The sequence below is a fragment of the Vibrio sp. 16 genome (assembly GCF_963681195.1).
Lineage (GTDB): Bacteria > Pseudomonadota > Gammaproteobacteria > Enterobacterales > Vibrionaceae > Vibrio > Vibrio sinaloensis_D.
The window spans coordinates 2938913-2996583 of sequence record NZ_OY808997.1 but is presented as its reverse complement, the minus strand read 5'-3'; the positions used below and the strand labels follow the sequence as shown (position 1 = coordinate 2996583).

The following is a 57671-nucleotide window of genomic DNA, read 5'->3' as shown; positions in this document are numbered from 1 at the left end:
CGTCCGTAAAGAAGAGCGCTGGGGCCCAAGAACCTTAGATCTCGACATCATTCTTTACGGCAATGAGGTGATTGATTCGGAGCGTCTCGTTGTTCCACATTATGGAATGAAAGAGCGCGAGTTTGTGCTCTACCCGCTTGCCGAAATCGCACCAAATTTAACCCTCCCATGTGGGACCAGACTGGAAGACTTACTTAAAGTCGTTGAGCAAAACGGTCTGCGTATTTGGCAATCATAGCCAACTCCTATAAGGAAAAATCATGAAAAAAATAACCATTAGCGATCTGATGAAATGGAAGCAGGAAGGTCGTAAATTTGCCACTTCTACCGCTTATGACGCAAGTTTTGCGCAGCTATTTGAAAGCCAAGAAATGCCCGTGCTACTCGTCGGTGATTCACTTGGCATGGTTCTTCAAGGAGAATCGTCAACGCTGCCAGTCACAGTAGAAGAGTTAGCCTACCACACACGCTGTGTACGCGCAGGAAGCCCAAACTGCCTTCTAATGGCCGATATGCCATTTATGAGTTACGCAACGCCTGAGCAAGCATGTGAGAACGCAGGAAAGCTAATGCGTGCGGGTGCAAATATGGTGAAAATCGAAGGTGGCGACTGGTTAGTCGAGACCGTAAAAATGCTGACAGAGCGTGCCGTACCAGTTTGTGCTCATCTTGGCTTAACGCCTCAGTCAGTCAACATTTTTGGTGGCTTTAAGGTACAAGGCCGCGACCAAGAAAAAGCGGATCGCATGGTTCGCGATGCCCTAGCGCTCCAAGAGGCAGGCGCGCAAATCATCCTACTGGAATGTGTACCTAAAGAGCTGGCAGCTCGCATCACAGAAGTGTGTGATGTGCCGGTGATTGGTATTGGTGCGGGTAACGTGACAGACGGTCAAATCTTAGTGATGCACGACATGTTTGGTATTGCCGCTAACTACATGCCAAAGTTCTCGAAAAACTTCCTTGCTGAAACCGGAGACATGCGCAAAGCTGTTGCCAAATACAAACAAGACGTTGAGAGCGGTGCGTTCCCTGACGACGCACACACTATTGCCTGAGGATAATGTTCATGCAAACTTTTGCTGAAATTGCTGCTCTTCGTGAGCAAATTAAACAGTATAAAAGAGATGGCCGAACAATCGCGTTTGTACCAACGATGGGCAACCTACACGAAGGTCACTTAACGTTAGTACGCAAAGCTCGCGAGCACGCTGATGTGGTTGTGGTGAGTATTTTCGTTAACCCAATGCAGTTTGAGCGTGCTGACGATCTCAATAACTACCCTCGCACATTGGAAGACGACCTCACCAAGCTAAGCGGTGAGGCAGTAGAATTGGTCTTCACCCCAACGCCTGAAATCATCTACCCTGAAGGGCTCGATAAACAAACATCGGTTGATGTTCCAGGTTTATCGACCATTCTAGAAGGTGCATCACGCCCTGGTCATTTCCGTGGCGTCTCAACAATAGTCACCAAGCTGTTCAACATTGTTCAGCCCGATGTGGCTTGCTTTGGCGAAAAAGATTTTCAACAGTTAGCAGTCATCCGAAAGATGACTGAAGACTTAGCGCTCGATATCGAGATCATTGGTGTGCCAACAGTTCGTGAAATGGATGGCCTTGCAATGAGCTCTCGCAACGGTCTGTTGACTCTAGATGAGCGTCAGCGTGCACCAGTATTGGCTCGTACCATGCGTTGGATCAGCAGTGCAATCCGCGGTGGTCGTGATGACTACGCCTCTGTGATTGAAGATGCCAGCGATCAGCTGCGTGCCGCAGGTCTCCAGCCTGATGAAATCTTTATCCGCGATGCTCGCACGCTCCAAGCGATTACAGCCGAAACCACTCAAGCCGTGATTCTGATGTCTGCATTCTTAGGCAAGGCACGTCTTATCGATAACCAAGTGGTTGAGATGACAGTGGAAACTAAAGAAGAGGAAGAAGCGTCAACCTCTGATGAAAAGAGCGAGTAATCGCCTACTATCGTTTAAAAAGGCTTGGTGCTGCGCACCAAGCCTTTTTTGATTCAAATGAATTCGTCAACTAGCTTCTTAAGCCGATTCCCTTAGTCACTAAGTAGTGCGCGATCGCGTACAACACGACAACGAAAATACTCAACACACCAAATGAAGTGACAATACCAACATCAGATACCCCCAAAAAGCCGTAGCGGAATGCGTTAACCATGTAGACAATCGGATTGATTTTCGACACCCCCTGCCAAAACTCAGGTAACAAGCTGATGGAGTAAAACACGCCACCAAGATAGGTCAAAGGCGTTAAGACAAAAGTCGGGATGATCGAGATATCATCAAACGTCTTCGCGAACACCGCATTGATCAAGCCCCCCAAAGCAAACACGACAGAGGTCATAAATACAGTCGCGATGATTATGCCCCAGTGCTCAACTTGAAGATCAACAAACAGTAGTGAGACAACAGTAACGATGGTGCCGACGAGCAAACCTCGCACTACACCACCCATCACAAATCCTAAAATGATCACATAGTTGGGTACAGGCGCAACCAACAACTCTTCAATGTTTTTTTGGAACTTAGCACTGAAAAACGATGATGCTACATTCGAGTATGAGTTAGTAATCACCGACATCATAATCAAGCCAGGAACAATGTACTCCATGTAGCTAAAACCGTTCATCTCGCCAATTCTAGAGCCGATCAAGCTGCCAAAAATGATAAAATATAGCGTCATCGTGATCGCCGGTGGAACCAAGGTTTGCACCCAAATGCGGGTAAAGCGATTGATCTCTTTGGCTAATAAACTGCGAAAAGCGGTCCAATACAACTGATACATGTTATTCGCTCCCCTCTCTCACAATGCTAACGAACAGCTCTTCCAATCGGTTGGCCTTATTGCGCATTGATAACACCTTCACCCCTTGTTCGGTCAACTGAGCAAAAATACCGTTAAGCCCTTGTTTTTTATCAATTTCAATCTCTAACGAGCCCGCACTAAACTGCTGCTTGTTGACACCCTCGAGTCTTGGTTCAGGGGCACCATCTTCCAAATCAAGAATAAAGGTCTCCACCTGCAGTTTGTTAAGCAGACTTTTCATGGTGGTGTTTTCGATCAGCTCACCCTTGCTGATGATGCCGATGTTGCGACACAACATCTCCGCCTCTTCTAAATAGTGAGTGGTGAGTATGATGGTAATCCCTTGCTCAGAGTTAATTTCTTTAAGGAACTCCCACATTGAACGACGCAGCTCGATATCCACCCCTGCGGTCGGCTCATCCAAAATCAGTAGTTGCGGCTCATGCATCAGCGCTCGAGCAATCATCAAACGGCGCTTCATTCCTCCAGATAAATTTCTTGCACGTTCGTTACGCTTTTCCCACAAATCGAGTTTAGTTAAGTACTTTTCAGCCCTTTCTTCCGCCAGTGATTTAGACACCCCGTAGTAGCCCGCTTGCTGCATGACGATCTGTTTCACCGTTTCAAATTGGTTGAAATTAAATTCTTGCGGTACCAAGCCTAGGTTTTGCTTTGCAAGTTCTAAATCGCTATCGATATCAAAACCGAATACCTTAACGTTACCTGATGTCTTGTTGACCAAAGAGGAGATGACGCCAATAGTGGTCGATTTACCCGCGCCATTGGGACCAAGCAGTGCGTAAAAGTCCCCTTTTTCCACATTTAGGCTGACGCCTTTCAGTGCTTCAAACCCACCTGCGTAGGTCTTACGCAGCTGTTCAATCTCTAATGCATACATAACAAACTATCGTTTCTTTGAATTAACCAAATTAGTTTATCGTTGAGTAACGATGATTACAATTAAACCTTTCGAATATTTTAGAAATATAAAAATTATTCAAAAAAAAACGCCGCAGAAGCATCTGCGGCGTGGAGTGACATTCTCTAAAAAGTAGCGGCTAAACTAGCTCTGTCTGACCTTCACCTGTATCTACATGACGAATAGCCGCTTTAAGCGCTTCATAGCGGAATTTATAAGTGTTGGCAGCAGGTACCAAATCAAGCACATGGAACTTCTCCAGTTGCTGGCGCGTTTTCTCATTTGGACACAGCAAATACACTTCACAATTAGCATCTTGCGCGTCTTTAATGGCGTTTTCTAGGGCGAGTCCTACGGTGACATCGATCATCGGCACATCGGTCAAATCGAGGATCATCACCTCGTAATCAGAAATACTGGTGTGCTGACGTGAAATCGCTTTCGACACGCTAAATATCATGGGGCCAGAAAGATAGAAGAACAGTACTTTACCATTGGCCATGTCTAACAAGCCGCGTTCACTGTCAGACAGCGGTACGTCATCTTCATCCGCATCACTGATCGCCTTCACTTGGCGAGCTTGTTCACGACTCAAGCGCTCGATGATGATGATGTTTGAGATAAATACCCCCAAACCAACGGCCACAATCAAATCGACAAACACAGTCAGCAGCATCACGCCGTACATGATCGCCATACCGGCAAAACTGACTCGGTGAGCACGCTGAATAAAGCTCCAATCAAGAATATTGAAGCCAACATAAACCGCAATACCCGCCAGAACCGCCATCGGAATAGGCTCTGTTAGGCCACCAGCCACCAGTACGACTAACGCGAGCATTAACGCACGAATAACACCAGAAAGTGGCGAACGGGCTCCGACCTGAATATTTGTTACCGTCCCCATAGTTGCACCAGCACCAGGCAGAGCACCAAACAAGCCTGAAATCATGTTCGCTAAGCCTTGGCCACGAAGCTCTTTGTCTGAATCATGCTCTTTACGCGTCAAGGAATCACCAATAACTGCCGTCAACAGGGTATCAATACAACCAAGTGTACCTAGCACTAGCGCATCAATAACCATCTCGGTGAACATAGATGCATCAATATGCGGCACAACAAGTGAAGGTAAGCCCGCCGGGATTTCACCAATACGACGAATCGAGTCTGTATCAAATAGAATGACGGAAAGCAGTGTGACAGCGACAAGCGCGACCAGTTGAGCTGGAACGTACTTACGATAACGCTTAGGAAAGAAAAACAAGATCCCGAGAGTCAGCAAGCCAAGAAATAGCTCACTGAATTTCATATTGGCGACCGTATCAGGTAACGCAGACAAGGTGCCAATTACACCGCCAGCAGGGGCAGCGTGACCAAGGAGGGGGGATAATTGGAGAATAATCAGAATCACGCCAATTCCCGACATAAAACCGGAGATGACGCTATATGGCATCAAAGTTACGTACTTTCCTAACTTTAGCGTACCCAGCAAGATCTGAAACGCACCTGCCATCATCACGACAGTGAACGTCATTGCCATCCCCGTCTCAGGGTACTTCGCCATCATACTGGTTAAAACGGCAGTCATGATCACCGTCATAGGGCCAGTAGGCTCGGATATTAACGTATTCGAGCCACCAAAAAGTGAGGCAAACAGCCCCACCATTATGGCTCCCCAAAGCCCGGCTTCAGCGCCAGCTCCTGAGGCGACACCAAATGCCAGTGCTAATGGTAAGGAGATGATGGCGGTAGTCACACCACCAAACAAATCTCCTTTGAGATTGATATCTTCAAAACGACTTCCAAACACAACTCAGCTCCATGCTTAAAATTTGGCTACGACACCTTACTTTCTGGGTTACCCTATACAGGCTCAAAAATTGAGTCCAATAACCACTCTTTTTGTAGCGAAACATAACGAGAAATATTAGCGATTTGCTGCGAAATGTCGCTATTTTCATCACTTTACCAAATGTTATCTAGTAGAGATAAGTGTTAATTACATCTCATAACTCATACTTTATAACCTTTGGTTAGGATGAGTGCTAAGTTTATGATTTTTAGCGCTCAAACACGTCAGATGAGTGCCTTTTCGAGCAATTATCATAGGAACGAAATTGTAACATTGTGTATAGTGGTGCAAGAATTTTTTAAGGATTGCGAACGAGATGCCGGAAATTAAACAGCTATTTGAAAATAACTCGAAATGGTCTGAGTCAATTAAAGCTGAGCGACCAGAATACTTCACGAAACTTGAAGAAGGTCAAAACCCCGGATTCCTCTGGATTGGTTGTTCTGATAGCCGAGTACCTGCTGAACGTTTAACGGGGCTTTATTCTGGTGAATTGTTCGTCCACCGCAACGTTGCGAATCAGGTAATCCATACCGACCTTAACTGTTTATCCGTTGTTCAATACGCGGTTGACGTACTCAAGGTCAAACACATCATCGTCTGCGGACACTATGGCTGCGGCGGGGTCAATGCGGCCATCGATAACCCACAACTGGGGCTGATCAATAACTGGCTGCTGCACATTCGCGATTTGTACTTCAAACATAGGGACTACCTAGATCGCATGGCACCGGAGGATAAAGCTGATAAGCTCGGAGAGATAAACGTCGCGGAGCAAGTGTATAACTTGGGGAACTCAACGATTATGCAAAATGCTTGGGAGCGCGGCCAAGACGTCGAAATTCATGGCGTTGTCTACGGCATTGGCGATGGTAAGTTGCAGTACTTGGGGGTGCGTTCTAGCTCAAGGGAAAGTGTCGAAACCTCATATCAAAAAGCGATGGAGTCTATTCTCAATCCAGATCAGCAGCTTCTTTGCCGATAACTACCAAGCCTGAAAAAGAACGCCCGTGAACATATCACGGGCGTTTTTGCATCTGTCTTACTGAACTGATTTACTCTTGAGGCACAACTTTACCGATGTATGGTAGATGGCGGTATTTTTGTGCGTAATCGATACCCACACCGACAACAAACTCATCAGGAATTTCGAAGCCAATCCACTTAACATCGACATCCACTTCTCTACGAGATGGTTTATCCAAAAGAGTACAAATCTCAACTGACTTTGGCTCACGCAGTGTCAGGATCTCTTTCACTTTGTTCAAGGTATTACCTGTATCGATAATATCTTCAACAAGTAAAACGTCTTTGCCTTTGATGTCATCATCAAGATCTTTAAGAATACGAACATCGCGTGAACTTTCCATGGTATTACCGTAGCTCGATGCTGTCATGAAATCGACTTGGTGAGTCAGATCGATCGCACGAGCCAAATCAGCCATAAACACAAATGAACCACGTAGAAGACCAACAAGAACAAGATCCTCGCTGCCTTTGTAGTGTTCACTGATTTGTTTGCCTAACTCTTTCACTCGTTCGCTGACTTCTTGCTCAGAAATCATTACTTCTACTGTATGTTTCATACCAATCTCATTTATCGCGTGGGCTAACATTCATTTCTGAAATAGTAGCTGATGTTTTCAAGCGCCTAGTTTAACGATTGCGGAACAACAAAGAAAGAGTCTCATGCATCAGAAAAGCCACACACATCAACTAAACCCTATGACGTTCCGCACGTATATTAACAATTGTGGTTATAAAGTGTACTGAAAACGTTGACCTTCTTTATATGCACCATTACACTCATTATGCTTCTAGGCAAATAATAAAATACTAAATAGGGCAAAGCCCAATACAAACAACTCAATTGGCAAGGATATTGATATGGACTCAATAGCGAAAAGACCGCGCACGCGTCTGTCTCCGCAAAAACGTAAACAGCAACTGATGGAGATTTCTCTAGAGGTATTTGCTCGTCGTGGTATCGGACGTGGAGGTCACGCAGATATTGCTGAAATCGCTCAGGTTTCAGTCGCAACCGTATTTAACTACTTCCCGACTCGTGAAGATCTCGTTGATGACGTACTAAACTATGTCGTGCGTCAGTTCTCGAATTTTCTATCGGACAATATTGATTTAGATCTGCACGCGAAAGACAACCTAGAGAACCTCACATCGGCAATGGTGAACCTAGTTGCCAATGATTGCCACTGGCTAAAAGTGTGGTTTGAGTGGAGTGCATCAACGCGCGATGAAGTATGGCCACTGTTTGTCACCACTAACCGTACAAATCAGCTTCTAGTACAAAACATGTTTATCAAAGCGATTGAACGTGGTGAAGTCTGTGACCAGCATGATCCAGCCGATCTTGCGACACTGTTCCACGGCATTTGTTACTCGCTGTTTGTACAAGCAAATCGTGTACAAAACACAGATGCACTGTCTAAGCTAACCCAAAGTTACTTGGATATGCTGTGCATCTACAAACGTGACCACTGATCAAAGCTCACTACTGGTAAAGCTGATACTCAGGTATCAGCTTTTTTATTTCTGTCAGGTATAAAAAAACCGCTGAATCATCAGCGGTTTTTTACTATCAATCTTCAAGAAAAATTACTTTTTCTTTTTCGCTTTCGGGTTTGGAAGGTCAGTGATTGTCCCTTCAAACACTTCCGCCGCCAGACCAACAGACTCATGTAGAGTTGGGTGAGCGTGGATAGTTAGCGCGATATCTTCTGCATCACAGCCCATCTCGATTGCAAGACCGATTTCACCTAGAAGTTCACCACCGTTAGTACCAACGATAGCACCACCAATTACGCGATGAGTCTCTTTGTCGAAGATAAGCTTAGTCATACCATCTGCACAATCAGATGCGATTGCACGACCCGAAGCAGCCCATGGGAATGTCGCTGTTTCGTAGTTGATGCCTTCAGCTTTCGCTTCTTTCTCTGTCTTACCAACCCAAGCCACTTCTGGCTCTGTGTAAGCAATTGAAGGAATAACTTTAGGGTCGAAGTAGTGCTTCTTACCAGCAATAACTTCAGCAGCAACGTGACCTTCATGCACACCTTTGTGCGCAAGCATTGGTTGACCAACGATATCGCCGATAGCAAAGATATGAGGAACGTTAGTACGCATTTGCTTATCAACGTTGATGAAACCGCGCTCATCGACTTCTAGACCTGCTTTTTCTGCATCAAGAAGTTGACCGTTAGGTACACGACCGATAGCAACTAGAACAGCATCGTAGCGCTCAGCTTCTGCTGGTGCTTTTTTGCCTTCCATTGAAACGTAGATACCGTCTTCTTTCGCTTCAACTGCTGTTACTTTGGTTTCAAGCATTAGGTTGAACTTGTTCTTGATACGCTTAGTGTAAACTTTCACGATATCTTTATCCGCAGCTGGGATAACTTGGTCGAACATTTCAACAACGTCGATTTGAGAACCTAGAGAGTGGTAAACCGTGCCCATTTCTAGACCGATGATACCACCGCCCATGATAAGCAGTTTTCCAGGAACTTCTTTCAGTTCAAGTGCGTCAGTAGAATCCCAGATACGTGGGTCTTCATGTGGGATAAATGGCAGTTTGATTGGACGAGAGCCCGCTGCAACGATCGCGTTGTCAAAGTTAACCACTGTTTTGCCTTCTTCACCATCCACTTCAATCGTGTTAGGACCAGTAAATTTACCAAAACCGTTAACCACGTTAACTTTACGCATCTTAGCCATACCGCCAAGACCGCCAGTTAGTTGGTTGATAACTTTTTCTTTCCACTTACGGATCTTGTCGATATCAGTTTGTGGCTCACCAAACACGATGCCGTGCTCAGCAAGTGCTTTCGCTTCTTCGATAACTTTAGATACGTGTAGTAGTGCTTTCGATGGGATACAACCCACGTTCAGACAAACACCACCAAGAGTGCTGTAACGTTCAATAAGAACAGTTTCTAGACCTAAGTCTGCACAACGGAATGCGGCAGAGTAACCAGCAGGACCTGCACCAAGTACTACTACTTGGGCTTTAATTTCTTTGCTCATTTTGACCTCTTGTAGTCATAATCCCTAACAGGCTGAGTGGGTATTGATTCACTATGTTCAAGTCAGTTTGTTTTAAACAGTTATTTTCAGACCGCCATCAGTTTACAGAGATGTTAATGGTGTGAAAAGTAAATCAATTTAGCCTGTGAGCTAGACAACAATTCGCTTGAGAAAACCTTATTGAGTCTAAGGTCTGCAATCAAATTGTTTGGTAATTATTATTAGTAGAGGCGGCTAAATGTGCCGCCTCTCAATCATCTGACTTCTATTAAAGAACTAGACGACGAATGTCTGATAGCGCTGCGTTCAAGAACGTGATGAAGCGAGCACCTTCCGCGCCATCAATCACACGGTGGTCGTATGATAGAGACAGTGGAAGCTGTAGACGTGGTTCGAATTCTTTACCGTTCCACACTGGCTTCATTTCAGACTTAGACACACCCAGGATACCAACTTCTGGTGCATTTACGATTGGTGTAAATGCCGTACCGCCGATGCCGCCAAGGCTAGAGATTGTGAAACAACCGCCTTGCATGTCAGCAGCCGTTAGCTTACCAGCACGTGCCTTCTTAGACACAGCCATTAGCTCTTCAGATAGCTCGTAAATGCCTTTCTTGTTCACATCTTTGAATACTGGAACAACTAGACCGTTAGGCGTATCTACTGCGATACCGATGTTCACGTATTTCTTCAGAATGATGCTTTCGCCATCTTCAGATAGAGAAGAGTTAAACGCTGGGAACGCTTCAAGTGCTTTCGCTGCTGCTTTCATGATGAACACAAGTGGCGTGATCTTCATGCCAGTGTCTTTCTTCGCTTCGATAGCGTTCTGCTCTTTACGGAATGCTTCTAGCTCAGTGATGTCTGCGTTGTCCCACTGTGTAACGTGAGGGATCATTACCCAGTTGCGGTGTAGGTTTGCACCAGAGATCTTCTTGATCTTAGAAAGCTTCTGAACTTCAGTTTCGCCGAACTTGCTGAAGTCAACTTTTGGCCAAGGTAGAAGACCAAGAGCAGAGCCGTCACCGCCTTTGCCAGATGCCGCAGCACCAGACTCAAGACGCTTAAGTGCTTCTTTAACGTAAGACTGAACGTCTTCTTTAAGGATACGGCTCTTACGACCAGTACCTTTAACCTTAGATAGGTTAACGCCAAATTCACGAGCAAGACGACGAACAACAGGAGACGCGTGTGCGTAATCGTTGTTTTCTTGGAAGTCGTTCGCTGCAGGTGCCGCTTCAGCTTTTGCTGCTGGAGCAGGAGCCGCCGCAGGTGCTGGAACTGCTGCTTGTGCAGGTGCTGCAACAGGAGCAGGCGCTGCGCCCTCTACAACGAACGTCATGATTAGAGAGCCAGTCGTTACTTTATCGCCAGCTGCAATCTTGATTGCTTTTACTGTACCAGCGAATGGTGCAGGAACTTCCATTGAAGCTTTGTCGCCTTCAACAGTGATTAGAGATTGCTCTTCTTCCACTGTGTCGCCAACCGCTACCATGATCTCAGTAACTTCAACTTCGTCACCGCCGATATCAGGAACATTCACTTCTTTCTCAGCTGCTGCCGCCGCAGGTGCCGCTGGAGCTTCTACTGCTGCTGGAGCTGCTGCTGGAGCCGCTGCTGCGCCTGAACCTGCAGTTTCGAATACCATGATTAGAGTACCAGTTGTTACTTTATCGCCAGCAGCAACTTTGATCTCTTTAACCGTACCAGCGAAGGGGGCTGGAACTTCCATTGATGCTTTGTCGCCTTCAACAGTCAGAAGAGATTGCTCTTCTTCGATGCTGTCGCCCACTGCAACCATGATTTCAGTAACTTCTACTTCGTCGCCACCGATATCTGGAACATGAACTTCTTTAAGTTCTGCTGCTGCAGGAGCTGCAACTGGTGCTGCTTCAACTGCTGGAGCTGCCGCAGGAGCCGCTTCTACAGCGGCACCTTCAGCTTCGAAAATCATGATAAGAGAACCAGTCGTAACAGAATCGCCTTCAGTTACTTTGATTTCTTTAACAATACCTGCTTGAGACGCTGGAACTTCCATAGAAGCTTTGTCGCCTTCAACAGTGATCAAAGACTGTTCTTCTTCAACCTTGTCGCCAACGCTTACAAGAATCTCAGTAACTTCAACCTCATCCGCACCGATGTCAGGTACATTAATTTCGATTGCCATTGCTTATTTACCTTCTAGTTAAGCGCTGTATTAAGCGTAAAGTGGGTTTGTTTTTTCAGTGTCGATGTTGAACTTAGCAATCGCTTCAACAACGACTGACTTCTCAACATCACCACGTTTCGCTAGCTCAGTAAGAGCTGCAACAACTACGTAGCCCGCATTAACTTCGAAGTGACGACGTAGGTTCTCGCGGCTGTCAGAACGGCCGTAACCATCAGTACCAAGTACTTTGTAAGACTCAGAAGGCATAAACGCGCGAACTTGCTCACAGTAGTTCTTCATGTAGTCAGTCGCTGCGATAGCTGGCTCGCTGCCCATTACTTGTGCAATGTAAGGTACTTTCGCTTCCGCTTCTGGGTGAAGCATGTTGTAACGCTCTGCGTCTTGACCGTCACGAGTTAGCTCGTTGAACGATGTTACAGAGAACACGTCAGATGCGATGCCGTACTCTTCGCTCAGGATAGTCGCTGCTTTACGTACTTCGTTCATGATAGTACCAGAGCCCATTAGCTGAACTTTAGACTTATCACCTGCGTAAGACTCAAGCTTGTAGATACCCTTACGGATGCCTTCTTCAGCGCCTTCTGGCATTGCTGGCATTGCGTAGTTTTCGTTCATTACCGTTAGGTAGTAGAACACGTTCTCTTGGTTCTCACCGTACATACGACGAATACCATCTTGCATGATGACTGCAACTTCGTAAGCGAATGTTGGGTCGTAAGAAATACAGTTAGGAACCGTGTTCGCCATGATGTGCGAGTGACCATCTTCGTGCTGTAGACCTTCACCGTTTAGCGTAGTACGACCTGCAGTAGCACCTAGTAGGAAACCGCGAGCTTGTTGGTCACCAGCCATCCACGCCATGTCGCCAACACGTTGGAAACCGAACATAGAGTAGTAGATGTAGAACGGGATCATTGGCAGATCGTTGGTGCTGTATGAAGTCGCAGCTGCAACCCAAGATGCCATTGAACCTAGTTCGTTGATACCTTCTTGTAGAACCTGACCTGACGTTGCTTCTTTGTAGTAAGAAACAATGTCGCGATCTTGAGGTGTGTAGTTCTGACCGTGCGGGTTGTAAATACCGATCTGACGGAACAGACCTTCCATACCGAACGTACGAGCTTCGTCACAGATGATAGGAACGATATTCTTACCAATGTTCTTGTTCTTAAGCAGGATGTTAAGAGTACGGACGTAAGCCATTGTTGTAGAGATATCACGCTTCTGCTCGCTTAGTAGCGGAGCGAACTCTTCTAGCTCAGGCACTTTGAATTCTTGAGTGAACTTAGGTAGACGCTGTGGCGTGTAACCTTTTAGTTCTTTACGACGAGCGTGTAGGTATTCGTATTCCGCTGAACCTTCTTCAAGTTTCAGGTATGGAAGTTCTTTCACTGCTTCGTCAGTTAGGATGTCCTGAAGACCTAGACGATCACGTAGGTGTAGTACGTGAGTCATGTCCATCTTCTTAACTTGGTGCGCGATGTTCTTACCTTCAGCCGCTTCACCCATGCCGTAACCTTTAACAGTCTTCGCTAGGATTACTGTTGGACGACCTTTAGTTTCTGCTGCGTTCTTGTAAGCTGCGTATAGCTTAGAAGAATCGTGACCACCACGCTTAAGTGCGAAGATTTCGTCATCAGTCATGTCTGCAACCAGTGCAGCTGTTTCTGGGTACTTGCCAAAGAAGTGCTCGCGTACGTATGCGCCATCTTTAGATTTAAATGTTTGGTAGTCGCCATCTACAGTTTCGTTCATTAGCTGTAGAAGTTTACCTGACGTGTCTTTCGCCAGTAGTGCATCCCAGTTGTTGCCCCAGATAACCTTAACAACGTTCCAGCCAGCGCCTTTGAACAGACCTTCTAGCTCTTGGATGATGCTACCGTTACCCATTACAGGGCCATCTAGACGCTGTAGGTTACAGTTGATTAGGAAACAAAGGTTGTCTAGTTTCTCACGCGCAGCGAAAGATAGAGAACCACGTGATTCTGGCTCATCCATCTCACCGTCGCCTAGGAAAGCGTATACACGTTGAGCAGAAGTATCTTTAAGACCACGACCTTCTAGGTACTTAAGGAAACGAGCTTGGTAGATCGCAGAGATTGGACCAAGACCCATAGATACTGTTGGGAACTGCCAGAATTCAGGCATTAGTTTAGGGTGCGGGTATGATGGGATACCTTTGCCATCTACTTCTTGACGGAAGTTATCTAGCTGCTCTTCAGTTAGACGACCTTCAACAAATGCACGAGAGTAGATACCCGGTGAGATATGACCTTGGTAGTAAACTAGATCGCCACCGTCCGTCTCATTTGGAGCGCGGAAGAAGTGGTTGAAACAGACTTCGTAGAATGCAGCCGCTGATTGGTAAGAAGCCATGTGACCACCAAGGTCTAGGTCTTTCTTAGATGCACGCAATACGATCATGATTGCGTTCCAGCGAATGATTGAGCGAATACGACGTTCAAGAGTCACATCACCTGGGTATGCTGGCTCTTGTGCTGCCGGAATCGTGTTGATGTAGTTCGTGTTGATACCAGTTGGCATATCAACGCCGTCTAGACGTGCTTTCTCTAGAACAGTTTCTAGTAGGAACTGTGCACGTTCTACACCTTCTTCACGTACTACTGACTCTAGGGCTTGCAGCCAATCTTGAGTTTCCAGTGCGTCTACGTCATGCTTCATGTCAGACATGGCGATCTATCCTTCTGTTGGTTGGATCTAGTTATTTACGCAACGACTTTAAGAGTCGTTACCTTGTTGAATTCGACGCAAAGAGCGCTCTCTGCGCGACTCTTCACGAGTCAAATCCAACAATGTTTCTTCAATATAAGCTAAGTGTGAATGACACATTTCACGCGCCTTTTCTGGCTTACCTGAAACGATCGCTTCAACGATATTAGCTCTGTGTTTACTTACTTTTTCGACCACTTCATCGCGGCGATGTAAGAGCTTTAAATTCTGTAAGATATTCTGCTCAAGCAATGGCGCTAAACTGCGAACAATATGCAGCAGCACTACGTTGTGCGCTGCTTCCGTTAAAGCGATCAGAAACTGCATAACTGCAGCGGCTTCCGCTTCAATGTTTTTCTCAGTTTGTTGCTCACTGATTTTTTCGAGGCTTGCCTCGATACGAGCGAAATCTTCTTCAGTACCACGAACGGCTGCAAAGTACGCTGAGATACCTTCCATCGCATGACGCGTTTCCAGTAGATCAAGCTGAGTCTCTGAGTGGCTAGACAATAAATTTAGCAGAGGATCTGAAAAGCTGGTCCAGATGTTTTCGCTAACGAATGTGCCACCACCCTGTCGACGAGTAAGAAGACGCTTAGCTTCAAGGCGTTGAATTGCCTCACGGATTGAAGGACGAGACACATCAAACTGTTTAGCCAGCTCGCGCTCTGGCGGCAATTGTTGCCCCGGAGACAATGTTCCTTCCACAATCAGCCTTTCTAACTCTTGTTCAATGACATCAGAAAGTTTTGGCTGACGAATCCTTTGATAAGCCATAGTTGTTATTCTTCTACTCTTTGCAGTCAATTGGTAATACCAATTTTATGTTGGCGAGGAAATTAACATAATTAAAACGCAAGTTCCAGACAAAAGTTGACCTAAATCATAGAACAGGTCACGCTTCAACATCTTGATAACAATAGTGGATTAAAACATCAATCAAATTGGTCTGACCAATTACAATTTGTAAACAGATGGGAAGAAAGCGTGCTAGCCATCACAGTTTGATAGGCGAGTTTTAAATAGATATGAAAGGTTATTAGGGAATGAGAAGAAAGATGCGCAGCCTTAGAAAATCAAAAAGGGTTGATGGAACGCATCAACCCTATCGTTAACCTACCAAGCGCAAAGTGTTAGCGGGCTTCCAGATGGTCAATCATCAACTGCAATGACTGATTACCACGAAACTCATTGATATCTAGCTTATAAGCTAAGTGAACGGTCTTGACTGATGCATCCGGCCAACGTCGCAAATCAACGTTAAAGGCAATCCCATCGATCATGATATTGGTTGGGTGGCCTTTGTGTAGAGGCTCAAGCATCAATTTGAGATGTTTCTCTCCCACCAATTTCTGATGTAAGACTTTAAACTCGCCATCGAACAAAGGCTCTGGAAACGCCTGTCCCCAGGGGCCGCCAGCACGAAGCATTTCAGCCGTATGCATAGAGAACTCCTCTGGCCTTAGCTCACCATCAGAAAGAATCACACCTTTAAGAGCAGCCTCGTCTAAGTCCTGTTTCACCGCCTCATCAAACAGCTTAGCAAAACGCTCAAAGTTGCTTTCCATAATCGTCAAGCCTGCCGCCATCGCATGACCACCAAACTTCACAATCAAACCTGGATTTTGAGTATCGATGCGATCGAGCACATCACGCATATGCAGGCCAGGAATCGACCGACATGAGCCTTTAATGCTGCCCTCTCCTCCATCAGCAAACGCTATCACAGGGCGATGAAACTTCTCTTTGATTCGCGATGCTAAGATCCCAATCACGCCTTGGTGCCAGTCGCGTTGGAACAAGACCAAACCATGGGGCATATCGCTATCACCAAACTGTAGGCGCTCACAAAAAGCCATTGCTTCTTGCTTCATGCCCTCTTCGATCTCTTTGCGCGTTTGATTTAGCCCATCCAACTCACTCGCCATTCGACGAGCTGCGTGGATGTTATTCGCCATCAAAAGTTCCACCCCAAACGACATGTCATCCAAACGCCCCGCTGCATTAATGCGCGGACCTAAAGCAAAGCCAAAGTCAGACGCCACCAATCGCCTTGCATCACGCTTAGCGACTTCAATCAAAGCTTGAATTCCCGGGCGCGCTTTACCTGCGCGAATTCGCTGCAATCCCTGATGGACTAAAATACGGTTGTTTTCATCCAGCGGCACGACGTCAGCCACTGTACCTAGCGCCACTAGGTCAATCAGCTCCATCAATTTCGGTTCTGCCATTCCTTGCTGGGCAAACCAACCGTTTTTACGCATATGGACGCAAAGCGCCATCATCAGATAAAACGCGACGCCTACACCTGCTAATGCTTTTGATGGAAACGCACATTCTTGCAAGTTAGGGTTCACCATAGCATCAACATTTGGCAGTTCATGACCAGGTAAATGGTGGTCAGTCACCAATACCTTTAGCCCTTGCTCTTTGGCATAGCGCACACCATCAATCGATGAGACACCATTATCAACGGTCATGATAACTTCGGCGCCAATCTCTATCGCTTGATCCACCACCTCAGGGCTTAAGCCATAACCATCTTCAAAGCGGTTAGGGACGAGATAATCAACATTGTTTGAGCCGAGCATGCGCAGCGCAAGCACAGAAAGCGCAGAGCTGGTTGCACCATCAGCATCAAAATCACCCACCACAATAATTCGCTTTTGCTCCGCAATTGCGTTGAAAAGCAGCTCAACAGCAGCCTCTATCCCGTGCAGTTTTTGATAAGAGTGCAGCGCTCTTGCCGTTGTCTCGAGTTGCTCAGGCGATGTAATTCCGCGGCTGATGTAAACGCGTTTTAACAGAGGCGCAATGGTGTCAGGGAGCAGAGAGAGATCGACTTCCGGTCGTCGTTGAATTTCTATCATAAATATCGTGAGGTCTTGTTGGGGAACCTAAGGTACGTGGTCTGAGTATAAACAAAAAGGGAGCAATACGACGCTCCCAATCTTGTTCAATCAAGTTAGCAGGTTATTAAATCTGCTCAAGGCGCTGTAAAAGCTGTGCTGGCGGTAAGTAACCACCCACCATTTCGCCGTTAGGAAGGAAGATAGCAGGCGTTCCACTAATACCAAGTTCTCGACCTAGCGCATAATGCTGTTTGATGATGTCTTGATACTTGGCAAAGTCTTTGCTCTGTTCTGGGAACTTGCGGTTTACTTTTCCGTCATGCATCGCAGACTGAGGACTCTCCGCTCCCCAAATGGCCGCCATTTGATCCGCGACGGAACCCGTTCCACCTTGACGTGGGTAAGCCATGTAACGAACAGTAATACCCAGATCATTGTAGCCTTGCATCTGATTATGTAGGCGAACACAGTAACCACACGTGATGTCAGTAAATACCGTCACTACGTACTTTTCGTTGTCGGCTTTGAATTCGATCATGCTGTCCTTGAACGATTCAATCTTGGCCGCATTAATAGGCGCCTGGCGCTTGGCAAGTACATCTTCGTACTGACCATTCCCATCTAACTTGTACAAGGTCCCGGCAAGAAAGTAATCACCCGTTGGTGAAGCGAATAACACCCCACCGGTTGTTTGTACTTCCACGAGACCGTCAATATCAGCAGGAACCACTTGCTTCACTTCCAAACCCAGTTTTGCAAAGCGCGCTTCAAGCTGAGCCTTGTCAAATGTCACTTCGTTTGCAGAAACACTCTGGGCAGCAAGGAGCAACGGCAGAGTCAGTAGAGTCATACGGCGTAATACGCTCATTAAGTTCACCTTCATTTTGTGCGAGAGCCTACGCCCTTGGGTGGTGCTCGCTGTGTAATTGTTTCAATCGCTCTGTGGCGACATGAGTATAAATTTGCGTGGTCGACAAGTCACTATGTCCGAGTAACATCTGCACAACCCGTAAGTCAGCACCATAATTGAGTAAGTGCGTCGCGAACGCATGCCGTAATACGTGAGGTGACAACTTTTCGCTATCAATACCCGCTATCACGGCGTAATGTTTTATCCGGTGCCAAAACGTCTGGCGAGTCATCTGCCGAGCCCGTTTGCTTGGAAAGACCACATCGGAAGTATTTTCACCTAGTAACTCAGACCGCCCCTGCTCAAGAAAAGTTTCAATCCAATCGACTGCGTTTTCTCCCATCGGAACAAGGCGTTCCTTGCCCCCTTTACCCGTAACACGAACCACCCCCTGACGTAGGCTAATGTTTTCCATCGTAAGGCTCACTAACTCGGTTACACGTAGCCCGGTAGCGTACAAAAGTTCCAGCATCGCTTTATCACGAAGCTCCATGGGATCATTAGGATCGGGGGCATCAAGCAACGCGTCTACCTGCGCTTCACTGAGATCTTTGGGTAAACGCTTAGGCAATTTAGGGCTTACGAGTAAGGCGCTGGGATCATCCGCGCGGATTTTCTCTCGATGCAAATACTGAAATAACCGACGAATTGCCGACAGCATTCTAGCACGAGAAGTTTGCTTGTAGCCTTCGTCTGCCAACCAAGTTTGATATTCCTGCAAACCTGATAAGCTAATGAAATCTAGACGATAGTTATGCTTACTCATCCATTGAAGCAGTTTACTTAAATCGTTGCGGTAAGACGCTAGTGTGTTTTCTGATAGCCCGCGTTCCATCCACATTGCATCTAAAAACTGTTCAACAAGTCCTTGTTCAGGAGACATTACCTCAGACACGGTATTCCTCAATTCTTCGACATGGCTCCAATGTAAGTGTGGCTAAGCAATAAAGCCATAAAATTTGTCCTTTCCCTTCGATATTCGCTGCAAACCTCGCCAATTTGTGGTTAGAATTCGCTATCAACTCCCGAGTAAAGAACAAAAAGCTATGAAAATCGGTCTATTTTACGGCTCAACTACCTGCTATACCGAGATGGCAGCAGAAAAAATTCGCGCGATCATCGGTGACGATCTTGTCGACATCCACAACGTAAAAGATTCTCCTCTTAGCCTAATGGCTGACTACGATCTTCTGCTCCTAGGCATCTCTACATGGGACTTCGGTGAAATTCAAGAAGACTGGATTGAGCTTTGGGATCAGGTCAGCGGTCTGTCTCTTGCTGGCAAAACCGTCGCACTGTTTGGTCTGGGTGACCAAGAAGGTTACGGAGAATGGTATCTTGATGCGATGGGCATGCTGCACGATGAGCTCAAAGCAACGGGAGTGAATTTTATCGGATACTGGCCAAACGACGACAGCTATGAGTTTGAAGCATCAAAAGCCCTAACTGAAGACCAGAGCAAGTTTGTCGGTTTAGCTCTGGATGAAGACTCTCAATACGAGCTCAGCGACGAACGCATCGCGACTTGGGTTGAACAAGTTCTGGTTGAGTATCAAGAGACACTTTAACAAAAGCTTTAGGGGTTGGTTATAGAGCCAACCCTTTTCTAATCGGCTTGAACTCAGCTCTCACAACGTTTCAATGCATCATGAAAACGTCGCCAATCAAAGACTAAGCCCGGGTCACTCTTGCGAAGCGGCGCGATATACTGATGGCCAGTGATTCTTGAGGAAGTGATCTGCGGGTAACGCAATTGCAACTGTTGAGTCAGCTCTGTCAACGATTGATATTGTGCATCGGTATAAACCACGTAATCACAGCCTTCTAGCTCAATGCCAATCGAATAATCGTTGCATTTCTCTCGGCCAGCAAAACTCGATACGCCCGCGTGCCAAGCTCTGGCATTAAAAGGCACGAACTGAATGATCTCTCCATCACGGCGAATAAGGCAATGTGCCGATACGCCCATGTTGTGAATCACCCTAAAGAAGGGATGTTCGTAAGGGTCGAGCTTGCCAGTGAAGAACTGCTCGATATACGGACCGCCAAACTGCCCCGGTGGCAGACTAATATTGTGCACGACCAATAGCGAAATATCCGTTTCATCACTTCTTTGATCAAAAAATGGCGAGGGAACATGGCGTGCAGGTCGATACCAACCTCTATCATCAATCATAGCTGAGCTCTTTCTAAAGTTACCCTTTGAGTTTTCTGTGATTTTATCCCTTTAGCAATGAAATGCGAGATTAAAGGCTGAATTTCATCCACAGTCAGCGTATCATGCCCACCTCTTGTCCAACTGCGTATTAGATTTGCGATGAAAAACACACACAACAGCCAAGAACGCCTCGAATATTTGAAGCAGCAACTTCCTCTAGAAATCTCACGTGCTGTCGCTGACACCATAAAAGAAGATTTAGGTGGGACTCTCGATCCAGCCGCTGACATCACCGCAAGTCTAATCCCTGCTGACGCTCGCAATGAAGCAACCATTATCACTCGCGAACACGGTGTGTTTTGTGGTCAAGCATGGGCTGATGAAGTGTTTAAGCAACTCGGCGGTCAAGTCACGATTACTTGGCATGTCCAAGATGGCGACAAAGTCGAGCCAAACCAAGTATTGTGTACCCTAGAAGGTCCTTCTCGCGCGTTATTGACAGGTGAACGCAATGCGATGAACTTCATTCAAACACTCTCCGGCTGTGCAACCATCACCGCCCAATACGCAGCCGAACTTGAGGGCACAAACTGTCGCCTTCTCGACACACGCAAAACCATTCCTGGATTACGCAGCGCTTTGAAGTATGCCGTTGCCTGTGGTGGTGGTTTTAACCATCGCATTGGTGTATTTGATGCCTACCTAATTAAAGAAAATCACATTATTGCCAATGGTGGCATTTCTCAAACCATCAAAACGGCCAAAGAACTCAACCCAGGTAAGCCCGTTGAAGTTGAAACAGAAAGCTTGGCAGAGCTACAAGAAGCGATTGATGCCGGTGCTGATATCATCATGCTCGATAACTTTACGACAGAGATGATGCGAGAAGCGGTAAAAATCAATGCCGGTCGTGCCGCACTAGAAAACTCAGGAAACGTAACATTAGCAACACTGCGTGAATATGCAGAGACTGGCGTAGACTATATTTCGGTTGGCGCACTCACCAAACACCTTAAAGCGCTCGACCTTTCAATGCGATTTAAATAAATAGCAGCCATTGATTCTGGAATAAAAATCATATTTTTCAATTATTAAGCAGAGGCATTAAAGCCTCTGTTTTTGTTTCAATCATAAGAAACACCACATTAAACCGTGCGATATCTCGAAAACTTTTGCCGCCATACTGCAACTAAACATTAACTTTCCCTAATCTACTCGGAAAGCGCCTTTTCCCACGTACCCCACTCCACTTAACCCTTTTATGCTCTCAGGCACATAATCTTTTTCACTTTGGAGAGTACAAATGAAACAAACGAATAACCGTAAAGCAAAGGGTTTTACGCTGATTGAGTTGATGATAGTAGTGGCAGTTATCGGCGTATTGGCGGCGATTGCCATCCCTCAGTACCAAAAATATGTGGAGAAAGGCGCATTAGGCTCAGCTCTAGCAACAGCGACCGCACTAAAAACAAACTATGAAGATTATTTAGCTGTAAGTGGCGCTGCTCCAGCGTCAGTTTCAGACATCGGCGCAGTTTCGTTTGCACTAGGCACAGTATCTCTTGACGCTTCGGGAGCCATTGAAGTAGGTATAACATCAGGTGGTGGCTCTGGTAGTTCAGTTAAACTAGCCAGATCGGTTGACGGTTCTTGGGACTGTACAATCAGTGCATCCGCAGGTGTCAAAATTAATGGATGCGGCTAGTGCTAACTAACCTCCCAGCTATCTTGCGCCAAGCCCGCCTTTTAGATGCGGCGCAAGAAGCGAGCGTTATCGAACATTGTCAAGCCTCCGGCCAATCCGTGCCGGAGGCGTTGCTTACTCTCAACCTCATTGAACACCAGCAACTGACCGAGCAACTCGCACACATTTTTGGCCTGCCGAAAGTAGAGATTGACCAATTTGACTACGCTGCGATGTGTCAAAAGTTAGGGCTGAGGGAACTCATCACCCACCACCAAGCCTTGCCACTATATGAAAGTGCTCAACAACTCACTATTGCCATTACCGATCCGACAAACCTTGAACTAGAAGATGAGTTTCGCTTTGCGACAGGTCGGCAAATTGAGCTAGTTCTTGCCGATATAAAAGCGCTTCATAGTGCAATTCGTAAACTCTATGGCCGAACAATAGAGACGGGATTATCGGCAAAAAAAGAGCTCAATGAACAAGATCTCGAACAGCTGGTCGATGTTTCCGATGATGAAATCGGTACTATTGAAGATCTCAGTTTAGACACCGCTCCGGTGAGTCGTTACATCAATCAAATTCTGCTTGATGCAGTACGAAAAGGGGCATCCGACATTCACTTCGAGCCCTATGAAGATTCCTATCGCGTCAGGCTTCGCTGTGACGGTATTTTGGTCGAAATCCAGCAACCTGCACATCATTTAAGTCGACGTTTAGCCGCCCGATTGAAAATTCTCTCCAAACTCGACATCGCAGAACGGCGGCTTCCGCAAGATGGGCGTATTAAACTAAAAATCGGCACCAATACCGCAATTGATATGCGCGTTTCAACATTACCCACCTTGTGGGGAGAAAAAATCGTCCTCCGTTTGCTAGATAGCAGTGAGGCGAGTCTTAACATTGATGCCCTCGGATATAATGACACACAAAAACAGCAATACCTGAATGCATTACGCCGCCCACAAGGGCTAATCCTTATGACGGGACCAACGGGCAGTGGTAAAACCGTCTCACTCTATACCGGATTAAAACTATTAAACACAGCGGAAGTGAACATCGCGACAGCGGAAGATCCCGTAGAAATCAACCTCTCTGGTATCAACCAAGTCCAAGTCCAACCTCAAATTGGCTTTGGTTTTGCGCAAGCCTTACGCGCGTTTCTCCGCCAAGACCCAGACATCGTCATGGTGGGTGAAATCCGAGATATTGAGACCGCAGGGATTGCCGTTAAAGCCGCCCAAACTGGCCACCTCGTGCTCTCGACCTTACACACAAACTCTGCCGCGGAAAGTGTCGCTAGACTCAGCAACATGGGCGTCGAGCCCTTTAATATCGCCTCTTCACTCAGTTTGATTATCGCCCAACGGCTTGCTCGACGTTTGTGTAGTCATTGCAAAATCGCTTATCAAGTCGATCACACTCAAGCGATAGGACTCGACCTAACCCTAGGTGAAACTCTTTATCGTGCATCTAGCGATGGGTGTTCAGAATGTAATAACGGCTACGTAGGACGTGTTGGCATCTACGAAGTCATGTCCTTTACCCCTACCTTATCTCAAGCCATCGCGCAGGGCTCTTCAATCCAAAGCCTCGAGCAACTTGCTCGCAGTGAAGGGATGGCGACATTAAAAGAATCTGGCTTAGAAAAGTTGCGTTTGGGCATTACCAGTGTCTCTGAGCTGCAACGCGTACTCTACTTATAGCGGGAAGTTCATGTGAAAAATCGATACAAGAACCAATTAAAAAGCTTCCATTGGCGAGGTCTCAATAGCATCGGTAAACCAGTTTCAGGTCAATTATTAGCGCTGACCGAAAACGAGGTGCGAGACAAACTGAAAGAACAACATATCCAAGTCAAAAAGCTGAAAAAGCGCAATCTTTCCTTATACAAACGCATAACGCAGCGCGTGAAACGCAAAGACATTACGATTTTAACGAGGCAGTTAGCGACGATGCTGATGACGGGCGTGCCGTTGATTCAGGCTCTTAAGTTGGTCGCAGATAATCACCGTAAAGCCGAGATGAAATCGATTTTGTCCCAAATAGTGAAAGGGGTTGAATCTGGCACACCACTATCAAAAACGCTGCGAACAGCGAGCACGCATTTTGACACCTTATACGTAGACCTTGTCGCAACCGGTGAACAATCTGGTAACCTAGCCGAAGTGTTTGAACGAATTGCAACTTATCGAGAAAAGTCAGAACAACTGAAAGCAAAAGTAATCAAAGCTCTGATCTACCCATCCATGGTTGTGATTACCGCATTATCGGTCACTTATTTAATGTTAACCGTCGTCATACCGGAATTTGAATCAATGTTTTCTGGATTTGGCGCTGACCTACCTTGGTTTACCGCTCAGGTTCTTATTCTCTCTCACTGGGTTCAATCTTATTCAGGCATGGTGTTTATGGCGCTTGCCATCGCGTTTTTGCTGTTAAAACTCGGACGAAAAAAATCCTTTCGCATTCAATTGGCAACAAGTCGAGCAAGCTTAAACATCCCAATAATTGGTACCATCATTAGCAAAGCTTCCATTGCGAAGTTTAGCCGAACGTTGGCAACCAGTTTTAGTGCTGGCATCCCGATACTTTCATGCTTAAAAACATCAGCGAAAACCGCCAATAATATTCACTATCAAAACGCGATCGAACAAGTTTATGCCGATACCGCAGCAGGCATGCCGATATACATTGCGATGCGAAACTCACAAACCTTTCCTGAAATGGTGCTGCAAATGGTGATGATTGGCGAAGAATCGGGAAGCTTAGATGACATGCTCAATAAAGTCGCCACCATCTATGAGTTTGAAATTGATAACACCGTCGATAATCTAGGAAAAGTCCTAGAGCCTATGATTATTATTTTCCTTGGTGTGGTAGTAGGAGGCTTAGTGGTCGCAATGTACTTGCCGATCTTTAACTTAATGAGTGTATTAGGATAGTATTAGCCTTTACTATTTTGTGCTTGGCACTTTCATCTAGGGCGATACTGGTTTGATCGAGCAATTTCATTACTACCCTTGGTTATTTCCAACCATGGCGACCGTTTTTGGCCTTATCATTGGTAGTTTTCTCAACGTGGTCATACATCGTCTACCGAAAATAATGGAGCGAGAGTGGCGACAAGAGTGCGCCGAAAGCTTTCCCGAGTACAACATAGAAGCGCCAAAGGGAACTTATAACCTCAGTGTTCCTCGCTCAACTTGCCCTAAATGCCACACCCCAATCCGCATTATAGATAATATTCCTGTTGTAAGTTGGTTGCTGCTAAGAGGGAAGTGTCGACAGTGTGATAATCCAATCAGCGCCCGCTACCCTCTGATTGAGCTGCTCAGTGGCGGCTTAAGCTTTGTTGTGTCGTATCAACTTGGCTTTAGTTACTTCACACTCGCCCTACTGATTTTTACGTTCGTATTGATTGCGGCAACCTTTATCGACCTCGACACCATGCTGCTGCCAGATTCCCTTACCTTGCCCCTCACTTGGGCGGGTATCGCCTTGGCCCTGTTTCAAATAAGCCCTATCTCACTGCAAGACTCGGTTATTGGCGCGATGGCTGGTTATCTATCCCTTTGGTCGGTATATTGGCTGTTTAAACTAGCTACCGGTAAAGAAGGTATGGGTTACGGTGACTTTAAACTGCTGGCGGCTCTAGGCGCTTGGCTCGGATGGCAACAACTTCCCATGCTTATCCTATTCTCTTCTTTAGTCGGACTGGTATTTGGCCTGATTCAACTGCGACTAAAACGCCAAGGTATCGATAAAGCCTTTCCATTTGGCCCTTACTTGGCGATAGCAGGTTGGATAAGCATGATGTGGGGCTCTCAGATATGGGGCTTTTATCTGACTCATTTTTTAGGACTCTAATATGACCTTTGTTGTGGGGTTAACCGGCGGGATTGCCAGTGGCAAAACGACCGTCGCAAACCTTTTTCATCAGCACTTTGGCATCGAAATTGTGGACGCTGACGTCATCGCTCGTGAAGTAGTGGCGCCTGGCAGTAAGGGGTTAAAAGCCATAGAGAGCAAATTTGGCTCCTCTGTTTTACTAGAAAACGGCAATCTCGACAGAAGTAAACTTCGAGAGATCATCTTCTCTGACCCAAGCCAAAAGGCCTGGCTAGACCAATTACTACACCCGATGATTCGCGCAAACATGCTCGCTGAGTTAGCAAACACTACCTCAGAGTATGCGCTTTTAGTCATTCCTTTGATGGTTGAAAATCACTTACAACATCTAGCGGACAAAGTTGTTGTCGTCGATGTCGATGAGGCAACTCAGTTAGAAAGGACGGTGGCACGAGACAACGTGGCGCTTGAGCAAGCACAAGCCATTGTTGCAGCTCAAGCAAGCAGAGAACAACGATTAGCCATTGCGGACTTCGTGATTAAAAATGATACAGAAAACCAAAAACTTTTGCCTCAAATCACAGAATTGCATCAAAAGTTCCTAGAAATCGGTAGGGCAAATCGGTGAGAATAAAGGTAGAACCATTCACGACTGCATTTTAATGACCACTCACTACTTCGAACATCCATTGAACGAAAAAACCCGCATCTACTTGAGAGTCGAAGCACTGCTCAATCAGTTGCGTTTGGCTGCAGAATTCAGTGACGATATGCAGCATTTGGTTTTTTATCGTTCTCTATTTGACCTGCTAGAGATCTTTGAGCAAATACAGCTAAAAAGTGAGCTTGCTAAGGATATTGAGAAGCAACGTTTAACCTATCGCAACTGGCTGAATGTTGATGGCGTCGATCAGGAAATGCTCCTCGGTATTTTGCGTGAAGTCGACGAAGCGCATAGCCATCTCATGGCCGCTGAGCGATTTGGCCAGAGCTTAAAAGAGGACCGATTCCTAAGTGCAATTCGCCAGCGTTTTAACTTGCCTGGTGGCTCATGTTGCTTTGACTTGCCCGCCCTACATCATTGGCTGCACTTACCTATCAATCAAAAACAAGCCGACGCTAACAAATGGCTCGGTAGTTTATTGCCCCTAGCACAAGCGTTGAAGCTATGGCTAAGACTGACTCGTGAAACTGGTCACTTCCGCGCGTATAATGCGCCGGCTGGTTTCTATCAGAGTGATGCCGATGAAGCCAATATTTTACGCTTGGAGATTCCGATGGAGTTTGGTGTCTACCCAATGATCTCAGGGCACAAGAATAGATTTGCGATCAAATTTATCGAATTTGCTTCTGGGCAGGCATCGACTGCAAACATAGAGTTTAAATTAGCGGTGTGTTGTTAAGTCTTTCCGCTAAACTCATCTCTAAACCCGATCTTCGACAATGAGTTGATTATGACTAAGATTACTATCGTTCCCTGCCCACAGTGTGGTACAGACGTGACTTGGGGGGAGCAAAGCCCTTATCGTCCATTTTGCAGCAAACAATGCCAAATGATCGATTTTGGTGAATGGGCAGATGAAGAAAATACCATTCCGGGAGCACCGGATATGTCTGATTCAGATGGCTGGTCAGAAGACCAATATTGATTGAGACAATGTGATTTAAGCTGACTAGAGGGCTGATGTGAAAACATCGGCTCTTTTTGTATCCAGCGTATTACTTAGGTTGTTATATCAAATACAATTTTTAACTTAGAACGTAGATATTTTTCTTTCTACCTAGGAAAAGGTGCGGAACTTTCTTTGAACAAGTTGGGCCAGTAAATGAGTACCGATGACAACGGGAGAGAGGAAAATGGCGAGTTATAAGCAAAGAATAAAAAAGCGGAGCCACAGGGCTCCGCTAATACTATGAGAACGCTAGTTATAGCATTACTTCTTAGCAAGTTTCTCTTTAATACGAGCAGACTTACCAGAACGCTCACGTAGGTAGTACAACTTGGCACGACGTACTGCACCACGGCGTTTAACTTCGATGCTATCAACGATTGGAGAGTGTGTTTGGAACGTACGCTCAACACCTTCACCGTTAGAAATCTTACGTACAGTGAAAGCAGAGTGTAGACCACGGTTACGGATTGCGATTACAACGCCTTCGAAAGCCTGTAGACGCTCACGGTCACCTTCTTTTACCTTAACTTGAACTACAACAGTGTCACCTGGTGCAAATTTAGGTAGGTCTGATTTTAGTTGCTCTTCTTCAAGAGCCTTGATGATGTTACTCATTTTAATAAATTCCTAGAATAAACTGATACTAAATTTAATAGGTTACTGCTTACTTTTTACCAGAGCGGTGCTCTTTAATAAATTCGGCCAGTAATTGTTCCTGTTCGTCAGTCAGAGCTAGGTTTTCCAGGAGTTCTGGTCTTCTTAGCCAAGTACGGCCTAACGACTGTTTAAGTCGCCAGCGACGAATTTCCTTGTGGTTACCTGACATCAGCACCGAAGGTACTTCTTTGTCATCTAACACCTCTGGACGCGTATAGTGAGGGCAATCTAACAAGCCATTAGCAAAGGAATCTTCCTCTGCTGACGCAAAATCTCCTAGCACTCCCGGCACAAACCGAGACACTGAATCAATCAACGTCATGGCTGGAATCTCACCACCCGTCATCACGAAATCCCCAATTGACCATTCTTCGTCAACTTCAGATTGGATGATACGCTCATCTACCCCTTCATAGCGGCCACAAATCAAAAGCAAGTTCTCATTTGTTGCCAGCTCTTCGACTCCTTTTTGGTCGAGCTTTCGACCTTGAGGAGAAAGGTAAATGACTTTCGTCTTACCCGGTGAAGCTTGCTTGGCTGTATGAATAGCATCGCGCAAAGGCTGAACCATCATGAGCATGCCAGGGCCGCCACCGTAAGGTCTATCATCAACAGTGCGATGTTTGTCGTGCGTGAAATCGCGAGGATTCCAAGTCTCAATCGACAAAAGACCTTTTTTAACCGCTTGACCTGTTACTCCATAATCAGTAACAGAACGGAACATTTCAGGAAAAAGGCTTATTACGCCAACCCACATGTTTATCTCGCTCTGAAATTTTGGAGTTTAGAATCCAGGATCCCAGTCAACTTCGATCCGTTGAGCTTCGCGATCAATATGTTTGATCACTTGCTCTTCAAGGAACGGAATTAATCGTTCCTTTTGCCCGAAAGCATCTTTTAGATTTGCTTTTACAACCAAAACATCGTTGGAACCCGTTTCTAGCATGTCAGAGACAGTACCTAGATCGTAACCTTTGTCGGTTACTACGTGCATCCCAATCAAATCACGCCAATAGAATTCATCTGATGGCAATTCTGGAAGAACAGCAGGGTCAATAGAGATTTCAAAGTTTGTCAGTAATTGCGCATCTTCGCGCACATCCAGACCTTCGAGTTTCACCACCAAACCTTTGTTATGGCGCTTCCAACTCTCAACCTTGTACTCAACCCACTTACCACCTTGGTTAATAAACCATGGGGTGTAATCAAACATGCTTTCAGCATTGTCTGTGTAGGAAAAAACTTTAAGCCAGCCGCGAATGCCGTAAGAAGCACCTAACTTACCTACAACAATCTTGTCTTCACTCATTGTTTCTTTACCTTTCATCGACATAAGCTAATTTCTTCTTTCAAGTAAGAATTAAGCCGCTTTTTGAGCGTCTTTTACTAGCTTAGCAACGCGGTCAGATAGAGATGCGCCTTGACCAACCCAGTGGTTAACGCGATCTAGGTCTAGACGTAGACCTTCTTCTTGACCTTTAGCAGTTGGGTTGAAGAAACCAACTTTCTCGATGAAACGGCCAGTTGCTGCATTGCGGCTGTCCGCTACTACGATTTGATAAAATGGACGCTTCTTAGCGCCGTGACGTGCCAAACGAATGGTTACCATGTCGTCCTCTTTGCTTTCTCAAAAATAAAATTAACCCCAGAAACCATTTATCGCTAAATGATTTGGGGCTCGTGCCAAAATAAAGCTCCGGAATTTTACTCTTATTCCGGAGCAATGCAAGGTCTTTAGCTACTTTTTCACCAACATAAAACGAAACTTAAGTTTGTGACGCAGCTAACACCTTGAAATTTTTATTGCAGGTCTGATTTAACGGCCAAACGGATTGAAACCGCCACCGCCCATTCCTCCCATGCCGCCCATCATGCCTTGCATGTTGCGCATCATGCCTTTCATGCCACCTTTCTGCATTTTCTTCATCATTTTCTGCATCTGAGTGAACTGCTTGAGTAGACGGTTAACATCTTGCACCTGGGTGCCAGAACCTGCAGCGATACGTTTTTTACGTGAACCTTTAATCAGTTCTGGGCGTTGACGCTCTTTCATCGTCATCGAGTTGATGATCGCTTCCATCTGTTTGAACATCTTGTCGTCGACTTTGTCTTTCACATTGTCAGGCAAGTTGCTCATACCCGGCAGCTTATCCATCATGCCCATCATACCGCCCATGTTTTGCATCTGACCTAGCTGCTCACGGAAGTCTTCAAGGTCAAAACCTTTCTTCTCTTTGAACTTTTTCGCCAGTTTCTCTGCTTTTTCTTGGTCAACATTACGTTGCAGGTCTTCGATTAGAGATAGGACGTCACCCATGCCCAAGATACGTGATGCCACACGATCTGGGTGGAAAGGTTCAAGTGCATCCGTCTTTTCACCAACACCTAAGAACTTGATCGGTTTACCCGTAATATGGCGAACAGAAAGCGCCGCACCACCACGAGCATCACCATCTACTTTGGTTAAGATCACGCCCGTAAGTGGCAGCGTATCACCAAATGCTTTCGCAGTGTTTGCCGCGTCTTGACCTGTCATCGCATCGACGACGAATAGCGTCTCAACAGGATCAATCGCAGAGTGAAGCTCTTTGATTTCTCCCATCATTTGCTCATCGATGGCTAAGCGACCTGCGGTATCGACAACCAAAACGTCATAGAACTTCTTCTTCGCATGATCGATAGCAGCATTAGCGATATCAATTGGCTTTTGATCCGCACTAGACGGGAAGAAGTCGACACCAATATCTGACGCTAACGTTTCAAGCTGTTTGATCGCGGCTGGGCGATAAACGTCAGCAGAAACAACCAGTACCTTCTTCTTATCACGCTCTTTTAAAAGCTTAGATAGCTTACCGACCGATGTGGTTTTACCCGCACCTTGTAGACCTGCCATCAAGATAACAGCAGGTGGCTGCGCAGCAAGATTTAGAGCTTCATTTGACTCACCCATTACGGCTTCAAGTTCACCTTGAACAATCTTAATGAACTCTTGGCCAGGCGTTAGGGATTTGGAAACCTCAACACCAACGGCTGCTTCTTTAACGCGTTTAATAAAATCGCGTACCACTGGAAGCGCGACATCCGCCTCCAAAAGCGCCATACGTACTTCACGTAAGGTATCTTTTATGTTGTCTTCGGTCAGGCGACCTTTTCCGCTGATATTTTTCAGCGTTTTGGACAATCGATCCGTTAAATTCTCAAACATCTTAAGTCTCTTTTTTGAGCGAGCATAAATACATCTCACCCGTTAAATTTAGCGACAATTACTGTGATTATACCTTAGCCAACCGAGTGTGGACACAGCATTAACAACATTTGATATCTCATGTCACGTAAATGAGGGAGATAAGTCATAGCTCAAGTCGTTGATGCAGGGTATAATTTGTTAAAAATCCACCAGCTTATAGAGAACCATGGACAACTTAATCGCCGTTGTTGCTGCAATACTCTATTTTTTAGCAATCGCGACAATCATACCTGGGCTTGTAAATCAGACCGGTATCAGAGCTAAAACCGTCTTAGTCAGTGCCTTTTTAGCATTGGCTTTTCATGCTTGGTTGCTCAGTGATTTGATCATAGAAGCCTCAGGGCAAAACCTGAGCATTCTCAATGTGGCTTCGTTAATTAGTTTTATCATTTCATTGGTGATGAGCATTGCCATGCTCAAAACCCGGTTGTGGTTTTTACTGCCAGTTGTCTATAGCTTTGCTGCGATTAACCTCTCCGCTGCCGCATTTCTTCCGAGTACCTTTATTACTCACCTTGAACAAGACCCTAAACTGCTCATTCATATCTCGCTAGCGTTGTTTTCATACTCAACACTGACGATAGGAGCGCTGTATGCGCTGCAACTTGCTTGGCTCGATCATAAATTGAAAGCCAAAAAAGCACTGGCGATAAACCCAAACTTACCGCCTTTGCTGATGGTTGAACGTCAATTGTTTAACATCATCCTGCTTGGCACCTTACTGCTGACCGGCACGCTAATAACGGGTTTTGTGTTTGTCCAAGATATGTTTGCTCAGGGGAAAGCACATAAAGGTATTCTTTCCTTTATTGCATGGCTGATATACACCACCTTATTGTGGGGGCATTATCAAAAAGGGTGGCGCGGACGCAAAATTACATGGTTTGCTGTTGCTGGTGCAACCTTGCTCACTCTAGCCTATTTTGGCAGTCGATTTGTTCGCGAGATAATTCTGGGTTAATGACGAGTCAAAGGTGCACCAATTGCACCTTTCTTTTACAATACAGCCCACCCTAATCTAAATTGACTTACTTTGATAATTAGGTCATAAATTAACCAAACCCAACAAGGAAAAGATAAGCTTTGGACGACATATCAACGGGTATCTTATTTGCGCTACTCGCGTGTCTTATCGTAATTTCAGGATATTTTTCGGGTTCAGAGACAGGGATGATGTCCTTGAACCGATACCGCCTCAAGCACCTAGCAAACCACGGGCATAAAGGTGCAAAACGCGTCGAGAAACTACTCGACCGCCCAGACCGCTTAATTGGTCTTATTCTGATCGGCAACAACCTTGTCAATATTCTTGCTTCAGCTATCGCGACAATTCTGGGTATGCGTTTATATGGCGACCTAGGTGTCGCAATTGCAACGGGGGCCCTCACTATGGTTGTGCTCGTGTTTGCCGAAGTCACCCCGAAGACCCTTGCCTCACTTTATCCAGAGCGCGTGTCTTACGCGAGCAGTATTGTTCTCACCATCTTGATGAAACTGCTCTCTCCACTCGTCATGTTGGTGAACTTCATTACTAATGGCTTTATCCGCTTACTCGGTATAAAAGCAGATCATGGCGGAGACGACCACCTAAGCTCTGAAGAGTTGAGAACCGTAGTGAATGAAGCTGGCAGTCTTATTCCTAGACGCCACCAAGATATGTTGATTTCTATTTTGGATCTTGAACACGTGACGGTGAATGACATCATGGTGCCGCGAAACGAGATTACGGGTATCGACATCAATGATGATTGGAAATCTATTGTTCGACAGCTGACTCACTCACCTCATGGTCGAGTGGTTTTGTATCGCGACCAAATCGACGAAGTGGTTGGTATGCTACGCCTACGAGAGTCGTACCGATTGATGTTAGAGAAGAATGAGTTCACTAAAGAGACCTTATTAAGAGCAGCTGATGAAGTTTACTTCATTCCAGAGAGTACGCCACTCAACGTTCAACTGCTAAAATTCCAGCGCAATAAGCAGCGCATTGGTCTGATCGTTGATGAGTATGGCGACATTATCGGCCTAATTACTTTGGAAGATATTCTAGAAGAGATCGTTGGTGAGTTCACCACATCAATTACACCAAGCCTTTCGGAAGAAATTTCGCCTCAAGGCGATGGTAGCTTCCTAATCGATGGTAGCGCCAATATTCGCGATATCAACAAAGGGTTAAAATGGAAACTGCCAACTGATGGCCCTAGAACATTAAACGGGCTTATCTTAGAACATTTAGAGGATATCCCAGAGAGTCACTTGAGCGTTCAAGTCTCTGGTCACCCAATGGAAATTGTTGAACTAGAAGAGAATCGAATTAAGTCAGTTCGTGTCTTTCCTAAGCGTAGGGCATAATATTTTACCTATGTAGGCACATCTCAGCGTCGCAACTAAGCAAATGAAAAAAGCCTTGGCACTGCCAAGGCTTTTTGCTCTTAATCTTCGGTAACGCTAAACAAACTTTCCATACTCAAGCCTTGTTTAATCAAAATCTCTCTTAAACGGCGTAGACCTTCTACTTGAATTTGGCGTACTCGCTCTCGAGTTAAATTGATTTCACGTCCTACTTCTTCAAGTGTCGATGGCTCATAACCCAGCAGACCAAAGCGACGAGCTAAGACTTCTTTTTGTTTCGGGTTAAGTTCATCTAACCAATGCACAAGCGAGCTTTTAATATCGTCATCTTGCGTCGATACTTCAGGGTCTGAGTTATTAACGTCTGGAATGATATCCAACAACGCTTTTTCGCCATCCCCACCAATTGGTGTATCAACCGAACTGATTCGCTCATTGAGACGAAGCATTTTGCTGACATCATCTACCGGCTTATCTAGTTGGGTCGCAATCTCTTCAGCAGTCGGTTCATGATCTAGCTTTTGAGAAAGTTCGCGTGCAGTGCGTAGATAGATGTTCAGCTCTTTCACAACATGGATTGGCAAACGAATCGTGCGAGTCTGGTTCATTAGGGCTCGTTCAATGGTCTGACGAATCCACCAAGTGGCATAGGTAGAAAAACGGAAACCACGCTCAGGATCGAACTTTTCAACAGCTCGAATAAGACCTAGGTTACCTTCTTCAATAAGATCTAAAAGTGCGAGTCCTCGATTGCTGTATCGACGAGAAATTTTCACTACTAAACGCAAGTTACTTTCTATCATGCGCTTTCTTGCTGCCTCATCACCTCTTAAGGCTCTGCGGGCGTACAGCACTTCTTCTTCTGCGGTTAATAGTGGAGAAAAGCCAATTTCACCCAAATAGAGCTGTGTGGCATCGAGACTTTTTGCTGAAGCGTCAAATTCTTCCTTTCCTTTAACTTCTTCAGCAGGTGTAGATTTTGTGGATGGTGATTCTTGTTCAGATTCAAACGCCGTAACGTTTTCTTGTCCTACTTCGAATTCTTCGACTTTCGTTGCTGCATTGCTGATACTCATAGCGCCTCCCCCTGGCGAGCTAGCAAGACATTACTACGTCTAATGTCGCTATTTTACCTTGTCAGTAATTTTTACGGTAATAAGTAGCGTTTTGGGTTCACCGACTTACCTTGATAGCGAATTTCAAAGTGTAATCGAACACTATTTGCTCCAGAACTTCCCATTGTTGCTATTTTCTGGCCTGCTTTTACACTCTGTCCTTCGTGTACTAGCAACCGGTCATTATGTGCATACGCGCTGAGGTAGTTGTCGTTATGTTTTACAATCACAAGATTGCCGTAACCTCGCAATGCGTTGCCTGAATAGACGACGGTGCCACCTGCTGTAGAGACAATCGGCTGACCTCGCTGTCCTGCAATGTCGATGCCTTTATTCCCTTGGTCTCCAGCAGAGAAGTTTTTAATCACTCTCCCTTTTGTTGGCCATAACCATTTGGAAACTTTTGTGTTTTTAGGTTTGTCGTTACTGACTACCTTGTTAACATTTTGTTTACCTGTAGAGTTAACATACTCCTTTGGTTTAGATTGTTCAACCTTCTTTATTGGTTCTTTTTTAGTCGATTTTGGTGCATTTTGTGAACTGTGTTGCGCAACCTTTTGATTTGAGTTTTTGCTCGAATTTACACTCGGCGTCGCTGGCACTGGCGCAACTGCAACAACTGGAGCGCCTGCGCCTGTACCACCATAGGCTGGCGGGGTGTATGCAGGTTTCCACAGCCTGAGTTTCTGCCCTGGATATATGGTGTATGGCGCTGTCAACTTGTTGTAAGCAATGATCTCATTTACATCTTTATCTGTGATGTAAGCTATAAAATAGAGCGTATCGCCTTTCTCGACTTCGTAGTAACTGCCTCTATAGCTACCTCGAGATACTGAATCATAGTCTTTCTTTAATCCTGAAACTGGCGCAGGGGATTGCGCAGCGCACCCGAGGAGCACACTGCAAACACCAATAATGAATGAAAGAGACTTAAGCGACATATCTAGGCGAGATCACCAGCAACCAAAGGAACAAAACGTACAACTTCTATAACTTCTGATGTGAATGAGTCAGCGCAGCGCGTTATCTTGAGCAACTGCTGCTCATCGGTTCCGACAGGGATGACCAAAATGCCACCTTCCGACAACTGAGTCAGCAGAGCTTCTGGAACAGATTCTGCCGCCGCGGTGACGATAATCGCATCAAACGGCGCTTTCGCTGCCCAACCTTGCCAACCATCACAATGTTTCGTTGACACATTGTAGATATCCAACTGCTTCAAGCGACGTTTCGCTTCCCATTGTAACGATTTGATTCGTTCAACCGAAAAGACATGGTCGACCAACTGCGCTAAAACCGCGGTTTGATAACCAGAACCCGTCCCCACTTCTAGGACTTTGCTCTTACGGCTAAGTTCCAGAATTTCAGTCATTTTCGCCACAATATACGGCTGAGAGATAGTTTGCCCTTGCCCAATAGGTAAAGCATTGTTGTCATAGGCTTGATGCATCATCGCTTGAGAAACAAACTGCTCTCGAGGTAAGCGTCTTATCGCTTCTAGTACATCAGAGTTATGAATACCACTTGCTACTAGAAAGTCGATCAATCTATCTGCTTGTGGGTTTGCCATGCTTATTGATCCTTCAACCAGTTTTCCATGCTCATTAGTGATTCATGCGCAGTAAGATCTACCTGCAAAGGTGTGACAGACACAAACCCTTGATCAACCGCGTAAAAATCCGTTCCTTCACCGGCATCTTGCTCTTTTCCAGGAGGACCAAGCCAGTATATATCATGACCTCGAGGGTCTTGCTGCTTAATCATCGCTTCCGCGTGATGTCGAGCACCTAAACGAGTAACAGCGATACCTTTTAATTCATCAAAAGGAAGGTCTGGCACATTAATATTGAGCAGTCGATTGGTCGGGATCGGTTTTGCTAGGTGTTGTTCCACAATATGCCGGGCAATCTTGCCAGCACTTGCGAAGTTCTGCTTACCCACCAATGAGAAAGCAACAGCTTGAACACCGAGAAAATGGCCTTCCATTGCCGCCGCGACGGTACCCGAATAGAGAACATCATCGCCAAGATTTGCGCCATGGTTGATACCGGACAACACCAAGTCCGGCAAATCGTCTTTCATTAGCTCATTCAACGCAAAGTGCACGCAATCGGTCGGCGTTCCCTGAACAGAGAACACACCATCCGCAATTTCATTCACGCGCAGCGGTTGCTCTAACGTCAGTGAATTGGACGCGCCCGAACGATTTCGGTCTGGCGCGACAATCGTCACATCAGCGATGTCATTTAAGCTCTCAGCCAAAGCGTGAATGCCTTGGGCATGTACGCCATCGTCATTACTGAGAAGAACTTTCAGTTTTTTCTCACCCATTAGTAAACTCGTTCAACTTCTATCTCATTAACTAATTCACGAACAATGGAAGTCGCAAAACACCCTGCATCCAAAGAAAATTGTAGGGTGACGCAGTCATTCTCCGTTTGCCAAGAGAAGTCTTGCGCTTTTAACGATATGGCTCGGCGATCGTGACGCATGCGGTTACCTCGAATCAGCGCCATAAGATCCGGTTCTGCATCCAAGTGAGGCTGCTCCAATTCAAGAGCCTGAGCCTGCGTTGGAAGTGCGTTGTCACCTGCCATTGCTGCGGTAAGCTCAGCGTTGCCTGCAAGCAATGTACGGTTTACCTCATCAAGAGCATTTTCCTCAACTTGAACCAGAGACGTTGGAGTCTGGACCAAATCGCCGATGATGGCTTGGTTAAAGACACCTTGCTCAATACGCGCAGAGACAATTCGGTTGAAAATCCACGAGCGCGCCGCAGATAACAACATACTGCGTTTGTTTTGGTTGCGAGTGCGGACGTTTTCTTTGCCCCAGCGTCTTGCTTCTTCAATATTATTACCTTGGTTGCCAAAGCGTTGGCTACCAAAATAGTTAGGAACGCCGGTTTGGGCTATCGATTCTAGACGCTTCACGACATCGTCGACATCACTCACTTCCGATAGTGTAACCACGAACTGATTGCCCGCTAACTCCCCCGGACGCAGCTTTTTGTTGTGTCTTGTCGTCTCGAGAATTTCGATACTTGGGTATTGCGCGAGGAAAGAACTGAAGTCTGGCGTGTCGCCTTTAGGCAGATGGATACTTAACCACTGCTCCGTCACGGCATGGCGATCTTTCAACCCAGCCCAGCTAACGTCTTTCGATTTTACGCCGCATGCCTTCGCAAGCTCATTCGCCACAAAACTGGTGTTCTCACCGGTTTTACGAACCCGTACCATGAGGTGCTCACCACTGCCTGTAAACTCATAACCCAGCACTTCGTTAACCTGGAAGTGCTCTGGTTGCGCTTTAATTTTTGCCGTAGCTGTCGGTTTACCATTGAGGTAAGCCAGTGAAGATAAGATATCTGACATAATGTTATCCATTACACGCCGCCTATTCACTTAAGAATAGACGGCGTGTAACTGAGTTATTTTTTAATAAGTAATACGACCGCTTCTGTCGCGATGCCTTCTTTTCGTCCTGTAAAACCAAGACGCTCCGTAGTGGTGGCTTTTACATTGACGTTACCGATGTCGGTTTCTAAGTCCTGAGCGATCACTTGGCACATTGCTTCAATATGTGGTGCCATTTTCGGCGCTTGAGCCATTATTGTGATGTCCGCATTCCCCAGCACGTAGCCTTTTTCTTTCACTCGACGATACACGTCTCGCAGCAACGCTCGGCTATCTGCGCCTTTCCATTTATCATCAGTATCAGGGAAATGACGACCAATATCCCCTTCCGCAATGGCGCCGAGTAGTGCGTCAGACAGTGCATGCAATGCAACGTCACCGTCTGAGTGAGCGATAAGACCTTGTTCATAAGGAAGTGCTACGCCACCAATAATGACGGGCCCTTCACCACCAAATTTGTGTACGTCAAAGCCATGACCAATTCGAATCATACGTTATCCTTTATTTCGCGTTAGATAAAACTCTGCAAGTGCCAAATCTTCTGGTTGGGTTATTTTTATATTATCGGCACTCCCCTTCACTAGCGCAGGAGATTCTCCTAACCATTCCAGTGCTGAGGCTTCGTCAGTAATCGCTACTCCTTCAGATAAAGCTGAAGTGAGGGCATGAGTCAATTGCTCAGTTTTAAACATTTGTGGAGTTAAAGCATGCCACAAAGCTTCTCTTTCTACAGTGTGTTCAATGGATTGCTGAGCATTCGCTCGTTTCATCGTATCTCTCACTGGCGCGGCGAGTATTGCGCCACAACCATGATGAAGTGACTGTTCTATGAGTTGATCAATATCCGTCAAGCTGACACAAGGGCGCGCCGCATCGTGCACCATTACCCATGTTGAAAGTTGGTGTTCACAGACATAGTTCAAACCAGACAGTACCGAGTCTGCGCGCTCTTTCCCTCCCGCGACGGTAATCACGTCTTGTCGCTGGCTAAGCGCCAATGTCGGGTAGTATGGGTCACCCTCACTAATGGCGACAATAACACGGGTAATCAAAGGGTGAGACAGAAGCTTTTCAACAGTATGTTCTAATACGGTTTTGCCATGAATAGTGAGATACTGCTTAGGGCGGTCAGCTTGCATTCGGCTACCGATACCAGCGGCAGGCACGATGGCAACCATGGCCGTAGGGGCGAGATCGGACACTTAGTCATCCTCTCCTATAATACGATAGAAAGTCTCCCCTTCTTTAATCATGCCCAGTTCATGTCGAGCACGCTCTTCAATGGCATCTAAACCTTGGCGCAAGTCGTCGATTTCAGCAAACATTTCATTGTTGCGAGTCTGCAAGTTTCCGTTCACTTGATGTTGAACTTCAATGTCGGCGTTCACCAGTTGGAAATCAGAAATGCCATTCTTACCAAACCACAGTTCGAATTGCAGCCAGCCTAAAACGATAAGAAGTGTGAGTGCAAAAATTCGCATAAACAATGATTCAAAGAAGAGGGATAAAGAAAGACCACATATATACCACAATGTCACACGGTGCGCGAGATTGGGCGATGTGGTCCTTATTGAATTGAGATTTGGGCTCTACACTACGACATCATTAAAAAGCCGAACAAGCCAACGCCTAGAATCAATCGATAAATGACAAACGGTGTCATCCCCATACGAGAAATCAGCTTCAAGAAGAAATGAATGCACAGGTACGCACTAACAAATGAGGTGATGATCCCCGTCATCAAGAAACCAAAATGAATCGGCTCTCCGCTCGTCACCAGTTTTAAACCTAAGTAACCACCCGCGAGTAAAATGATTGGAATCGACATTAAAAACGAGAATCGTGCAGCTGCTTCACGGGTAAAACCAAGATACAGCGCGGCAGTAATCGTTGCTCCAGATCGTGACGTCCCTGGGATGAGCGCCATTGCTTGCGCTAAACCGACAAACAACGCCTTCTTCCAATCTGCTTGATATTCATCCGCGACAAGTTTCGCGTTTCTATCGACGTACCAAAGCAGCAGACCAAAAATGATGGTCGTCGTCGCTATCACCCAAGCACTGCGTAAATACAGTTCAATGAAATCTTTTAGGAACAAACCCAGTAAACAGGCTGGGATTGTTGCGATAACAATCATCCACGCAAACTTGGCTTCTTTGCTTCGGTCACCTTTAAAGATAGAGCCAAAAAACGCGCCCAGTAACGTCACGACTTCTTTACGGAAGTAGATCATAACAGCGGCCAAGGTACCCACATGTACCGCAACATCGAACGCAAGCCCTTGATCTTCCCAACCCAAAACTGCCGAAGGCAAGATAAGGTGGGCAGAGCTAGAAATAGGCAAAAACTCAGTCAGGCCTTGAATCAACGCGAGTAAGAAGGCTTCAATATAACTCATTAGAATCTCTTAAAATTTGTGGTTAAACCATAGAGGAACCGGCACCAGTGCAGTGTCAAACGTCGACTGTTGCCAAATTTGTTTGATGCTTCGACCATCTTGGGGAACCACTCTTGCGGGGCATAGCTCGACAAGGGGCTTAAGGACAAAAGCATACTTAAATATGTCGCTACGAGGTAGCTCAGGTTGAGCGTCAGACACCACATCACCAAATAAAATGATATCGAGATCCAACGTGCGCGGTTCATATTTTGCCGCGTTTTCAGCTCGGCCCCATTTGAGCTCAATTTGGCGAAGTTGTCGCGAGAATTCCGCCAAATCTAACGTTGTTTTCATTTCTACGACAAGGTTGTAAAACGGATGGCTTTCAAAGTCGACGGCTTCGCATTCAAAAATAGTCGAGAGACGCAGTTCATGGCCTAACGCGCTAAGCTCATCAATAGCAGCTTGAATATGCTTACGTCTTTCAATGTTAGAGCCAATACCAACGTAAGCCGTTATCATGCAGCGCCTCGCTCGATGATAACGCCCACACCTTTTGCTTGAGGGACCGCACCAGGTTTGGTTAAACGAATCTTAATCCACGGCACGTTAAATCGGGTCATGATTAGGTCGGCAATCTCTTCTGCTACTCGCTCAACTAAAAGGAATCGCCCGCCTTCTATGTGGGCTAATACAGCGGCGCTCACCTCGGCATAATCCAAAGCATCGACCACATCGTCACTTTTCCCTGCAGGGCGATTGTCGTGAGCCATCTCGATATCAAGCACCAATTTTTGCTTTATTTCTTGTTCCCAATCGTAAACACCAATTGTGGTAATTACTTCTAGCTGCTCGATAAATACCTTATCCATGCGTTTTTCCTTTAGAGGTCGGATACCCAATTTTGACAAAAAGAATTACTATTCCTGTGCCCAAACCATTATTGTTGAGGTTGGCAAGGTCGATATAATATCAATTAGTTGCCTGACAAACACCTCAAAAGACGAGTTAACTTGATATGACACCACTAGCACTTGTTATGATCATCATTGCCTACTTATTAGGCTCGATATCGAGTGCCGTTTTGATCTGCCGAATGCTTCGTCTTCCTGATCCTCGTAAAATGGGATCCAACAATCCTGGAGCGACAAATGTATTGCGCATCGGGGGGAAAAAAGCCGCCGCCGCAGTTCTGCTTTGTGACATGTTAAAGGGAACCATTCCTGTCTGGAGTGGTTTTTTCTTGGGTATCGACCCTGTGATTTTAGGTGTCATCGCGATTGCGGCTTGTTTAGGTCACATGTATCCGCTTTTCTTTCATTTTAAAGGCGGAAAAGGGGTTGCTACAGCGCTTGGAGCTATCGCGCCGATAGGTTTAGATTTTACCGCTATGGTAATCGCCACTTGGTTAGCGGTCGCACTGGTTTTTCGCTACTCGTCGCTCGCGGCCATTGTCACCGTGTTACTCGCTCCTCTCTACACTTGGATGATCAAGCCCCAATACACCTTACCCGTGGCGATGTTGTGTTGTCTGATTGTATTTAGACATCACCAAAATATCCGTCGGTTGCTAGATGGATCTGAACCCAAAATTGGCGAGAAGAAACAACAATTAAATAAGGCCTCGCAATGAGGCCTTATTGATTTGATACTGTTCGCTATTTCGCATGCTTGTCTAAAAAGACCTTAAGCATATCCGTGACAAACTCCGCTTGTTCTAGGTTGGAGATATGACCGGCTTGTGGTATTTCAACCAATTGCGACCCTGAGATAGTGTCATGCATCAGGTATGACTCAAGCACTGGTCTAGGTATATCTTCTTGCCCCACAGCCACTAATACTGGCAACGCAAACTTCTCGATATCTTCCATCTGGTCTCGGCGACCAAATACCATTCGGCCTACTCGAGCGGTTTCGACCGCGGCTTCACCCGTTAAACCCGTCAGCTTAGAACGGAACAGACGTACTAACTCAGGATTATCTTGCTCAACATTACGGGCAAAAAACAGCGGAGTGACGGCTTCAACAATTGGCTCTGGAATCATTTTTGCAGTGCTAATCGCATCTAACATACCAAAGTACTTAGCGTGCGTAACTTCAGGCTCTAAACCGACAAAGGTATCCATTAATACCAAAGACGTCACACGTGATGGCACAAGTGAAACCACTTCACAGCCCCACATGCCACCAACCGACAGCCCCACAAGAGAAAACTGCTCTACATCCAGATGATCCATCAGAGCGACAATTTGCTTCGCGTAATCGCCGAGTGAACGAGTCTGCTCTGGTGCGGCATCCGATTCGCCGTGAGCCCAAAGCTCAGGCACAATACAACGGTAATGTTGACTCAGCGCTTCGACTTGAGGGGCCCACATGTCACTATCCCAAAGGTAGCTGTGACCAAAAACAACAACAGGGCCAGTGCCCACATCCAGATACGCCATTTCTCGGCCATCTATCAAAAATCTTTCCATGGTGTTATCCACTACTATTTTTATTCAGCCCGAGCTTACCATCAGTAATTCTATTAACAGCTCGGAACACTTAGACTGTCAAAAAACAAAAAGGCCGCCATAATGAGCGACCTTATTGATTGTTAGAGATCGTTAGTTGATCGGATCCAATTGATCAATGGGCCAACGAGGCTTGGCTTGTACAGAAAGATCCGCGACTTCACCGTTTTTCAAACGCTGCATGCCTGCGTAAGCAATCATGGCACCATTGTCGGTACAGAATTCTGTTCGAGGATAATAAACTTCCCCACCAATTTTCTCGGCCAACTGCTCTAAATCTGCACGTAAGCGACGGTTTGCACTCACGCCACCAGCGATAACAATACGTTTAAAGCCCGTTTGCTCTAATGCACGCTTACACTTAATCGTTAACGTCGCACACACCGCTTCTTCAAACGCAAGAGCAATATCGGCTCGAGTTTGCTCATCATCACCATTGGCAGCGATAGTATTGGCAGTGAACGTCTTCAAACCAGAAAAGCTCATATCAAGTCCAGGACGATCTGTCATTGGACGAGGAAACTTAAATCGGCCTGGCGTGCCCTTTTCAGCCAGTTTAGAAAGGAGCGGTCCACCAGGATAATCCAAACCCATTAGTTTCGCCGTTTTATCAAACGCTTCACCCGCCGCATCATCAATTGACTCACCTAGGATGGTGTATTCGCCAATCCCTTTCACTTCCACCATCATCGAGTGCCCACCAGAAACAAGCACCGCGACAAATGGGAATGGCGGAGGGTTGTCTTCTAGCATCGGCGCCAGCAAATGACCTTCCATATGATGAACAGGAACGGCCGGAATATCCCATGCATACGCAATACTACGACCGATCGTAGCACCAACGAGCAGAGCACCAACTAAACCCGGACCAGCCGTGTATGCGATACCATCGATATCCTTCGGTGTAAGATTGGCCTCTGCCATCGCCGCTTTAATCAGAGGAATGGTCTTCTTAACGTGGTCACGAGAAGCCAACTCAGGAACCACACCGCCATAGTCTGCGTGCAGTTTTACCTGGCTATATAGTTGATGGGAAAGCAATCCTTTCTCATCATCATAAATTGCAATGCCTGTCTCATCACAAGAGGTTTCGATACCGATAATACGCATGGGTTACCTAGGATGTATTTGTCTAAAATTCAAAATTGGCGCAATATTACCGCGCCTTTGGCTTGCAAACAAATTTTGTGCAAACTGTACTCAACAAAACGCTTTACAAAGGCTATGTGATCGGATTAAAATTCCGCACCATTTTTGATCAAGCTGGTTTGAGACCGAACATCAGTGTTTGGCTCACTAACGTTCCAGCATTAACGAATTAACCCCTGAGGTGAAAGGCATATGCCAGTAGTTAAAGTACGTGAAAACGAACCGTTCGACGTTGCTCTACGTCGTTTCAAACGCTCTTGCGAAAAAGCAGGTATCCTTTCTGAAGTGCGTCGTCGTGAGCACTACGAAAAACCAACTACAGTTCGCAAACGCGCTAAAGCAGCAGCTCAAAAGCGTCACGCTAAGAAGCTAGCTCGCGAAAACGCTCGTCGCGTTCGCCTGTACTAATAACTAAGTCCTAAAGGATTATAGTTATGGCTCTTATTGACACGCTCAAAGAAGAGCAAAAATTAGCGATGAAAGCCAAGGACAAATTGCGCCTTGGTACTATCCGTTTAGCTCTGTCTGCTATTAAGCAACGTGAAGTCGACGAACAGATTACTCTGAATGACGACGACATTCTTGCTGTGCTGACAAAAATGGTTAAACAACGTCGCGACTCTGTTACGCAATTTGAAGCTGCTGGTCGTCAAGATCTAGCAGACGCTGAGAAAGCTGAAATTACCGTACTTGAGGACTTTATGCCTCAACCGCTGACTGAAGATGAAGTCGCTGCACTAGTAGAAAGTGCAATTGCTGAATCAGGTGCTGCGGGCATGCAAGACATGGGTAAAGTAATGGGTGTTCTTAAGCCACAAATTCAAGGGCGTGCAGACATGGGTAAAGTAAGTGGTTTAGTTCGCGCTAAGCTGGCTTAATTACCCAACCCAAATTGCAGCAAGCCGTGCTATCCTCTGGAACGCACGGCTTGTTTGTATCTAGCCCTTTTCCATGGTTATTGCGTTTTTCTAAGGTTTTATGGCAGGACACATCCCTCGCAGCTTTATTGATGATCTACTTGCTCGACTTGATATTGTCGACATCATTGACGCACGAGTAAAACTTAAGAAAAAAGGCAAAAACTACGGTGCCTGTTGCCCATTCCACAACGAGAAAACCCCTTCGTTCAGCGTAAGCCAAGAGAAGCAGTTTTATCACTGTTTTGGTTGTGGCGTGCACGGCAATGCCATCGATTTTTTGATGGAATATGAACGCCTAGAGTTTGTTGAAGCGATTGAAGAACTCGCTTCATTTCTTGGTTTAGATGTTCCAAGAGAGCAGCGCCAAGGTGGTGGTTTTCAGTCCAATCAGCCCCAAGCGAGTACAGCGCAAAAACGTACTCTTTATGATCTTATGGGCAGTATTGCTCAGTTCTATCGCGATCAACTTAAGCAATCATCAAGTAAGATCGCCATCGAATACCTAAAAGATCGTGGCCTATCTGGCGAGATCGTACAAAAATTCGGTATCGGTTACGTGGCTGACGAATGGGATCTCGTCCGTAAGAATTTTGGGCAACAGCAACAAACACAGGAAATGCTCGTTTCTGGCGGTATGTTGATCGAAAACGACAAGGGCAATCGCTATGATCGTTTTCGTGGTCGAGTCATGTTCCCCATTCGAGATCGACGTGGTCGAGTGATCGGCTTTGGTGGCCGAGTAATTGGTGATGGCACACCAAAGTACTTAAACTCACCAGAAACCCCTATTTTCCATAAAGGCAAAGAGCTCTACGGCCTATATGAAGTGATGCAAGCCCATCGCGAACCAAGTCAGATCTTGGTGGTTGAAGGCTATATGGATGTGGTTGCTTTGGCCCAATATGGGGTGGACTACTCGGTCGCATCACTGGGCACATCAACAACGGGCGATCATATTCAGCTGCTATTCCGGCAAACGAACACTGTGGTGTGTTGTTACGATGGTGACCGAGCGGGGAAAGAAGCGGCATGGCGCGCGCTGGAAAATGCTCTTCAGTATTTGAAAACAGGCAATACGCTCAAGTTCCTATTTTTACCCGATGGTGAAGATCCGGACAGCTATGTAAGAAAGTTTGGTAAACAAGCTTTCGAGCAACAAATAGAACAGGCAACACCGCTCTCTAGCTACCTATTTGACAACTTAATCGAGATCCACCGATTAAACTTAGGAACCAATGAGGGTAAATCAGCGTTGAGGGCTCACGCCAGCGCACTGATCGATAAGATCCCAGACCCGTATTTCCAAGAGTTACTAGAAAAATTACTCGATGAGCGCACCGGTTTTGACAACCGACTTCGTCAACCTCGTAAAAAACAAGTAGAAAGTCGACCTCAGCCTCACAAAGAGATCAAGCGCACACCAATGCGCGAAGTGATCGCTTTGCTTATCCAAAATCCGAGCTATGCTCAAATGGTACCTGATCTCTCAACTGTGAGAGAGTTAACAGTACCAGGGCTAAGTTTATTTGTGGAGGTGCTTGAATATTGTCACTCGCATCCCAATATAACAACGGGCCAGTTGATAGAACATTGGCGCAACAGCAGCCATGAGGCTCTACTGTCTCGTCTCGCAGGGTGGGAAATCCCCCTCGACGATGACAACGAACAAGATATATTTTTAGACTCATTGGACAAAATTCTTGCCCAGTGCGTTGAAAAACAAATTGAAAACCTGCAGGCCAAAGAAAGAAGTGTCGGTTTATCAACCGAAGAAAGAAGGGAGCTGCTAGCGCTCATGCTAGATTTAAAAGCGTAACCCTGTTCGAATAGTCAGCAATCAATTAATTTGTTATTATGTGTGGTTTGCAACTCGCATACTAATTCCTTCACCAGATACTAAGTTGGATACCGTCTATGGATCAAAATCCGCAGTCACAGCTAAAGCAACTTGTCATTAAAGGCAAGGAACAAGGCTATCTGACCTACGCAGAAGTAAACGACCACCTACCAGCAGAAATCGTAGATTCTGAGCAGGTAGAAGATATCATTCAGATGATCAATGACATGGGTATCCGTGTTGTTGAGACCGCGCCTGATGCGGATGATCTTGCGCTGAATGACGATGAAACCATCACCGATGAAGATGCAGCAGAAGCTGCAGCAGCGGCACTTTCAAGCGTTGAAAACGAGATTGGCCGCACTACAGACCCAGTACGTATGTACATGCGTGAAATGGGTACTGTGGAGCTTCTTACTCGTGAAGGTGAGATCGATATCGCGAAGCGCATTGAAGATGGTATTAACCAAGTTCAAAACGCTGTCGCAGAATATCCTGGCACTATCCCGTACATTCTCGAGCAGTTTGACAAAGTTCAGGCAGAAGAACTTCGTCTGACTGACCTGATCACAGGCTTCGTAGACCCAGATGCCGATGAAACCGCAGCCCCTACTGCAACGCACATCGGTTCTGAGCTCGCTGAATCTGATCTCGAAGATGAAGACGCTGAAGATGCGGATGAAGAAGACGAAGAGTCTGAAGACGAAGAGTCCGAAGAAGAAGATACAGGCATCGACCCTGAATTTGCTCTAGAGAAATTCACAGCACTTCGTAATACGTTCCAAAATTACCAACTTGCGTGCAACGAGTACGGAAGTGAAAGCCCGAAAGCAACCGTTGCTCACGAAATGGTCATTGACGTATTCAAAGAATTCCGTCTAACACCAAAGCAATTTGACTACCTTGTTGACGAACTACGCACCTCAATGGAACGTGTACGCACTCAAGAGCGTCTAATCATGAAGGCTTCGGTTGAATACGGCAAAATGCCTAAGAAATCGTTCATTGCCCTATTTAGTGGTAACGAATCAAGTGACGCTTGGTTAGATGAAATTCTTGCATCAGATAAACCGTATGCAGATAAAATCCGTCGTAGCGAAGACGACATTCGTCGCTCAATCGCTAAGCTGAAGATCATTGAAGAAGAGACGTCACTGACGGTTCAAAACATCAAAGATATCAGCCGTCGTATGTCGATTGGTGAAGCGAAAGCTCGCCGCGCGAAGAAAGAGATGGTAGAAGCGAACTTACGTCTTGTAATCTCTATCGCGAAGAAATACACCAACCGTGGTCTACAGTTCTTGGATCTAATCCAAGAAGGTAACATCGGTCTGATGAAAGCGGTTGATAAGTTTGAATACCGTCGTGGTTACAAGTTCTCGACTTACGCAACGTGGTGGATCCGTCAGGCAATCACACGCTCGATTGCAGACCAAGCACGTACGATTCGTATTCCGGTACACATGATCGAAACGATCAACAAGCTAAACCGTATCTCTCGTCAAATGCTACAAGAGATGGGTCGTGAACCGCTACCGGAAGAACTGGCTGAGCGCATGCAAATGCCAGAAGACAAGATCCGTAAAGTACTAAAGATCGCGAAAGAGCCAATCTCAATGGAGACACCAATCGGTGACGACGAAGATTCGCATCTAGGTGATTTCATCGAAGATACAACGCTTGAGCTACCGCTAGATTCTGCGACTGCAGGCAGCCTAAAAGTAGCGACTAAAGACGTTCTTGCTGGTCTTACTCCGCGTGAAGCGAAAGTTCTTCGTATGCGTTTCGGTATTGATATGAATACTGACCACACTCTTGAAGAAGTGGGTAAGCAGTTTGACGTTACACGTGAACGTATCCGTCAGATCGAAGCGAAAGCACTACGTAAACTTCGTCACCCTAGCCGCTCAGAAACTCTGCGCAGCTTCCTAGACGAATAATTGCGGAACCAACCGTTAATGATTAAAAGGTGAGCAATAGCTCACCTTTTTTGTATTGAACTGATTTAAGTGAATAAAAACTAAGCGCATTTAGCCACCCCACTGACTAGACAGCGAGATCGGCTTCCCCTATAATCATTGCCCTATACGGCCCCTTAGCTCAGTGGTTAGAGCAGTCGACTCATAATCGATTGGTCCGCAGTTCAAGTCTGCGAGGGGCCACCACTTTTTTGTGGTAAAGAATTAGAAAGCCTGATGAAGAAATTCATCAGGCTTTTTTGTGAATAACGATCTACCCTCACATTCCCACATACCATAAAGTGTATTCGCGCTCTCTGTGCTAATTACATTACTAATAAGTCAACAACAGTATCTACACTGATTTGTACCTATTAAACAAATACATAACGATACAAGCATCACAATCAACCACCCTATCATGTGCCCATTCAATTCGTTTTATATATGATTCAAACCATAAACAACAACGTCATATAATAAAAAGGATTCACATCATGCATCAGGGAAGATCGGTATTACTTCCTCTATCGGCGATTCTGTTATTGGCTGGGTGTGGCGGAGGTGGAGGTAGTGATTCATCAGAAGCTTCGAACGTTATTAACAATGCAACTCGCTATTCACTATCAGAGCTAGAGACTGCATCAAAAACACTGGCGAACAAAAGCTATGTAGGTCGCACTTCCACAGCTAACTTACAACTGACGTCGGTCCAGAAAGCGTTCAATATTAGCTTTGATGACTCATTGCCCGATCTAGCAGCGGTTCTAGTTAGGGAGGCAAAATCCAATGTGGAGAACAATCTTAGCAATGGTCGATACCAATGTGGGTTTAGCGGGTATGTAACATTCAATCAAGGGATCTCGGAGAGTTCATCTGAAGTCGCTTCAATCACATATGAAGCGTGTAAAGCTTACCAATCTTCATCAGAGATTAATGGTACAACCGTTATATCAGCAAACGACTTCAGTACGCACTCGAACGAATATTCAATCTTTTTTGACAAACTAAGCTCTACTTCTGAACAAGTAACATTCCTTATTTCCGGGATGATATCAAGCACGGGCGATAGCAACCAATCCGGATATAATATCACTCAGTTTGTCACCGTTTCAGTCAATGGAGAGCAATATAAGCTTGAGAGTGAACACCTCTATACTCCAAACACGACTAACCCAGACTACTCTGCTCGTAGCAATGTGTTTATTGACTCCATTGGGAAACTCTCTCTAACCTATGAAGGCGATCACTTCTACCCACTCGCCTCGTCAAATGATTCTGTGACAATTTCAGCTGACAAAAATGGATTGCTCACCTACTACCGTGGAGCCATTCGATACGCTGAAGATAACAACAAAGATGGAAATTACGAAAAAGGGGTCTGGTTAAGTGATCTTGAAGTGTTTACAACAGGCACACTCAACGAGTATCAATTAGTTGAACTGGACCAATTAACAATACCGCCTTCTGCTAATCCTCCGAAAATGTATGCATCTTATGTCGATACAACAACGCCTGTTGAGGTTCAGCCAGGCCATTACTCAGATTTAGATACACCAACTGAAGATCTCGTGGTCAGCTATCGCTGGTACATAAACGATAAAATAGTCCCTGAGGTAAACGGCAATGTTTTCCCTGCGTATAAGGCTGTGTTCAAAGATACACTCGAAGTTTCAATGGTGGTTTTTGATGGAAGTAACTATGCCGAATCTGACCGATTAAGTATCAATATAGAAGACGCTCCTGCACAAGCCAAGATAGAAAACTTACCTGACACCGTGAACGCTGGCGACTACATTGAGTTCAATGCTGTTATTTACGATCCTGATCTTCAACATACATCAGGGGTCAGCGCTTCCCTTATCTCCGGACCAGATGGCGTTAGTGTTGGTGAAAATGGCACGATGACTTGGCAAGTCCCTAGTAACCCTCTTTTCCATACTCAGAACTATACCTTTACGTTTTCCTCACCTTCTACCGGAAGCACGGTGTTTTCCGAGCAGGTTGAAGTTCATTCGGCTGATGTGGCGGTGCTGGCACGGTCAGGCATAGAAGTCCCTAAAATCAACCATTCGATGGCTATCGCTGACTTTGACAACGATGGAAAAAACGAAATTCTTTCCACAGATGGCCACAGTCGAGTGTTTTTGCTGAAACATACTGAGAACGGCTATCAGCAATCATGGATGTATCCATATTCATTTGGTCAAGATGAAAGTGTGGTTCAAGTTTTAGGAAGCGATGTTGATAATGATGGCTCCAAAGATATTTTGGTGGTGACATCTCATCACATCTGGTCCATTTCCGATCTCAATGCGTTACCGAAACCATTGCTCACAACCGAAAATGTTATTCAAAGTGCATTCGTGGGTGACATAGATAACGATGACATAGATGAGTTGGTCTATCTCAGCCTAGGAAGCAATCAAACGATTACTGTTGTTGAGTATAATAGACCTCTCACACCAACGTTTATTTTTGATGTCCACTCAGTCAAAGATATCGCTTTTGGCAACATTGATACTGATCCTCAATCCGAGCTAGTAACGAATACCGGTCTAGTCTATGACCTATCTACAGGCCTCAATGAGTGGTATTTAGGCATGGGTTTTGGTGATCATTACGTACAAGTCTCTGACATAAACAATGACCACATTGAGGAAATTATTGGTGCCGATCTTTGGGGTAGCATTTATGTCTACTCAGCAACTGACAAGACACAGCTCGCCACGCTAGATCGATTCAATACATGTGACTTAAGTTCGGCCTCTTTCCCTAATGAAAAGAAATCAGCGCTTTTGGTTGGAGACTGTCAGTGGGGAAACGTCACTGCGTTTAGCCTAGAAAACAACTCTCTAGTAGAGCTATGGACAGTTCCGGCTCAGGGACACGGGTCCGTATCCCTAATTCCAGGTGATGCAGACAACGATGGCCAACAAGAACTAATCTGGGGTACTGGTATAACAAGTTCTGGAGAGGATAGTCTAATTACTGCTGATATCACTTACTCCTCCATTAGCGTAAATAAAGGATTAACTACTCACCAGTTTGACAGTTTTAGTGCTGCGGGCTGGGCCAACATGCTGCAAAACGACGAAAGGGCAGTATTTTTCGTACCTCAAACAGGAAGTGGCTATGACGGTTCAAAAGTAGTAACAATGACACTTGATGGCGAAATTGACGCAAGTGATGAAATCTCTTCCAATTGGGACAGTTCGAGGATTGCAGTCACCGCCGACTTTAACCAAGATGGCGCGGGAGATATATTTATCCCAACCTCAGAGACTTACGATGGTTCGTTTGGAGTTATGCAATTGCACGACTCAACTATCCAGTATGAAATTACTGGTGACTACGACAATGATATTCATGTAATCAAGGCATTCGATATCAACAAGGATGGGTATGAAGATGCGGTTTACCTTGACTCAAACACCTTGAAAGCGGTCGATGTACAGAATCAACGCTTACTCGCTACTTTTACTGCGACGTCTAGAATCAAAGACTTTGACATAGTTAATATGGATGGCAAAATTTTTATCGCCCTGTTTAACTCGTCATATAGCTTTAACCAAACCTCGCTACTTGAGTATGAAGGCTCTAGGTTCAAAGTCATATCAAGTAACGAAACTGCATGCCAACGCCTAGCCTTTATTAATGCAGATAAAGACAGCAACAAAGAGTTGGCTTGCTATAACGATAACGGGAGAAGCTTACACCTTTTCAATGTCTCGAGTACAAACCTTGAAGAAGTGAGCAAAACGACACTGGATTACCAGATCGTCGATATGATTGTGAACCCTATGAGTAACGATCAACAGACTCTCTTAGTTACAATACCGAGTAGTTCACACCATTACACGTCCGCTAATGATGACTTGGTGATGAAAAGTATTACGAGTGGCGGTAACAGTATATGGTCTAGCCCTCCGCTAGTCGGCTCCCCTCAAAGCCACTCAATGCATGCTCGCCGCTCAGTTCACGGTGAACTTGAGGTGTTGCTTGCAACAAACCAAGCAATGTATTGGCTAGGTAGGGAAACAGTTCATTAAAGAACTGTTCTTTTCAAACAAAGGGGGTAGCTGCGTATTGGCGGCTGCCCCTTTCTTTACTACTCCAGTTTAGTAACATAACGCGTGCCCCTAGAGGGGACAAATCAATACTCAATGAAAGCCAATGACTTAATACAAGCCTTCCATCGGGTCCCTTTCAGGGTAACGCTCAAGAATCGATTTCAACTGATGCTGATGATTTCTCAAGGCATCGACACAGCGAGCATCGAGCTTGTTCATGGCGACCATTTTTTCGAGCTCTAACAACGCATAAGGCACAGAACAGCCTTGCTTGTATGGTTTATGTGTTGTCATCGCATCGAAGATGTTCGCAACACAAACGATGCGAGCGCCAAGAGGTATCTCATCGGCTTGTAATTGTCGTGGATAACCGCTGCCATCTAAGAACTCGTAATGGTAAGAAATCACGTCATGCAACAGTATTGCGCTTGGGTGGTCAACCGCATTTAACTCAGCAATGAGCTGCTCAACGATCTCTTCACCAAAAATAATATGTTGACGCAATTGGTTCACCTCATCTTGGGTGAGAACCTGCTGTTTGCAGAGTAATTCAGGCGATAGTCGAATTTTGCCAATGTCATGATATTGAGCAAACAGAGTAAGGTGTTCAACAAACTCGTCATCCACGTCATAGTGGTCCGCCAGTGCCACCGCGATCATGTTGGTATAGGCAGCTACCCGTTGCTTGTGGCTAAAAGACTCCCTTTGATAAACAGGAGAGCGTGCAATCAATTTACTCAATTTCTCCACCAATAAATGGACGAGTTGGTACTCCGAGAAAATAGCGACTTCCAGCATTTTCAGATAAGGCTTGAGTGCCTTTATGTCGCTTTGCGTAAAAGCGTCAGGATAGTGAGAATTAAGAAACAAGAATCCGCAAAACCTCTGCTCAGCGAAAATAGGCATCGCCACAGAAGAGTGAAACCCCTCCCCCAACAAGGCTCTAACATGCGGAGAAGGATGAAGGTCACTAAGCTCAGATAGATAGGCTTCGGTGCGACTCTCTAAACACGATTTGAGGTAAGGTAAAGAGCTCAGAGGTGCTTCGTAATGCGCCATACGCAGAGAAAGGGACGAACTATCAGCGTAACTTCTGAGTAAATGGTCTCGACTGTCATAAAGGGCGAAGCAGACTTTAGCTAGCTTGGGTTGGTGAACTTTCATTCGCTTTTGGATCTCAGATAATTGATGACTGAGACCACATTGGTATGCCTCTAATGCTCCTATGTTCGTTGTTAACACTTCCATCTCGAATCACACCCTTACATCCTTTTTGATAAGTGTAGATGTGATTACTAAAGTCGTAGCCAGAAAATCCCACTTTAATGACAATTTAAACACTAAATTGATCTGGAGCAGATTCTCTTCACGTGAAGCGCTCTACGACTTATTTTGCACACCCGATAAGATTAGGCTTACAAGCACGAAAAGGGGCGCAAATTTGCGCCCCATGATGTGTTCAGATTGAAAAACAGTTACGGTGTTAAAACCCTTTCGACTTTTTGATTAGATCGTATGCGTTTTGAATCTCTTGCGCCTTTTCCTTGGCGACATTCATCATCTCTGGTGGTAAACCCTTTGCCATCAATTTATCAGGGTGGTGTTCATTCATCAGTTTTCGATACGCTCGCTTCACTGTTTTGGCATCGGCGCTGCTATCGACACCCAACAGCTTGTAGGCGTCACTAAGTTGGTCTGCGCTTGATGTTTGTTGCCAAGCGCCACCAGAGTGTTGAGATTGCCCGCTACTTTGGCCACCAAATCCGCCACGCTGAAAACGAAACGCAGCTTCTTGCATCTTCAAACGCTGCTCAAGTTGATCGGCAGAAAATCCAAGCCCGCGCGCAACCTTGTGGAGCACACTGCGCTCACTAGGGTGAATATCACCATCAGCAAAGGCCGCTGAAATCTGTAACTCTAGGAAAAACTGCATCAAATCAAAACGTCCACCAGCAGAAATCCTGACTCGTTCAAGCACAGTTTCTAGAGGAAAATCACTCTCCTTGCCTTCACGAAACGCTTCCTGAGCGGCTTTTCTCTGAGCGCCGTGCAAGTTCATTCTATCCATCATGGCTGTCGCGAGTTGAATCTCTTCTCGAGTAACCTGACCTTTGGCCTTCGCAACATGCCCCATGACAGCAAATGCCGCTTTAAAGAATTCCTCTTGTCGCTCAGCTTGGCTAGGTCCACTGCCAAAGCTACTACTAAAGCCAGCCTGTCTTAATCGGCGTGCTTTATCAAACTGATGACCAATGAATAGTCCGAATAGCGCGCCAAATACGCCACCGAATAAAAAGCCAAAAAACGAACCTAAAATTTTGCCGAAAATATGCATTATGTGCTCTCAATCTCTGAATTTTTTCACCGTTCCGCGGTCTGATAGTGCTGTTAGCCACAAATTCCTTTATCATAAGGACCGTTTATTTTACATTCGGTCGTTTATAGATGGCGAACACCAATCCTCCATTTACAGAGGTTCGTCAACGCAGCCTCCGGATATATCAAGTTAAACAGGATAGTAAAACTCGATGCCACGTTCTTCCCGCACCTTGTTAGCCGCTTCAATCAGCGCTGCTCTTTTTGTACCTCAAACTCAAGCAGAAGCTATGGTAGACGATAGTGTGCAGGAACTGCCCGCTATAGATCAATGTTTGATCAACGTCCCAGAGCCAGAAAACCCAAATCAGCAACCCGTCACTGTTGAAGCTGACCGCTTAGAAGCAATCAATGGCGATAAGGCAACTTATCAAGGCGATGTTGTTGTTGTGCAGGGCAACAAGCGTTTTGAAGCTGATCAAGTCACTCTGCACCAAAGCGAAAACATCATTGTTGCAGAGGGTAACGTCGAGTTTAGTGACGGAACAGTCAAGTCAACGTCAGACAGAGTGACCAATAGTCTATCGTCGGAAAACATCACGCTTGAAAACACCCAATATAAGTTTCTATGCGAACCGGGCCGTGGTAACGCAGCCTACATCGCTCGCACTGGTAAAGCGGTTTACGAGATAGACGATGGAAGCATTACCTCTTGTCCAGAAGGCGACAACGCTTGGACGATGAAAGCATCAGGCATTGAAGTCGACCAAAATGAAGAAGTGGCCACTTTCTATCATCCGCGTTTCGAAGTGCTGGACGTGCCTGTTTTCTACGTGCCTTATCTTACTGTTCCTATCGGTGACACTCGTAAGACCGGTTTTCTATACCCCACAGCGTCTTATGGTTCGAGTGATGGTCTAGAAGTTGAAGTTCCATTTTATTGGAATATTGCACCGAATTACGATCTTGAGACCACCATCAAGCACATGCAACTGCGCGGCACGCAACTAAACAGTAAATTCCGATATCTCACTACCTTCGGTGAAGGTGAGATAGACGCCGAATATTTGCCTAATGATCGCAAGTTTGAAGAGAAAGGTGATCGCTGGAGTTTCCAATATAAACATGAAGGCATCTACGAGCAGGCTTGGAAATTTAACATCGATTACTCACAAGTCAGTGATGTTGACTACTTTACCGATGTTGATTCAAGTATTGGTAGCCGAGAAGATGGCCAACTTGTCCAAGAAGGACAAGTTCAGTACCGCGCACATAATTGGGATGCAACACTCCTGACACGTGATTTCCAAGTACTAACCGAAAGTGACAACCTGCCTTATCATATTTTGCCGCAGTTGAAACTTAACTACTACGCGCCAGAGTTACTTCGCTATTTAGATTTCGATGTCATTAGCCACATCACACGTTTTGACACAGAGGCCAAAGGCAAGCCTTCTGCAACACGCGTTCATATTGAGCCGGGTCTAACAGTGCCGCTGGGAACAACTTGGGGTTCATGGGTGACAGAAGCACGCTTACTCAGCACCTACTATCAACAAGACCTCAATGGAGTGGTGGACAGCGAGCTAGAAGAGCAAGTTAATCGAATTATGCCAGAAGTGCGCTCGCTCGCTGGTGTTGTTCTAGAGCGCGATACCGTGGTAATGGACGATTACACTCAAACGCTCGAACCTCAGATTCAGTATCTGTATATTCCAGAAGTCGAACAAAATAACATCGCCAACTACGATACGACCTTGCTTCAAACCGACTATTACGGCTTGTTCCGTAGCCGCAAATACAGTGGTGTCGATAAAATCCAAGGTGCCAATCAGTTTAGCTACGGTGCGAGCTCGCGTTTTTACGATAGTGACTATAAAGAGCGCCTGAGTGTCTCCTTCGGTCAAATAATTTATCTAGACAGAACCAATCGCCTTGATAGCACCGCAGAAAAACCATCAAATTACTCCGCGTGGGCGGTTGAAATGGATTTCAACTATGGCGATTACTTGTTCTACCACGGTGGTATTCAGTACGATGTTGACTCAAGCGAGGTTCAG

Annotated in this window: 55 protein-coding genes and 1 tRNA gene (2 of these 56 running past the window's edge); 24 read left to right on the top strand and 32 right to left on the bottom strand. The window is 45.7% G+C overall.

Features of this window, described 5'->3' with window-relative positions:
- The 3 genes in view from folK (U9J37_RS13950) to panC are tightly spaced (at most 22 nt apart) and all read left to right on the top strand, a layout consistent with a single transcriptional unit that may run on beyond the window.
- On the top strand, positions 1-238 hold the 3' end of the coding sequence (folK, locus tag U9J37_RS13950; protein WP_043887351.1) for a 2-amino-4-hydroxy-6-hydroxymethyldihydropteridine diphosphokinase. The gene continues 248 nt to the left of window position 1, outside the view; 238 of the gene's 486 nt are visible here — the last part of the coding sequence; the start codon falls outside the window, past its left edge; it ends in the stop codon at positions 236-238.
- Between the two features lie 22 nt (positions 239-260).
- A complete protein-coding gene (panB, locus tag U9J37_RS13945) occupies positions 261-1055 on the top strand; it encodes a 3-methyl-2-oxobutanoate hydroxymethyltransferase (RefSeq protein ID WP_005475655.1) in 795 nt (264 codons plus the stop codon).
- A gap of 11 nt (positions 1056-1066) precedes the next feature.
- The gene (gene panC, locus U9J37_RS13940; RefSeq protein WP_038191306.1) at positions 1067-1969 is read left to right on the top strand and encodes a pantoate--beta-alanine ligase; all 903 of its coding nucleotides are present in this window, start codon (positions 1067-1069) and stop codon (positions 1967-1969) included.
- A 70-nt stretch (positions 1970-2039) separates the two neighbouring features.
- On the opposite strand, the gene U9J37_RS13935 is transcribed toward panC, so the two are convergent.
- The 3 genes from U9J37_RS13935 to U9J37_RS13925 all read right to left on the bottom strand — a co-directional run bounded on the left by U9J37_RS13935 (position 2040) and on the right by U9J37_RS13925 (position 5560).
- Positions 2040-2810 (bottom strand): ABC transporter permease, encoded by a 771-nt coding sequence (locus U9J37_RS13935; protein WP_005475692.1) that lies wholly within the window; start codon positions 2808-2810, stop codon positions 2040-2042.
- Position 2811: 1 nt separating this feature from the next.
- Positions 2812-3729 carry an ABC transporter ATP-binding protein gene (locus U9J37_RS13930; protein ID WP_005475691.1) on the bottom strand — a complete coding sequence of 306 codons (918 nt, stop codon included), beginning with the start codon at positions 3727-3729 and terminating at the stop codon, positions 2812-2814.
- 160 nt (positions 3730-3889) lie between these two features.
- The gene (locus U9J37_RS13925; RefSeq protein WP_005475683.1) at positions 3890-5560 is read right to left on the bottom strand and encodes a SulP family inorganic anion transporter; all 1671 of its coding nucleotides are present in this window, start codon (positions 5558-5560) and stop codon (positions 3890-3892) included.
- A 358-nt stretch (positions 5561-5918) separates the two neighbouring features.
- Here U9J37_RS13925 and can point away from each other — a divergent pair, with 358 nt between their 5' ends.
- A complete protein-coding gene (gene can / locus U9J37_RS13920) occupies positions 5919-6587 on the top strand; it encodes a carbonate dehydratase (protein WP_005475685.1) in 669 nt (222 codons plus the stop codon).
- Positions 6588-6657: 70 nt separating this feature from the next.
- Here can and hpt read toward each other — a convergent pair whose 3' ends face one another.
- On the bottom strand, positions 6658-7188 hold the full coding sequence (gene hpt, locus U9J37_RS13915) for a hypoxanthine phosphoribosyltransferase (protein WP_038137618.1): 531 nt from the start codon (positions 7186-7188) through the stop codon (positions 6658-6660).
- A gap of 301 nt (positions 7189-7489) precedes the next feature.
- On the opposite strand from hpt, the gene U9J37_RS13910 reads away from it, so the two are divergent.
- Positions 7490-8104 carry a LuxR/HapR/OpaR family quorum-sensing transcriptional regulator gene (locus tag U9J37_RS13910; protein WP_005475688.1) on the top strand — a complete coding sequence of 205 codons (615 nt, stop codon included), beginning with the start codon at positions 7490-7492 and terminating at the stop codon, positions 8102-8104.
- Between the two features lie 114 nt (positions 8105-8218).
- On the opposite strand, the gene lpdA is transcribed toward U9J37_RS13910, so the two are convergent.
- The 7 genes from lpdA to xerD all read right to left on the bottom strand — a co-directional run bounded on the left by lpdA (position 8219) and on the right by xerD (position 19191).
- Positions 8219-9646: a dihydrolipoyl dehydrogenase gene (lpdA, locus tag U9J37_RS13905; RefSeq protein ID WP_005475672.1), complete on the bottom strand. Its 1428-nt coding sequence runs from the start codon at positions 9644-9646 to the stop codon at positions 8219-8221.
- A 268-nt stretch (positions 9647-9914) separates the two neighbouring features.
- Positions 9915-11813 carry a pyruvate dehydrogenase complex dihydrolipoyllysine-residue acetyltransferase gene (aceF, locus tag U9J37_RS13900; protein ID WP_005475689.1) on the bottom strand — a complete coding sequence of 633 codons (1899 nt, stop codon included), beginning with the start codon at positions 11811-11813 and terminating at the stop codon, positions 9915-9917.
- Positions 11814-11843: 30 nt separating this feature from the next.
- Entirely contained in the window at positions 11844-14507 is a 2664-nt protein-coding gene (gene aceE, locus U9J37_RS13895; RefSeq protein ID WP_005475660.1) for a pyruvate dehydrogenase (acetyl-transferring), homodimeric type, read from the bottom strand.
- Positions 14508-14555: 48 nt separating this feature from the next.
- Positions 14556-15323 carry a pyruvate dehydrogenase complex transcriptional repressor PdhR gene (gene pdhR, locus U9J37_RS13890; protein ID WP_005475680.1) on the bottom strand — a complete coding sequence of 256 codons (768 nt, stop codon included), beginning with the start codon at positions 15321-15323 and terminating at the stop codon, positions 14556-14558.
- Positions 15324-15679: 356 nt separating this feature from the next.
- Entirely contained in the window at positions 15680-17416 is a 1737-nt protein-coding gene (gene recJ, locus U9J37_RS13885; protein ID WP_005475664.1) for a single-stranded-DNA-specific exonuclease RecJ, read from the bottom strand.
- A 106-nt stretch (positions 17417-17522) separates the two neighbouring features.
- Positions 17523-18266 (bottom strand): thioredoxin fold domain-containing protein, encoded by a 744-nt coding sequence (locus tag U9J37_RS13880; RefSeq protein WP_043887353.1) that lies wholly within the window; start codon positions 18264-18266, stop codon positions 17523-17525.
- A 28-nt stretch (positions 18267-18294) separates the two neighbouring features.
- On the bottom strand, positions 18295-19191 hold the full coding sequence (xerD, locus tag U9J37_RS13875) for a site-specific tyrosine recombinase XerD (RefSeq protein WP_005475659.1): 897 nt from the start codon (positions 19189-19191) through the stop codon (positions 18295-18297).
- 163 nt (positions 19192-19354) lie between these two features.
- Between xerD and fldB the strand changes: the two genes are divergently transcribed.
- Positions 19355-19876, top strand: coding sequence for a flavodoxin FldB (gene fldB / locus U9J37_RS13870; protein WP_005475668.1), 522 nt, complete (start codon positions 19355-19357; stop codon positions 19874-19876).
- A 53-nt stretch (positions 19877-19929) separates the two neighbouring features.
- On the opposite strand, the gene ampD is transcribed toward fldB, so the two are convergent.
- Entirely contained in the window at positions 19930-20484 is a 555-nt protein-coding gene (gene ampD / locus U9J37_RS13865) for a 1,6-anhydro-N-acetylmuramyl-L-alanine amidase AmpD (protein WP_005475679.1), read from the bottom strand.
- Between the two features lie 141 nt (positions 20485-20625).
- On the opposite strand from ampD, the gene nadC reads away from it, so the two are divergent.
- The 8 genes from nadC (at position 20626) to yacG (ending at position 27654) form a co-directional block, all read left to right on the top strand.
- Entirely contained in the window at positions 20626-21513 is an 888-nt protein-coding gene (nadC, locus tag U9J37_RS13860) for a carboxylating nicotinate-nucleotide diphosphorylase (RefSeq protein WP_005475682.1), read from the top strand.
- A gap of 256 nt (positions 21514-21769) precedes the next feature.
- On the top strand, positions 21770-22171 hold the full coding sequence (locus tag U9J37_RS13855) for a type IV pilin protein (RefSeq protein WP_005475654.1): 402 nt from the start codon (positions 21770-21772) through the stop codon (positions 22169-22171).
- Positions 22171-23859 carry a type IV-A pilus assembly ATPase PilB gene (gene pilB / locus U9J37_RS13850; RefSeq protein WP_043887354.1) on the top strand — a complete coding sequence of 563 codons (1689 nt, stop codon included), beginning with the start codon at positions 22171-22173 and terminating at the stop codon, positions 23857-23859. The genes U9J37_RS13855 and pilB overlap by 1 nt, the downstream gene beginning before the upstream one ends.
- Before the next feature lie 12 nt (positions 23860-23871).
- On the top strand, positions 23872-25098 hold the full coding sequence (locus tag U9J37_RS13845; RefSeq protein WP_005475684.1) for a type II secretion system F family protein: 1227 nt from the start codon (positions 23872-23874) through the stop codon (positions 25096-25098).
- Between the two features lie 55 nt (positions 25099-25153).
- Positions 25154-26023 (top strand): prepilin peptidase, encoded by an 870-nt coding sequence (locus U9J37_RS13840; RefSeq protein WP_039477926.1) that lies wholly within the window; start codon positions 25154-25156, stop codon positions 26021-26023.
- 1 nt (position 26024) lies between these two features.
- On the top strand, positions 26025-26633 hold the full coding sequence (gene coaE / locus U9J37_RS13835) for a dephospho-CoA kinase (RefSeq protein WP_322413840.1): 609 nt from the start codon (positions 26025-26027) through the stop codon (positions 26631-26633).
- 34 nt (positions 26634-26667) lie between these two features.
- On the top strand, positions 26668-27408 hold the full coding sequence (gene zapD, locus U9J37_RS13830; RefSeq protein WP_005476491.1) for a cell division protein ZapD: 741 nt from the start codon (positions 26668-26670) through the stop codon (positions 27406-27408).
- Between the two features lie 51 nt (positions 27409-27459).
- Positions 27460-27654, top strand: coding sequence for a DNA gyrase inhibitor YacG (gene yacG, locus U9J37_RS13825; RefSeq protein ID WP_038191328.1), 195 nt, complete (start codon positions 27460-27462; stop codon positions 27652-27654).
- A gap of 285 nt (positions 27655-27939) precedes the next feature.
- Here yacG and rplS read toward each other — a convergent pair whose 3' ends face one another.
- The 5 genes from rplS to ffh form a co-directional block, all read right to left on the bottom strand.
- Positions 27940-28293, bottom strand: a complete 354-nt coding sequence (gene rplS, locus U9J37_RS13820) for a 50S ribosomal protein L19 (protein WP_005476458.1) — start codon at positions 28291-28293, stop codon at positions 27940-27942.
- Positions 28294-28342: 49 nt separating this feature from the next.
- Positions 28343-29092 (bottom strand): tRNA (guanosine(37)-N1)-methyltransferase TrmD, encoded by a 750-nt coding sequence (gene trmD, locus U9J37_RS13815; RefSeq protein WP_005476521.1) that lies wholly within the window; start codon positions 29090-29092, stop codon positions 28343-28345.
- 27 nt (positions 29093-29119) lie between these two features.
- Positions 29120-29668, bottom strand: a complete 549-nt coding sequence (gene rimM / locus U9J37_RS13810; RefSeq protein ID WP_005476454.1) for a ribosome maturation factor RimM — start codon at positions 29666-29668, stop codon at positions 29120-29122.
- Positions 29669-29695: 27 nt separating this feature from the next.
- On the bottom strand, positions 29696-29944 hold the full coding sequence (gene rpsP / locus U9J37_RS13805) for a 30S ribosomal protein S16 (RefSeq protein WP_005438039.1): 249 nt from the start codon (positions 29942-29944) through the stop codon (positions 29696-29698).
- A gap of 207 nt (positions 29945-30151) precedes the next feature.
- Positions 30152-31540: a signal recognition particle protein gene (gene ffh, locus U9J37_RS13800; RefSeq protein ID WP_005476509.1), complete on the bottom strand. Its 1389-nt coding sequence runs from the start codon at positions 31538-31540 to the stop codon at positions 30152-30154.
- Between the two features lie 208 nt (positions 31541-31748).
- On the opposite strand from ffh, the gene U9J37_RS13795 reads away from it, so the two are divergent.
- Both U9J37_RS13795 and U9J37_RS13790 read left to right on the top strand, forming a co-directional pair.
- Positions 31749-32543 carry a cytochrome C assembly family protein gene (locus U9J37_RS13795; protein WP_005476452.1) on the top strand — a complete coding sequence of 265 codons (795 nt, stop codon included), beginning with the start codon at positions 31749-31751 and terminating at the stop codon, positions 32541-32543.
- A gap of 122 nt (positions 32544-32665) precedes the next feature.
- Positions 32666-33934 carry an HlyC/CorC family transporter gene (locus U9J37_RS13790; RefSeq protein ID WP_005476496.1) on the top strand — a complete coding sequence of 423 codons (1269 nt, stop codon included), beginning with the start codon at positions 32666-32668 and terminating at the stop codon, positions 33932-33934.
- A gap of 80 nt (positions 33935-34014) precedes the next feature.
- Here the strand turns inward: U9J37_RS13790 and rpoS are convergent, their stop codons facing one another.
- The 11 genes from rpoS to folB form a co-directional block, all read right to left on the bottom strand.
- Entirely contained in the window at positions 34015-35010 is a 996-nt protein-coding gene (gene rpoS / locus U9J37_RS13785) for an RNA polymerase sigma factor RpoS (protein WP_005476465.1), read from the bottom strand.
- A gap of 71 nt (positions 35011-35081) precedes the next feature.
- The gene (locus U9J37_RS13780; RefSeq protein WP_322413839.1) at positions 35082-35990 is read right to left on the bottom strand and encodes a peptidoglycan DD-metalloendopeptidase family protein; all 909 of its coding nucleotides are present in this window, start codon (positions 35988-35990) and stop codon (positions 35082-35084) included.
- 2 nt (positions 35991-35992) lie between these two features.
- The gene (locus tag U9J37_RS13775; protein ID WP_005476449.1) at positions 35993-36619 is read right to left on the bottom strand and encodes a protein-L-isoaspartate(D-aspartate) O-methyltransferase; all 627 of its coding nucleotides are present in this window, start codon (positions 36617-36619) and stop codon (positions 35993-35995) included.
- A 2-nt stretch (positions 36620-36621) separates the two neighbouring features.
- Complete coding sequence (surE, locus tag U9J37_RS13770) at positions 36622-37380, bottom strand: 5'/3'-nucleotidase SurE (RefSeq protein WP_005476467.1); 759 nt, start codon at positions 37378-37380, stop codon at positions 36622-36624.
- A complete protein-coding gene (truD, locus tag U9J37_RS13765; RefSeq protein ID WP_038137918.1) occupies positions 37380-38423 on the bottom strand; it encodes a tRNA pseudouridine(13) synthase TruD in 1044 nt (347 codons plus the stop codon). The genes surE and truD overlap by 1 nt, the downstream gene beginning before the upstream one ends.
- Positions 38424-38479: 56 nt before the next feature.
- Entirely contained in the window at positions 38480-38956 is a 477-nt protein-coding gene (gene ispF / locus U9J37_RS13760) for a 2-C-methyl-D-erythritol 2,4-cyclodiphosphate synthase (protein WP_005476471.1), read from the bottom strand.
- 3 nt (positions 38957-38959) lie between these two features.
- A complete protein-coding gene (ispD, locus tag U9J37_RS13755; RefSeq protein ID WP_005476460.1) occupies positions 38960-39643 on the bottom strand; it encodes a 2-C-methyl-D-erythritol 4-phosphate cytidylyltransferase in 684 nt (227 codons plus the stop codon).
- A 24-nt stretch (positions 39644-39667) separates the two neighbouring features.
- A complete protein-coding gene (ftsB, locus tag U9J37_RS13750; protein WP_038214547.1) occupies positions 39668-39946 on the bottom strand; it encodes a cell division protein FtsB in 279 nt (92 codons plus the stop codon).
- 113 nt (positions 39947-40059) lie between these two features.
- Positions 40060-40863, bottom strand: a complete 804-nt coding sequence (locus U9J37_RS13745) for an undecaprenyl-diphosphate phosphatase (RefSeq protein ID WP_038137674.1) — start codon at positions 40861-40863, stop codon at positions 40060-40062.
- A 9-nt stretch (positions 40864-40872) separates the two neighbouring features.
- Complete coding sequence (gene folK / locus U9J37_RS13740) at positions 40873-41367, bottom strand: 2-amino-4-hydroxy-6-hydroxymethyldihydropteridine diphosphokinase (protein ID WP_005476456.1); 495 nt, start codon at positions 41365-41367, stop codon at positions 40873-40875.
- The gene (gene folB, locus U9J37_RS13735) at positions 41364-41717 is read right to left on the bottom strand and encodes a bifunctional dihydroneopterin aldolase/7,8-dihydroneopterin epimerase (protein ID WP_005476434.1); all 354 of its coding nucleotides are present in this window, start codon (positions 41715-41717) and stop codon (positions 41364-41366) included. Before folB ends, folK (U9J37_RS13740) begins: the two co-directional genes overlap by 4 nt.
- Positions 41718-41863: 146 nt before the next feature.
- Here folB and plsY point away from each other — a divergent pair, with 146 nt between their 5' ends.
- Entirely contained in the window at positions 41864-42478 is a 615-nt protein-coding gene (gene plsY / locus U9J37_RS13730; protein ID WP_043887491.1) for a glycerol-3-phosphate 1-O-acyltransferase PlsY, read from the top strand.
- A gap of 25 nt (positions 42479-42503) precedes the next feature.
- Here plsY and U9J37_RS13725 read toward each other — a convergent pair whose 3' ends face one another.
- Positions 42504-43319: an alpha/beta fold hydrolase gene (locus U9J37_RS13725; protein WP_322413838.1), complete on the bottom strand. Its 816-nt coding sequence runs from the start codon at positions 43317-43319 to the stop codon at positions 42504-42506.
- Positions 43320-43451: 132 nt separating this feature from the next.
- Positions 43452-44468: a tRNA (adenosine(37)-N6)-threonylcarbamoyltransferase complex transferase subunit TsaD gene (gene tsaD, locus U9J37_RS13720; protein WP_005476497.1), complete on the bottom strand. Its 1017-nt coding sequence runs from the start codon at positions 44466-44468 to the stop codon at positions 43452-43454.
- A gap of 231 nt (positions 44469-44699) precedes the next feature.
- On the opposite strand from tsaD, the gene rpsU reads away from it, so the two are divergent.
- The 6 genes from rpsU (at position 44700) to U9J37_RS13690 (ending at position 53274) form a co-directional block, all read left to right on the top strand.
- Positions 44700-44915, top strand: a complete 216-nt coding sequence (rpsU, locus tag U9J37_RS13715; protein WP_001145625.1) for a 30S ribosomal protein S21 — start codon at positions 44700-44702, stop codon at positions 44913-44915.
- A gap of 26 nt (positions 44916-44941) precedes the next feature.
- Positions 44942-45385 (top strand): GatB/YqeY domain-containing protein, encoded by a 444-nt coding sequence (locus U9J37_RS13710; protein ID WP_038137687.1) that lies wholly within the window; start codon positions 44942-44944, stop codon positions 45383-45385.
- A 100-nt stretch (positions 45386-45485) separates the two neighbouring features.
- Complete coding sequence (dnaG, locus tag U9J37_RS13705; RefSeq protein WP_038214537.1) at positions 45486-47243, top strand: DNA primase; 1758 nt, start codon at positions 45486-45488, stop codon at positions 47241-47243.
- A 98-nt stretch (positions 47244-47341) separates the two neighbouring features.
- Positions 47342-49204 (top strand): RNA polymerase sigma factor RpoD, encoded by a 1863-nt coding sequence (gene rpoD / locus U9J37_RS13700; protein WP_005476849.1) that lies wholly within the window; start codon positions 47342-47344, stop codon positions 49202-49204.
- Positions 49205-49353: 149 nt separating this feature from the next.
- A tRNA-Ile gene (locus U9J37_RS13695) sits at positions 49354-49429 on the top strand.
- A gap of 290 nt (positions 49430-49719) precedes the next feature.
- Positions 49720-53274: an FG-GAP repeat domain-containing protein gene (locus U9J37_RS13690; protein WP_322413837.1), complete on the top strand. Its 3555-nt coding sequence runs from the start codon at positions 49720-49722 to the stop codon at positions 53272-53274.
- A 129-nt stretch (positions 53275-53403) separates the two neighbouring features.
- Here the strand turns inward: U9J37_RS13690 and U9J37_RS13685 are convergent, their stop codons facing one another.
- Complete coding sequence (locus tag U9J37_RS13685) at positions 53404-54543, bottom strand: HD-GYP domain-containing protein (RefSeq protein WP_005476845.1); 1140 nt, start codon at positions 54541-54543, stop codon at positions 53404-53406.
- Positions 54544-54778: 235 nt separating this feature from the next.
- Positions 54779-55630: a co-chaperone DjlA gene (gene djlA / locus U9J37_RS13680; RefSeq protein ID WP_005476851.1), complete on the bottom strand. Its 852-nt coding sequence runs from the start codon at positions 55628-55630 to the stop codon at positions 54779-54781.
- A gap of 193 nt (positions 55631-55823) precedes the next feature.
- On the opposite strand from djlA, the gene lptD reads away from it, so the two are divergent.
- Positions 55824-57671: the 5' portion of an LPS assembly protein LptD gene (gene lptD, locus U9J37_RS13675; protein ID WP_322413836.1), read on the top strand. Its footprint extends 468 nt past the window's final position; only the first 1848 of its 2316 coding nucleotides appear in the window; its start codon is at positions 55824-55826; its stop codon lies off the right edge, out of view.

Bases quoted from the DNA above. Each gene is read 5' to 3' on its own strand.
- panB (WP_005475655.1), top strand. From the start codon at position 261: ATGAAAAAAATAACCATTAGCGATCTGATGAAATGGAAGCAGGAAGGT.
- panC (WP_038191306.1), top strand. From the start codon at position 1,067: ATGCAAACTTTTGCTGAAATTGCTGCTCTTCGTGAGCAAATTAAACAG.
- U9J37_RS13935 (WP_005475692.1), bottom strand. From the start codon at position 2,810: ATGTATCAGTTGTATTGGACCGCTTTTCGCAGTTTATTAGCCAAAGAG.
- U9J37_RS13930 (WP_005475691.1), bottom strand. From the start codon at position 3,729: ATGTATGCATTAGAGATTGAACAGCTGCGTAAGACCTACGCAGGTGGG.
- can (WP_005475685.1), top strand. From the start codon at position 5,919: ATGCCGGAAATTAAACAGCTATTTGAAAATAACTCGAAATGGTCTGAG.
- hpt (WP_038137618.1), bottom strand. From the start codon at position 7,188: ATGAAACATACAGTAGAAGTAATGATTTCTGAGCAAGAAGTCAGCGAA.
- U9J37_RS13910 (WP_005475688.1), top strand. From the start codon at position 7,490: ATGGACTCAATAGCGAAAAGACCGCGCACGCGTCTGTCTCCGCAAAAA.
- lpdA (WP_005475672.1), bottom strand. From the start codon at position 9,646: ATGAGCAAAGAAATTAAAGCCCAAGTAGTAGTACTTGGTGCAGGTCCT.
- aceF (WP_005475689.1), bottom strand. From the start codon at position 11,813: ATGGCAATCGAAATTAATGTACCTGACATCGGTGCGGATGAGGTTGAA.
- aceE (WP_005475660.1), bottom strand. From the start codon at position 14,507: ATGTCTGACATGAAGCATGACGTAGACGCACTGGAAACTCAAGATTGG.
- pdhR (WP_005475680.1), bottom strand. From the start codon at position 15,323: ATGGCTTATCAAAGGATTCGTCAGCCAAAACTTTCTGATGTCATTGAA.
- recJ (WP_005475664.1), bottom strand. From the start codon at position 17,416: ATGATAGAAATTCAACGACGACCGGAAGTCGATCTCTCTCTGCTCCCT.
- U9J37_RS13880 (WP_043887353.1), bottom strand. From the start codon at position 18,266: ATGAGCGTATTACGCCGTATGACTCTACTGACTCTGCCGTTGCTCCTT.
- xerD (WP_005475659.1), bottom strand. From the start codon at position 19,191: ATGTCTCCTGAACAAGGACTTGTTGAACAGTTTTTAGATGCAATGTGG.
- fldB (WP_005475668.1), top strand. From the start codon at position 19,355: ATGAAAATCGGTCTATTTTACGGCTCAACTACCTGCTATACCGAGATG.
- ampD (WP_005475679.1), bottom strand. From the start codon at position 20,484: ATGATTGATGATAGAGGTTGGTATCGACCTGCACGCCATGTTCCCTCG.
- nadC (WP_005475682.1), top strand. From the start codon at position 20,626: ATGAAAAACACACACAACAGCCAAGAACGCCTCGAATATTTGAAGCAG.
- U9J37_RS13855 (WP_005475654.1), top strand. From the start codon at position 21,770: ATGAAACAAACGAATAACCGTAAAGCAAAGGGTTTTACGCTGATTGAG.
- coaE (WP_322413840.1), top strand. From the start codon at position 26,025: ATGACCTTTGTTGTGGGGTTAACCGGCGGGATTGCCAGTGGCAAAACG.
- zapD (WP_005476491.1), top strand. From the start codon at position 26,668: ATGACCACTCACTACTTCGAACATCCATTGAACGAAAAAACCCGCATC.
- yacG (WP_038191328.1), top strand. From the start codon at position 27,460: ATGACTAAGATTACTATCGTTCCCTGCCCACAGTGTGGTACAGACGTG.
- rplS (WP_005476458.1), bottom strand. From the start codon at position 28,293: ATGAGTAACATCATCAAGGCTCTTGAAGAAGAGCAACTAAAATCAGAC.
- trmD (WP_005476521.1), bottom strand. From the start codon at position 29,092: ATGTGGGTTGGCGTAATAAGCCTTTTTCCTGAAATGTTCCGTTCTGTT.
- rimM (WP_005476454.1), bottom strand. From the start codon at position 29,668: ATGTCGATGAAAGGTAAAGAAACAATGAGTGAAGACAAGATTGTTGTA.
- rpsP (WP_005438039.1), bottom strand. From the start codon at position 29,944: ATGGTAACCATTCGTTTGGCACGTCACGGCGCTAAGAAGCGTCCATTT.
- ffh (WP_005476509.1), bottom strand. From the start codon at position 31,540: ATGTTTGAGAATTTAACGGATCGATTGTCCAAAACGCTGAAAAATATC.
- U9J37_RS13795 (WP_005476452.1), top strand. From the start codon at position 31,749: ATGGACAACTTAATCGCCGTTGTTGCTGCAATACTCTATTTTTTAGCA.
- rpoS (WP_005476465.1), bottom strand. From the start codon at position 35,010: ATGAGTATCAGCAATGCAGCAACGAAAGTCGAAGAATTCGAAGTAGGA.
- U9J37_RS13780 (WP_322413839.1), bottom strand. From the start codon at position 35,990: ATGTCGCTTAAGTCTCTTTCATTCATTATTGGTGTTTGCAGTGTGCTC.
- U9J37_RS13775 (WP_005476449.1), bottom strand. From the start codon at position 36,619: ATGGCAAACCCACAAGCAGATAGATTGATCGACTTTCTAGTAGCAAGT.
- surE (WP_005476467.1), bottom strand. From the start codon at position 37,380: ATGGGTGAGAAAAAACTGAAAGTTCTTCTCAGTAATGACGATGGCGTA.
- truD (WP_038137918.1), bottom strand. From the start codon at position 38,423: ATGTCAGATATCTTATCTTCACTGGCTTACCTCAATGGTAAACCGACA.
- ispF (WP_005476471.1), bottom strand. From the start codon at position 38,956: ATGATTCGAATTGGTCATGGCTTTGACGTACACAAATTTGGTGGTGAA.
- ispD (WP_005476460.1), bottom strand. From the start codon at position 39,643: ATGGTTGCCATCGTGCCTGCCGCTGGTATCGGTAGCCGAATGCAAGCT.
- ftsB (WP_038214547.1), bottom strand. From the start codon at position 39,946: ATGCGAATTTTTGCACTCACACTTCTTATCGTTTTAGGCTGGCTGCAA.
- U9J37_RS13745 (WP_038137674.1), bottom strand. From the start codon at position 40,863: ATGAGTTATATTGAAGCCTTCTTACTCGCGTTGATTCAAGGCCTGACT.
- folK (WP_005476456.1), bottom strand. From the start codon at position 41,367: ATGATAACGGCTTACGTTGGTATTGGCTCTAACATTGAAAGACGTAAG.
- folB (WP_005476434.1), bottom strand. From the start codon at position 41,717: ATGGATAAGGTATTTATCGAGCAGCTAGAAGTAATTACCACAATTGGT.
- plsY (WP_043887491.1), top strand. From the start codon at position 41,864: ATGACACCACTAGCACTTGTTATGATCATCATTGCCTACTTATTAGGC.
- U9J37_RS13725 (WP_322413838.1), bottom strand. From the start codon at position 43,319: ATGGAAAGATTTTTGATAGATGGCCGAGAAATGGCGTATCTGGATGTG.
- tsaD (WP_005476497.1), bottom strand. From the start codon at position 44,468: ATGCGTATTATCGGTATCGAAACCTCTTGTGATGAGACAGGCATTGCA.
- rpsU (WP_001145625.1), top strand. From the start codon at position 44,700: ATGCCAGTAGTTAAAGTACGTGAAAACGAACCGTTCGACGTTGCTCTA.
- U9J37_RS13710 (WP_038137687.1), top strand. From the start codon at position 44,942: ATGGCTCTTATTGACACGCTCAAAGAAGAGCAAAAATTAGCGATGAAA.
- dnaG (WP_038214537.1), top strand. From the start codon at position 45,486: ATGGCAGGACACATCCCTCGCAGCTTTATTGATGATCTACTTGCTCGA.
- rpoD (WP_005476849.1), top strand. From the start codon at position 47,342: ATGGATCAAAATCCGCAGTCACAGCTAAAGCAACTTGTCATTAAAGGC.
- U9J37_RS13690 (WP_322413837.1), top strand. From the start codon at position 49,720: ATGCATCAGGGAAGATCGGTATTACTTCCTCTATCGGCGATTCTGTTA.
- U9J37_RS13685 (WP_005476845.1), bottom strand. From the start codon at position 54,543: ATGGAAGTGTTAACAACGAACATAGGAGCATTAGAGGCATACCAATGT.
- djlA (WP_005476851.1), bottom strand. From the start codon at position 55,630: ATGCATATTTTCGGCAAAATTTTAGGTTCGTTTTTTGGCTTTTTATTC.